Source organism: Streptomyces sp. CWNU-52B (assembly GCF_047444975.1).
In the GTDB taxonomy this organism is placed as follows: domain Bacteria; phylum Actinomycetota; class Actinomycetes; order Streptomycetales; family Streptomycetaceae; genus Streptomyces.
In genome coordinates this window covers 1-46,779 of sequence record NZ_JBLFJV010000055.1, presented here as the reverse complement: position 1 = coordinate 46,779, position 46,779 = coordinate 1, and the positions used below count along the sequence as shown (strand labels likewise).

Sequence of the window (46,779 nt, the reverse complement as noted above, 5' to 3'; positions counted from 1 at the left end):
ACCGGGCCCGCAGACGAACAACGCGGCCCAAGCCCCGCAGGGCCCCTCACTCGACGGCGGAGCCACCGAGCATCCGTAGCAGCAACCCCCGCAAAACCTCCCGCTCCCCCGACGACAACCCCGCCAACGGCTCCCGAGCGAACCGCAAGGATTCCCGCAGGCTCCGAGCCACCCGCCGCCCCTCCACCGTCGCCGCCGCCAGCTTCACCCGCCGGTCCGAGGGGTCGGGCCGGCGCTCCGCCAGCCCCCGCATCTCCAGCCGGTCCACGATCCCGGTGACGTTCGACGGCTCGCACTTGAGCTTCTGGGCCAGCCGCCGCATCGGCAGCGGCTCAAGCGAGAGCAGGCTCAGCAGCCGCGCCTGCGCCCCCGTCAACGCGTGCTCCGTCGCCGCGTCCTCGTACTCCTCGTGGTAGCGGGCCACAACCGTGCCGATGAGGTCGACGACCTCAAGGGTCAGTGGGTCGAACGGGGGAGTCTTCTGTGTGGCCATGCCCGACAGGCTACTCCGTTACTTGACATCATGAAATATTGATGAGCATGGTGTTTCACATACTGAAGCATTCACCCATGTGTAAACCGTTGCACCAGGAAAGGCACCCCCCATGAGCGACACGGCCGGCATCCCCACCACGAACCGCGAATGGCATCTCGTCAACCGCCCGGTCGGCTGGCCGAAGCCCGAGGACTTCGCGCTGGTCGAGGCCGAGCTGAAGCAGCCGGGCCCGGACCAGATCCTGGTACGGAACAAGCACCTCTCCGTGGACCCGTACATGCGTGGCCGGATGAGCGCCGCGAAGTCCTACACCGCCCCCTTCGAGCTGGGCAAGGTCATGCTGGGCGGCGCGGTCGGCGAGGTCCTCGCGTCGAACGCGGAGGGCGTCTCCGTCGGCGACCACGTCCTGCACTTCTTCGGCTGGCGCGAGTACGCCGTGCTCGACGCCAAGCACGCCGTCAAGGTGGACCCCGAGGCCGCACCCCTGACCGCGTACCTCGGCGTGCTCGGCATGACCGGCCTCACCGCGTACGCGGGCCTCCTGCGCACCGCCGCCTTCAAGGAGGGCGACTCGGTCTTCGTGTCGGGCGCCGCGGGCGCGGTCGGCAGCCAGGTCGGGCAGCTGGCCAAGCTCAAGGGGGCCTCGCGGGTCGTCGGCTCGGCCGGTTCCGACGAGAAGGTCGAGCTGCTGGTGGAGGAGTACGGCTTCGACGCCGCGTTCAACTACAAGACCGGCCGCGTGAGCGAACAGCTGAGGAAGGCCGCCCCGGACGGCGTCGACGTCTACTTCGACAACGTCGGCGGCGACCACCTGGAGGCGGCCATCGGCTCCCTCAACCTGCACGGCCGGATCGCGATCTGCGGAATGATCTCCGTCTACAACAACACGGAGCCGGCCCCCGGCCCGAAGAACCTCGCCCGCCTCATCGCGACCCGCGGCCGGATCGAGGGCTTCCTCGTCGGTGACCACTACGACCTGCAGCCGCAGTTCGTCCGGGACGTCGGCCCCTGGGTCGCCTCCGGCGAACTGAAGTACCGCGAGACGGTGGTGGAGGGCATCGAGAACAACCTGGAGGCGTTCCTCGGCGTCCTGCGAGGCGACAACACCGGCAAGATGATCGTCACCCTCTGACCACCCCGAAGCGCCATGCCAGGGACGCGGGGAACGGCGCGCTCAGCCACGTTGGACCTGCGGTCGGACGCCGGGCGGTGGGCCGGGTTTTGAGGGGCGCGGGGAACCGCGCACTCGGCCGCGAACGGGCCCGCACCCGGCAAGGGGCCGCGCCCGGCTCAGTCAGGCGCGCGGCCCCGGTATGGTGCGGGTATGCGTGATCTTGCGGTGGGATTCCGGTACTTGATGCGCGGCCAGCGCTGGGTGGCCCGGCACGGAAAGCAGTTCGGCTTCGGACTGATCCCCGGCCTCATCACCCTCGTGCTGTACGCCGCCGCCCTCACCGCCCTGGCCCTGTGGGGCAGCGACTTCGTCACCTGGGCCACCCCCTTCGCCGACGACTGGACGAGCCCCTGGCTCGGCCTCTTCCGCGGCTTCCTGACCGTCGTCCTCTTCGCCCTCGCCCTGCTCCTCTCCGTCGTCACCTTCACCGCGGTCACCCTCGTCCTCGGCCAGCCCTTCTACGAGAACCTCTCCGAGAAGGTGGACCGGGACGTGTCCCCGGACGGCACGGCCCCCGAGTCGGGCCTCCCGCTCTGGCGCGAACTGGTGATCTCGACCCGTGACAGCATCCGGATCGTGGTCAGGGCCCTGATCTGGGGCGTGCTGCTGTTCGCGCTCGGGTTCATCCCGTTCGTCGGGCAGACCGTCGTCCCGGTGATCGGCTTCTTCGTCACGGGTTTCTTCCTCACCGAGGAACTGACGGCGGTCGCCCTGCAACGCCGCGGCGTCGTACTCCGCGACCGCCTCACCATGCTCCGCTCCCGCAAGACCCTGGTCTGGGGCTTCGGCACCCCGCTGGGCCTCGCCTTCCTCGTCCCCTTCGTCGCGGTCTTCCTGATGCCCGGCGCGGTCGCGGGCGCCACCCTGATGGCCCGCGACCTGCTGGGCGAGGAGACCCGCGAGGAGAACTCGGACGACGAGGACCCCGCCGCCCCGGCAGGCCCCGCAGGCCCCGCAGGCCCCGCAGGTCCCGCGAACCCCGTCAGCCGGTGACGTCCACGTCCGCCGTGCTGTCCGCCGCCACCGTCAGGATCGACCGTATCTGCGCGATGATGTCCAGCCGGTTCTGGACGAACTGAGGATCGGTGACCGCCCCGCTCGCCGGGTCCGTGTTGCCCGCCCCGAACTCCAGCACCGGCGTGTGGACATGCCCGCCGGGCAGCGAGCCGGCCAGACCGAGCCGGTCGCGCAGCAGCGTCGCGCGGTACGCGATCTCGTTCGAGAGGTAGTTGCCGCCCCCGCCCGCCCGCGCCGTCGAGCCCGCGGTCGGTCCGTCGGGGCGTACGACGGACTCCGTCCCGCCCGCCGGGATCTCGGTCACCGACGTGTTGTCGTACACCGGGAAGCGCCCCGTGTCCGCGGCGACGATGTCCTCGTACGGGAGGGTCGTCGTGGTCCACTGCGGCTGCGAGGCCGGGTCCGTCACCGGCACGGTCTCGGTGCGCGAGAGGTTCTCGTTGTCCGGGAAGCCGCCCCGCCAGGCCCCGTTGGTGCGCTCGACGTCGATGCGGCCCACCCGGCCCTGGCTGATCGTCGTGAACAGGTCGACGTGCGGGAGGTGCGGGCGCAGCGTCCGTTCCACCGTCCCGTCCGCGAAGTCCTGCCAGCGGACGGGGAAGACGGCGGTCTCGACGCGCGCCGGGCCGTCCGCGGTCCGGATCACCGTGCCGTCCAGCGCGAGCGCGGTCGCCCCCGACGGGTTGGAGATCCGCACGTCCCGGTCGAGGGTGAACGGGTCGAAACCGGTCACCAGGATCCGCTTAACCCCCTTGACTCCCTTCGTGCCCTTGACTCCCTTGCCCCCGTCGGCGCCCGAGTGCGGGTACCGGATGCTGTCCTGGCCGCGCGAGGTCCGTTCCAGCGCGGCGAGCAGCTTGGCGCGGCGGGCCTCGGTCAGGCCGAACTCCGGCTGCCACTGGCGTACTTCACGTGTCATGCCGAGCCTGGCCCAGTACAGCGGCCGGTCGTCGTCCCTGCTGAGGTCACCGCCCGCGGGGCCGCGGCCCTGGGCCCGGTCCACCGCCCGCTGCCACAGCCGGGCACCCTGCCGTTCGACCACGCGCTCGGCCTGCGCGTACGAGCGCGCCTTGGCCAGGGCTCGGGCGAACTCCGGTGCCACCGTGTCGAATCCGGACCGGGTCAGGATCTCCTGGGGCGCCGCCTTGTCGAGGCGCTGTTCCTCCACGGTGGGCGTGGCCGCCGGGTCCTCCGCGGCGAGGGCGGGCGGCGCGGCGAGTCCCGCCAGCAGAGCTGCCAGGCCGAGGGCACCGATCCGAACACGTATGTGCGTCAAGGTGGTTCAGGTCCTTCCGTCGCGAGGGGGACGTCGTCGAATGGCGGCAGTATGCGTGACGCGCGGGGCGCGCGCCATGGCGCGAGGCCACCGCGCCCCGTGGGACCGTTCAGCCCCCGCCCTCGGTGCCGCCCCCGCCCTCGCCTCCGCCCTCGTCCTCGCTCTCGCCCAGCAGTGTGAGGAAGTCCCGGAACGCCGCCGGCATGTCCACCGACTCCGGCGCGAGCAGCCACTGGTACTGCAACCCGTCCATCACCGCGACGAGCAGCGGCGCGGCCCGCTCCGGTGTGAGCCCGCTCGGCAGCCGCTCCCCGTACTCGGTCCGCAGCACCTGGGCCATGTTCGCCCGCACGGTCTCGTACCGCTCGGTGAAGAACTCGCGCGCCGGATGCCCCTCGGTGACGCTCTCGCCGAGCAGCGCCGAGAAGGTCTGTACGATCCCGGGCCGCATGGCGTTGTACTCGACCAGCTGGCCCAGCAGGGCGAGCGGCCACCCGGTGCCGGGCACCGCGTCCCACTGGTCGCGCTCCGCCAGTACCGCGACGAGCAGTGCCTCCTTGGTCGGGAAGTGGTGCAGCAGGCCCTGTGGGGTGAGGGCGACCCGTTCGGCGACCGCCGCCAGGCTCGCGCCCCGGTACCCGCGCTCGGCGATCACCTCGAGGGCCGCCCGGAGGATCTCCGCGCGCCGCTCCGTGCGCCTGGCCGATCTGGGAACTCCGCTCGTCCCGCTCGTGCCGCTCGTCATGACGTCACCGTACGACGGGCACGGACCACTGCGCCGTATGTGTAACGCCCCGATAACAAAACCTACCGATCAACAGGTGACGCGGGCACGATGGGAAGAAGGAGAGACGACCACGGACTTCGACGAGGCGTACTCAACGAGGAGGCACCGCCATGGCAGGAACCCGGCCCACCCCGGCCGATCAGGCGCGCGAGGCGGTGGTCGAGGCGGCTCTCGGCCGTCTCGACCTGGACACGAAGGCGCGGCTGCTCGCCGGACAGGACATGTGGTCCCTGCCCGCACTGCCCGAGATCGGACTGAGGTCGCTGGTCATGTCCGACGGCCCGATCGGCGTCCGGGGCGTGCGCTGGACCGCCGACGACCCGTCCATCGCCCTGCCGTCGCCGACCGCCCTCGCCGCCACCTGGGACCCCGCCCTGGCCCGCCGCGCCGGCCGGCTCCTCGCCCAGGAGGCCCGCCGCAAGGGCGTCCACGTCCTGCTCGCCCCCACGGTCAACCTGCACCGCTCCCCGCTCGGCGGCCGGCACTTCGAGGCGTACAGCGAGGACCCGTACCTCACCGGACGGATCGGCTCCGAGTACGTCATCGGCGTACAGGAGGGCGGTGTCGGCACCACCGTCAAGCACTTCGTCGCCAACGACGCCGAGACCGACCGCTTCACCGTGAACAACGTCGTCTCCGCGCGTGCCCTGCGCGAGCTCTACCTGGCCCCCTTCGAGGCGATCGTCGAGAACGCCCACCCCTGGGGCATCATGACGGCCTACAACTCGGTCAACGGCACGACGATGACCGAGCACCGCTACCTGGTCGACGAGGTCCTGCGCGGCGAGTGGGGCTTCGACGGCTTCAACGTCTCCGACTGGTCGGCCGCCCGCTCGACCGTCGGCAGCATCGAGGGCGGCCTGGACGTCGCGATGCCGGGACCGACCACCGTGTACGGGCCCGCGCTCGCCGCCGCCGTGCGGGCCGGCGAGACCGACGAGGCGAGGGTCGACGACGCCGTGCGCAACGTCCTGCGCCTCGCCGCCCGCGTCGGCATCCTGGAGGGCGCCGAGCCCGTCGTCACCGAACCGCCCGCCACCGTGCACGGCGAGTCGCTGGCCCGCGAGATCGCCCGCCGCGCCTTCGTCCTCGTACGCAACGAAGGCGCTCTGCCGGTCCCGGGCGGGCACACGGTGGCGCTCATCGGCGCCGCCGCCCGTGACGCCCGGGTCCTCGGCGGCGGCTCCGCCACCGTCTTCCCCGCCCAGGTCGTCTCGCCGCTCGACGGCCTCACCGCCGCACTGCCCGAGGGCGCGCTGACGTACGCGGTCGGCGCCGACCCGAGCCAGGAACTGGCCCCTGCCGACAAGGGGTTCGCGCTGCGCGCGGTCTGCCGCGACGCCGAGGGCGCCGTCGTGGGCACCCGCTCCGCGCCGAGCGGCCACATCCAGTGGATGGGCACCGACCTGCCCGACGGCGTCACCCACGACCGCCTCCACAGCGTCGAACTGACCGGCACCTTCACCCCGCGCGTGAGCGGCCCGCACACGTTCGGGATCAAGGGGCTCGGCGCCTTCACGCTCACGGTCGACGGCGCGCAGCACTTCGACGGGGTCCAGAGCACGGACGTGGACGACCCGTTCGTGACGTTCTTCGGCGACCCCGTGGAGCACGCCACGGTGGACCTGACCGCCGGCCACAGCTACGAGGTCTCGCTGCGCCATCTCGTCGTCGTCCCCGCCGACGCGCCGATCAGGGTCATCAGCTTCACGCTCGCCCACCAGGAGCCCCGCCGCGACCCGGGCGAACTGATCGCCGAGGCCGTCGAGGCGGCCCGAGCCGCCGACACCGCCGTCGTCGTGGTCGCCACGACCGAGCGGGTCGAGTCCGAGGGCTTCGACCGGTCGGACCTCCGGCTCCCGGGCCACCAGGACGAGTTGGTCCACGCGGTCGCCGCCGCCAACCCGAACACCGTCGTGGTCGTCAACTCCGGTTCCCCGGTGGAACTGCCGTGGCGCGACGAGGTCGCCGCGGTGCTCCTGGGCTGGTTCCCGGGCCAGGAGGGCGGCGCGGCCCTGGCCGACGTCCTCACCGGCGCCCATGAGCCCGGCGGCCGCCTCCCCACCACCTGGGGTTCCCTGGCGGCGGCCCCGGTCACCGAGGTCAGCCCCACCGACGGCGAACTCCCGTACACCGAGGACGTGTTCATCGGCTACCGGGCCTGGGAGAAGGAGGGCCGCACCCCGGCGTACCCCTTCGGCCACGGGCTCGGCTACACCGACTGGACGTACGACGAGATCGACGTGACGGGCACGACGGTCACGGTCCGCGTCACCAACTCCGGCACACGCACCGGCCGCGAGACCATCCAGATCTACGTGTCCCCGTCGCCCCCGACCCCCGACCGCCCGACCCGCCGACTGGCGGGCTTCGCCACCGTGGAGGCCGCCCCGGGCGAATCGACGGAGACGACCATCGACCTCCCGCCCCGAACCTTCGAGACCTGGGACGAGCAGACCAGCACCTGGACGGTCCTGAAGGGCACCTACGAGGTAGCGGCCTCCCACTCCCTGACGGCCACAAGACTGACCTCAACCCTCACCGTCTAGGCGCAGCCAGAAGGACAACGGGGCTGCTTTCAGGAGGGGCTGGAGGGCAGCGAGGCCCTTGCTTCTAGGGGCGCGGGGAACTGCGCACCCAGCCCCCACCGGACCGGCACCGTACCCAGAACCGAAACCCACCCACCCCCTGTCCTCACGCCGGAGGCCTACGCGCGGTCACAGCGTCGTAAGCCATCTCAGCCAACCGCGCCTGCCCGTTCTTGCTCGGATGGAACCAGTCCCAGTGACTCAACTGCTCCGTCCCGAACCGGTACGCGAACACCGCCCCGCCGTCGAACCGGCACAGCCGGTCCTTCGCGCACACCTCTTCCAGGACCGTGTTGTACGACTCGACCCGGTCCTGGACGGTGTCCCGCCGCAACGTCGCCGCCGAGCTCAGCGAATCCGCGTCGCCGAGCATCGAAGGGCAGATCCCGAGCTTCCAGATCTGCTTGCCCAGCGGATTCACCCGCCCCTTCGACCACAGCCGCTTCAGATCGGGCACGCTCGACACGTACACCTGGGTCTTCGGCAGCGACTCCCGCAGGGTGCTCAGCGCGTCCTGGAACCCGGTGCGGAAGTCCGCGACCGAGGTCATCGCGGACACCGACGAGCGGCAGGCGTCGTTCGCGCCGGCCATCACCGTGACCAGCTCGGGTTTCTTCGCCGCGGCCTGGGCCATCTGGGCGGGCAGGTCGGCCATCCGGGAGCCGGTCGCCGCGTAGTTCCAGCTGTGCCGCGTGGCGCCGGTCGCCCCCAGGAGGCGTACCGCGAGGCTGTTCACCTTCGCGTCGGTGCCGGTCGCCCAGGAGACCTCGGGGCAGTCGGTGAGGACCGAGCAGGCGTCGAACCCGCGGGTGATCGAGTCGCCGACCGCGGCCAGTGAGCGCGGGCTGCGGTCCCAGGCCGGAGTGGGTTTCGGGGACGGCTTGCGGGTCTGTGCCGCGGTGCCCGTCGGCCCGGGGGAGTCACCGCCGACCGCGTCGCATCCGGTGAGTCCCGCGACGCCCACGAGAGCCGCCACCACGGCGGCGACGGCCGGGACGAGGCCCCGCGAGCCATGACCACGGTTTCGCATCCCCAGTTCCCCTCGTCACTTCGTTCGCCACGCAACGGCAGCCCGTCCCCCAGCGTCCTCCTGGGTGAAACCTCCGTGTTTGCGGCCGCTGGGACCGACGGTACGTCACACCCCTTGCGCCGCCGCACGGTAGCCTCGCCACGTGGCCGCCCTGCCACTGAACGATCCGCCAAGCCAAAAGATGCCCGCTCTGTCCGGAGGTCCCCAGTGACGACACGTGGAGTTCTCTACGTGCACTCCGCGCCGCGCGCGCTGTGCCCGCACGTCGAGTGGGCCGTCGCGGGTGTGCTCGGCACACGGGTCAGCCTCGACTGGATCCGGCAGCCCGCCTCGCCCGGCACGTGGAGATCCGAGTTCTCCTGGAAGGGCGAGGTCGGTACCGCCTCCAAGCTCGCCTCGGCGCTGCGCGGCTGGCAGATGCTGCGCTTCGAGGTGACCGCCGAGCCGTGCGCCACCGCCGAGGGCGAGCGCTACAGCTGCACCCCCGACCTGGGCATCTTCCACGCGGTGACGGGGATCCACGGTGACATCCTGATCCCCGAGGACCGCCTGCGCGCCGCCCTGGTCCGCTCCCAGCAGGGCGAGACTCAGCTGGAGTCGGAACTCACCAAGCTCCTCGGCAAGCCCTGGGACGACGAACTGGAACCCTTCCGCTACGCGGGCGAGGGCGCCCCGGTCCGCTGGCTCCACCAGGTCGTCTGACTGACGACAAGTGGCCCGGACTCCTCACAGAGGAGTCCGGGCCACTCACCGTCAGGACAAGAACGGCCGAATCCAGACCGTCCAGACCGTCCGGACCGTCTAGACGGTCCGGAACGCCAGAACCACGTTGTGCCCGCCGAACCCGAACGAATCGTTCAGCGCGGCGATCCGCCCGTCCACGGGCAGCTTCCGGGCCTCACCGCGCACGACGTCCGCGGCGGCCTCCGCCTCGGGGTCGAGGTTCTCGACGTTGATGGTCGGCGGCGCGATCCGGTTGTAGAGCGCCAGCACCGTCGCCACGGACTCCACCCCGCCGGCCCCGCCGAGCAGATGCCCGGTCATGGACTTCGTGGCGGACACGGCGAAGTGGTCGGTGTCGTCGCCGAAGACCTTCCGCAGCGCCTTCAGCTCGGCCACGTCACCGGCAGGCGTGGAGGTCGCGTGCGCGTTGACGTGCACGATCTCCGCCGGGTCCAGGTCCGTGTTGTCGAGCAGGTTCTGCAGGGCGTGCGCGATGCCCCGCCCCTCCGGCTCCGGCTGCACGATGTCGTGGCCGTCGGCGGAGATGCCCTGGCCGACCGCCTCCGCGTACACCCGGGCGCCCCGGGCGGCGGCGTGCTCGGCCGACTCCAGGACGATCACGCCGGCGCCCTCGCCCAGGACGAAGCCGTCACGGCCGGTGTCGTAGGGACGCGAGGCGCCCTGCGGGTCGTCGTTGTTCTTGGACATCGCCATCATGTTGCCGAAGGCGGCGATGGGCAGCGGGTGGATCGCCGCCTCCGTGCCGCCGGCGACGACGACGTCGGCGCGGCCGGTACGGATCATCTCGATGGCGTAGCCGATGGCCTCGGCGCCCGACGCGCAGGCGGAGACCGGGGTGTGCACCCCGGCGCGCGCGCCGACGAGCAGTCCCACGTTGGCCGAGGGGCCGTTCGGCATGAGCATGGGAACGGTGTGCGGGGAGACGCGGCGTACGCCCTTCTCCTTCAGCACGTCGTACTGGTCGAGCAGGGTCGTCACGCCACCGATGCCGGAGGCGATGACCGTGCCCAGCCGGTGGGGGTCGACCGCCGCGTCCTCGCCGGCCTTGTCGGTGAAACCGGCGTCCGCCCAGGCCTCCTTGGCCGCGATCAGCGCGAACTGCGCCGAGCGGTCCAGGCGGCGGGCCTGCGGTCGCGGAATGACCTCGCCCGGCTCCACGGCGATCTGCGCCGCGATACGGACCGCCTGGTCGGCGGCCCAGTCCTGCTCCAGAGGGCGGACACCGGAACGTCCGGCGATCAGGCCCTCCCAGGTAGAGGCTGCGTCGCCACCAAGCGGTGTGGTTGCGCCGATACCGGTGACGACCACGGTGCGATTGGTCGGGCTCACGGGAATTCTTTCTCCAACGGATACGAGGATTCAGCGGCGCCACCGCCGGGTGGCGGGGCCAGGGGGCTTCTGGCGGATCTCCGTGGAACGCCGCGGAGATCCATCAGAAGCCACCATGCAGCTTCCGGGCCTGGGGTGTTGCTCAGCCCTGGTGCTTGAGGATGTACTCGGTCGCGTCGCCGACCGTCTTGAGGTTCTTGACGTCGTCGTCCGGGATCTTGACGTCGAAGCGCTCTTCGGCGGCGACGACGACCTCGACCATGGACAGCGAGTCGACATCGAGGTCGTCGGTGAAGGACTTCTCCAGCTGGACGTCCTCGACCGGGATGCCGGCGATCTCGTTCACGATGTCGGCGAGACCGGCGACGATCTCTTCCTGAGTGGCGGCCATGTCAGGCGCTCCTTCTTGTGTATCCAGAGGGTGTGGCGGTACTCCCGCCCGGAAAGATCCGGACGGGGTGCCTAGGGGAGGGTAACGACCGTCGCGGCGTATACGAGACCCGCCCCGAAGCCGATGACGAGCGCGGTGTCGCCGCTCTTCGCTTCGCCGGTCGCCAGAAGCCGCTCCATCGCGAGCGGAATCGAGGCGGCCGAGGTGTTGCCGGTGGTGCGCACGTCACGCGCGACCGTGACGTGTTCCGGCAGCTTGAGCGTCTTCACCATCGAGTCGATGATCCGCTCGTTGGCCTGGTGGGGAATGAAGACGTCCAAGTCGTCCGCAGTGAGTCCGGCGGCTTCCAGCGCCTCCTTGGCGACCTTGGCCATCTCGAACACGGCCCAGCGGAACACCGCCTGGCCCTCCTGCGTGATCGCGGGGAACTTGACCTCGCCCTTGGAGTCCAGGGGCAGCTGTGAGACGTCGCCGATCCGGAACCGGTCCCACGGCACGGTCTGCTTGATCGTGTTGGACTTGTCGCCCTCGGAACCCCAGACCGTGGGGCCGATGTGCGGCTCCTCGGAGGGTCCCACGACGACCGCGCCCGCGCCGTCACCGAACAGGAAGGCCGTCGCGCGGTCCTCCAGGTCGGTCAGGTCGGACAGCCGCTCGACGCCGATGACCAGGACGTACTGCGCCGAACCCTCGACGATCATGCCCTTGGCGAGGGTCAGTCCGTAGCCGAAGCCGGCGCAGCCCGCCGAGATGTCGAAGGCCGCGGCCTTCGCCGTGCCGAGCTTGTCGGCGATCTCGGTGGCGATGGCCGGGGTCTGGCTGAAGTGGGAGACGGTGGAGACGACCACGGCGCCGATCTGCTCGGCGTTGATCCCGGCGTCGGCGATCGCCTTGCCGGACGCCTCGATCGACATGGCGGCGACGGTCTCCTCGTCGTTCGCCCAGTGCCGGCTCTCGATGCCCGAGCGCGAACGGATCCATTCGTCGGACGAGTCGATACGTTCGAGGATCACCTCGTTCGGCACGACACGAACCGGGCGGTAGCCGCCCACACCGAGGATCCGCGCGTACGGGGCGCCCTTGCGGGCCTTGATCTTCGACATGCTCTGTCGGCTCCTTACGCGCTCAGGCCGAGACGTGCTCGGCGATGAGCTCGCGAGCCGCGTCGAGGTCGTCGGGTGTCTTCAACGCCAGCGTCCGCACGCCGGGCAGCGCGCGCTTGGCGAGACCGGTCAGGGTGCCACCAGGGCACACCTCGACCAGCGCCGTGACGCCGAGTTCCTTGAAGGTCTCCATGCACAGGTCCCAGCGGACCGGGTTGGCGACCTGACCCACCAGACGGGAGACGACCTCGTCGCCCGAGGTGACGCTCCGGCCGTCCTTGTTCGACAGGTACGTGAGCGTGGGGTCGGCAGGCGAGAACTCCGCCGCCGCCTTCGCGAGCACGTCGACCGCCGGGGCCATGTGGCGGGTGTGGAACGCGCCGGCGACCTTCAGGGCCACCACACGGCGTACGCCCTCGGGCTTGTCCGCCTCCAGGGCGGCCAGCTCCTCCAGCGTGCCGGCGGCCACGACCTGGCCGGCGCCGTTCACGTTCGCCGGGGTCAGGCCCAGCTTCTCCAGGTGCGGGATCGTCACGTCGGGGTCGCCGCCGAGCAGCGCCGACATGCCGGTGCGGGTGACGGTGGCGGCGTCCGCCATCGCCAGGCCCCGCTTGCGCACGAGCGTCAGGGCGGCCGTGTCGTCCAGCACACCCGCGAGAACGGCGGCCGTGAACTCACCGACGCTGTGCCCCGCGACGGCGGCAGGAGTGACGGCACCCAGTGCCTCGGCGGACAGCAGGCCCGCGGCGACCAGCAGCGGCTGGGCGACGGCGGTGTCCCGGATCGCGTCCGCGTCGGCCAGCGTTCCGAAGTGGGCAAGGTCGAGCCCGATGGCGTCCGACCACGCGGCGACGCGGTCGGCGGCGCCGGGGAGGTCGAGCCAAGGAGTCAGGAAGCCGGGCGTCTGGGCGCCCTGGCCGGGAGCGACGAGTACGAGCACTCTCACACTCTCTCTTGTGGACGGGCTCGGCCGCCCGTGGGGACAGGGACGAAGAACAGGAGGGGGAATTGTAGGTCCCCGACAAAAGCCTAGAGCTGGGGATCTCCATCGGCCAGACGTCCCAGGATCAGAGCGATCCGCAGAGTGAACGCCGAACGTACGTCGGAGGGCGACCAGCCGGTGACGTCAGTCACACGTCGAAGCCGGTAGCGCACGGTGTTGGGGTGCACGAAGAGCATCCGGGCCGCCCCTTCGAGACTGCTCGCCTGTTCGAGATAGACACTCAGCGTCTCCAGGAGGGCCGACCCGGCCTCCTCCAAGGGTCTGTAGATCTCCTCCACCAACTGGCCGCGCGCCGCGGGGTCTCCGGCGATGGCGCGCTCCGGCAGGAGATCGTCGGCCAGCACCGGCCGGGGCGCGTCCTGCCAGGCGAAGCAGGCCTTGAGCCCGGCGGCGGCGGCCTGCGCGGAGCGGGTCGCGGCGAGCAGGTCGGCCACCACGGGACCGGCCACCACGGCTCCGGCGGCGTACGGGCCGATCAGGGACTTGGCGACGGCGAGCGGGTTGTCGCTGCCGCCCGCGATCACGACGAGACGGTCACCGAGGACCCCGGTGAGCACCTGGAGCTTGGCGTGCCGGGCGGCCCGCCTGATGGCCTCGACGGTCAGCTCGCTGTCGCCGTCGGGTGCCGTGCCCAGCACCACGCACACATGCTCGGGCGAGCTCCAGCCGAGCGCCGCGGCCCGGGACACCGCGCCTTCGTCCGCCTCGCCGGAGAGCACCGCGTTCACGACCAGCGACTCCAGGCGGGCGTCCCAGGCACCGCGTGCCTCGGCGGCCTGCGCGTACACCTGGGCGGTGGCGAAGGCGATCTCCCGGGCGTACACGAGCAGCGCCTCGCGGAGCACGTTCTCGTCGCCCGGGGCCGCGACCTCGTCGATCGCGGACTCCATCACCTCGATCGTCGTACGCACCATCTCCACGGTCTGGCGCAGGGTGATCGCCCTGGTCAGCTCGCGCGGGGCGGTGCCGAAGACGTCCGTGGAGATCGCCTGGGGAGCGTCCGGATGCCGGAACCACTCCGTGAACGCGGCGATACCGGCCTGCGCGACGAGACCGATCCACGACCGGTTCTCCGGCGGCATCGCCCGGTACCAGGGCAGCGTCTCGTCCATACGTGCGATGGCCTGGGCGGCGAGACTGCCGGACGACCTCTCCAGCCGTTTCAGGGTCGCGGTGTGCGCGTGGGCGGCGCGCGCCGCTCGTTCGATGTTGCTGGATTCGGGTTCGGGCACAGAACAAGACTGCCTTATCGGGACGGCGGGATGCGGCGGCGGGTCGCGGGTGGCACCGCCGACGGGGCTACCGTGGGGTGCGTGATGGACGTACGGCGCGGCGACGAGCGGTACCCCGGAGGCGATCCGGCGGCCGGGATCGAGTCCCTGCACGCCTTCTCCTTCGGCCCGCACTACGACCCGGACAACCTCCGCTTCGGCGCGGTCATCGCCTGCAACGAGGAGCGGCTGGCCCCCGGCGCCGGCTTCGACGAGCACCCGCACAGCCACACCGAGATCGTCACCTGGGTCGTCGAGGGCGAGCTGACCCACCGGGACACCACGGGCCACGAGTCGGTCGTACGCGCCGGGGACGTCCAGCGCCTGAGTGCGGCGGGCGGGGTCCGGCACGTCGAGCGCAACGACGCCGACCGGCCGCTGCGCTTCGTCCAGCTGTGGCTCGCCCCGCTGGAACCGGGCGGCGAGCCCGCGTACGAGGTCGTCCACGGCATCGCGGACTCCACGCCGTACGCGGTCCCCGAGGCGGCCGCGATGCTCCACGTCCGCCGGCTGACGGAGGGCCAGCGCACGGCCGTACCCGACGCGCCCTTCCTGTACGCGCATGTCGTGCGCGGTGAAGTCCTGCTGGACGGCTGGGTGCTGAGCCCCGGCGACGCGGCCCGCATCACGGACGCGAAGGATCTGGAGGCGGTGTCCCGCGGCGAGACGGAGCTGCTGCTCTGGGAGATGACGGCAGCCTCCTAGGTCCCCTGAAGGCTCACGTCCTGGCGCAGGGCGTCCAGGACGACGCGGACGGCCGCGCGGGTGGGGGAGTTGCCGCGGATCGCCGCCGTGATCGAGCGGGTCACAGGGGTGGCGAGTTCCCTGGTGGTGACGCGGTAGCGCCGGTGGTCCACGGCCAGGCCGGGCAGCAGGGCGATCGAGAGACCGGCCTCCACGTGCTGGAGCGCCATCATGTAGTTGCTGAAGCGGCACACCACCCGGGGCTCGAACCGGGCCTGCCGGCACAGCCGCAGGGCGAGGTTGGACATGTAGGAGTTCGGGATGTCGAAGGACCACGGCTCGTCCGCGAAGGCGGCCAGGTCCACCGGGCCGCGCCCGGCCGGATGTCCCGGCGGCAGGACGAGGAGGATCGGGTCCGAGGCCAGCGGCACCAGGTCGAGGTCCGGACCCAGGGGCAGCTCGTCGAAGTCCGTGGTGGTGACGATGATGTCGGCGTCCCCGACCCGCAGCGCGGGCATGCTCGCGTGCGGCTCCAGTTCGAGGATCTCGACGTCCAGATGCGGATACTCGCGCGCCAGCCGGGTCACCGCAGGTACGACCAGGGGGTGGACCGCGCTCTGGAAGGTCCCCAGCCGCACCAGCCCGGCCGGCAGCTCGCCGAAGCCGCGCAGCTCCGCCTCGACGCTCTCCATGTGATCGAGGATGGACCGCGCCCGCCGGGCCAGGATCAGCCCGGCGGAGGTGAGCCGCACCCGGCGGCCCGTGCGCTCCAGGAGCTGCGCCCCGGTCTCGGTCTCCAGCACGGCGAGCTGCTGGGACACGCTGGAGGGGCTCAGCCTGGCGGCCTGCGCCACGGCGCGCACGGTGCCCAGCGTGTCCAGTTGGGTCAGCAGCCGCAGCCTCCAGGGATTCATCACGGGCCCGATTGTCGTACGTCACGGGCCCGGCCGCTGTACGGCTCGGCCGAACAGGCAGGCCACATTTGTGAGATGGACGTGTCGCTCGGGCGTCCCTACGGTCGAAGGCATGCCTGACTCCTTCTGGACCGACGCCGAACGCCATCTGGTCCGCTACGGCCCCGCCTTCACCCCCGAGATCATCGAGCGCGCGGCCGGCAGCCATGTCTTCACCGCGGACGGCCGCGCGCTCCTCGACTTCACCTCAGGACAGATGAGCGCGATCCTCGGACACTCCCACCCGCGGATCGTGGCGACCGTCCGGCAGCAGATCGGCACCCTCGACCACCTCTACAGCGGCATGCTGAGCCGCCCCGTGGTGGACCTGGCCCGGCGCCTGGCCGAGAGCCTGCCCGCGCCGCTGGAGAAGGTGCTCCTGCTGACGACCGGAGCGGAGTCGAACGAGGCCGCCGTGCGGATGGCCAAGCTCGTCACCGGCAACCACGAGATCGTCTCCTTCGCGCGGTCCTGGCACGGCATGACACAGGCCGCCGCGTCGGCCACGTACAGCGCGGGACGCAAGGGCTACGGTCCGGGCGCGCCGGGCAACTTCGCGATACCGGTGCCCAACACCCACCGGCCCGACTTCACACACCCCGACGGCTCGCTGGACTGGCGGCGCCAGCTGGACTTCGCCTTCGACCTGATCGACGCGCAGTCCACCGGCAGCCTCGCCGCGTGCCTGGTCGAGCCGATCCTCAGCTCCGGCGGGGTCATCGAGCCGCCCCTGGGCTATTTCGCGGCCCTCCAGCAGAAGTGCCGCGAGCGCGGCATGCTGCTGATCCTCGACGAGGCGCAGACCGGTCTGTGCCGCACGGGGACCTGGTACGCGTTCGAGCGCGACGGCATCGTCCCCGACATCCTGACCCTGTCGAAGACCCTGGGCGCGGGGCTTCCGCTCGCCGCGGTGATCACGAGCGCCGAGATCGAGGAGCGGGCGCACGAGCGGGGGTTCCTCTTCTTCACCACCCACGCGGCCGACCCGCTGGTGGCCGCGGTCGGCAACACGGTCCTCGACGTGCTGACCGAGGACAAGCTCGACGAACAGGCCCGCTCGCACGGGGCGTTCCTCCGGCAGGGCCTGGCGGACATCGCCGCGCGGCACGAGGTGGTCGGGGACATCCGGGGCCGGGGCCTGCTGGCCGGCCTGGAGTTCACCTCCGCCGACGCCGAACCCCAGGGAGGACACGACGAGTTGGGCGCCAGGGTCACCGAACGCTGCCTCGAACTGGGCCTGCACATGAACATCGTGCAGCTCCCCGGCATGGGCGGCACCCTGCGCATCGCCCCGCCCCTGACGGCCACGGAGGCCGAACTGACGCTGGGCCTGGAGATGCTGGACCAGGCGATCGGCGATGTCAGCGGGGTCTGACGGTCCGGCCGGGCGGCGTACAGGCTGTCCAGGCGGAAGCCGACGAGGTGGTCGGCGGCGAGGCGGTCGACAGCGCCGTCGACCACGACGAGGTCGAGCTGCGGCGGATCCTCGGGGGATGCTGGATCCGCCGGCGTAGACGGCATGTCGAGTACGCTGAAACCTACCGCCGACGTCAGGGTCAAGAGAGTCAAGCCCTGACTCGGGGGAGGACGAGAGGCCCGAGGAAGCCCGAGGAAGAGAGGGACGCGTGCGTATCGGAGAGGTCGCCCGGCGTTCCGGAGTGAGCGTCCGCGCGCTGCGTTACTACGAGGAGCAGGGGCTCCTGGCGTCCGGCCGCAGCCCCGGCGGCCAGCGCGAGTACGCCGAGGGTGCCGTCGACCGGGTCCGCATCCTCCAGCAGCTCTACGCCGCGGGCCTGCCCAGCCGCCGCATCGCCGAACTGCTTCCCTGCATCGACAGCGACGCCACCAGCGACCACCAGCGGGCGATGCTCGAAGCCGAACACGCCCGCATCAGGCAGCAGATCGACCAGCTCACCCTCACGCTCGCCCGCCTCGGCGACCTCATCAAGGCCGCCGACGACCGCCGAGCCTGAGCCCGCGTCCGCCGTCCCGGCGAGCCCTACCGAAGCCCACCTGAACGGTAGTACCTGAACCCGCATCCATCGGTGGTGGGTGAACTCCGACAAGTGGGCCGGTACCGCCCGCGCGTACTTCGCCGTCTGCAGCAGCCCGTACACCAACTGCGCCTGGTACGCGGAGATGTACGCCGCCTTCGCCTCCGTCTCCGCGTACGGTCAGTGCCGCAGCTCCGCCAGTACCGCGTCCGTGAAGGCGGGCCACGCCTCGGCCGCCCACGGTCCGAACGTGCGGTCGGTCAGGGCCACGCAGGCCACCCCCGCGGCCGGGTCGATCCACAGGAACGTACCGGCCTGGCCGAAGTGCCCGAAGGTGCGCGGGGAGGACGAACCGCCGGTCCAGTGGGGCGACTTGGAGTCGCGGATCTCGAAGCCGAGGCCCCAGTCGTTGGGGCTCTGGTGTCCGTAGCCCGGCAGGACGCCCTTCGTGCCCGGGTACTGCACGGTCATCGCCTCGGCGACGGTGCGCGGGTCGAGCAGCCGGGGCGCCTGCACCTCGGCGGCGAACCGCACCAGGTCGTCGACGGTGGAGACGCCGTCCTTCGCGGGGGAGCCGTCGAGGGTCGTCGACGTCATCCCGAGCGGTTCGAGGACGGCCTGCTTCAGATACTCGCCGAACGGGATCTCCGTCGCCTTGGCGATGTGGTCGCCCAACTGCTCGAACCCGGCGTTGGAGTACAGCCGCCGCTGTCCGGGCGGAGCCGTCACCCGGTGCTCGTCGAAGGCCAGCCCGCTGGTGTGCGCGAGCAGATGCCGCACGGTGGACCCCTCGGGCCCGGCGAGCTCGTCCAGCTCGACGGCCCCTTCCTCGTACGCGACGAGAGCGGCGTACGCGGCGAGCGGCTTGGTGACGGAGGCGAGCGCGAACGGCCGGGTGGCGGGGCCGCGGGTCCCGAGCACGGTGCCGTCCGCCCGTACGACACCCGCGGCAGCGGTGGGAACGGGCCACTCTTCGATCAGCGCGAGACTCTCCAAAGACATGAGCCAGAGCCTACGGCCACCGCCGCACGGCACTGTGCCAAGCCGTCCGGGGCCGGTGTCGTCATCCGTCAGAACCGCAGCCGCATCAACGGATCCGGCGTACGGACGAACCCCATCGACGCGTAGAGCGGCGCTGCCTCCGCCGAGGCGGTCAGGTCGATCTGTCCGACCTCCTGCTCCCGGAACCACTCCACCAGCTCCTCCATGCAGGCGCGCGCGTACCCCCGCCGTCGTACCCCGGGATCCGTCGCGACGCTGAACACGTAGCCGATCCGCCCGTGCGGGTTCCCGGCCCGCCCTATCCGGTACTCCACCGTCCCCGCCACCAGGGCTCCCAGCGCCCCGGGCCGCTCGGGATGATCGACGACGAACGCCGCGAAACCCCCTTCGGGATCGGCCAGCCGGGCCCGTACGGTGTCCAGGGACCCGGTGTGCCAGCCGGTGGACGTGTCCGCCCCGGAGATCGAGTCGATCATCACCTGACGCAGTCGGAGCAGTTCCTCGGCGTCCTGGGGCACAGCGCGGCGTACAAGGCTCATGGCCGGCACGCTAGCCAGCACGGCGACCCGCTGTCGCCGGAATTTCTTCGGTCTCCGCTTGCTTGGAGTGCACTCGAAGGTTTTAGCGTGGGGCCCATGACGGTGATGGAGACCACGGAGTCCGGGACCGACATCTGTGCCGACCCGCCGCTGGAGCGAAGGCGCCCCGACGGCCACGACCAGTACACGATCAGCGAGGTCGTCGCCTTCACCGGCCTGACGGCGCACACCCTCCGCTGGTACGAGCGGATCGGGCTCATGCCGCACATCGACCGCTCCCACACGGGCCAGCGGCGGTACAGCAACCGCGACCTCGACTGGCTGGACCTCGTCGGCAAGCTGCGGCTGACCGGAATGCCGGTCGCCGACATGGTGCGGTACGCGGAGATGGTGCGCGCGGGCGACGAGACGTACGCCGCCCGTTTCGAGCTCCTGGAGGCGACGCGCCGGGATGTGCGGGCGCGGATCGCCGAGCTCCAGGACACCCTCGCCGTGCTCGACCGGAAGATCGATTTCTATGCGGACGCCGGGCGGGCCCTGGCGTCGGAGAGGTCCCGATGACGGACAGCAGGATCGCGAAGGCACAGCTCGGCACGGGTGGCCCGGAGGTCGGCGTGCAGGGCCTGGGCTGTATGGGGATGAGCTTCGCGTACGGCCCGACGGACGCCGACGAGGCGCGGGCCACGCTGGAGCGCGCGCTCGAACTGGGCGTGACGCTGTACGACACGGCCGACGCGTACGGCCGGGGGGAGAACGAGCGGTTCCTGGCGCCGTTCGTCGCGGCGCACCGCGACGAGGTCGTGATCGCCACGAAGTTCGCGATGACGATCCCGCCGGACGACCCGACCAAGCGGATCATCCGCAACGACGAGCCGTACATCCGGCAGGCCGTCGAGGCGAGCCTGAAGCGCCTGGACGTCGACGTGATCGACCTCTACTACATGCACCGCCGTGATGTGCGGGTCCCCATCGAGGAGACCGTCGGCGTCATGGCCGACCTGGTCCGCCAGGGCAAGGTCAAGCAGCTCGGCCTCAGCGAGGTGACGGGCGGCGAGCTGCGGGCCGCGCATGCCGTGCACCCGATCGCCGCCGTCCAGTCGGAGTGGTCGCTGTTCAGCCGGGACATCGAGGCGGGTGTCGTGCCGGCGGTCCGTGAACTGGGCGTGACCCTGGTCCCGTACTCCCCGCTCGGACGCGGCTTCCTCACCGGCTCCTTCACCAACGCCGACAACGAGCTGACCGCGGACGACGTCCGCCGTCAGCAGCCCCGCTTCACGGGCGACAACGCGGCGGCGAACGCGGCGCTGCTGGAGCCGATCCGGGCGGTGGCCAAGGCCCACGACGCCTCCCCGGGCCAGATCGCCCTGGCCTGGGTCCACCAGCAGGCGACGACCCACGCCCTCCCGGTGATCCCCATCCCGGGCACCCGCAGGCGCACCCGAGTGGAGGAGAACACAGCGGCGACCCACATCACCCTGACACCCACCGACCTGGCCACCCTGGCCCCCATCGCCGAGAGGGTCGCAGGAACCCGCTACGCGGACATGACCTTCGCCTCGGCAGGCAGAGAGTAAGAACAATCCTCTGTCTTTGTCTTTGGGGGCGCGGGGAACCGCGCGCTCAGCCACGACGGCCCGCAGCCGTCGAACCTCCCGCGCCTCCCGGCCCCTGACTCAGCCACGGCCCCTGACTCAGCGCCGGCCCAGACCTCACAGCTCGGCCAACAACTCCGCCTTCTTCACGGAGAACTCCTCGTCCGTGACAAGCCCCGCCTCATGCAGATCCCCAAGATGCCGGATCCGGTCGGCGATGTCGGCCGGATCCCGCCGAACCCCCGGCACCACACCCGCCGTCACTCCTGCCGTCACACCCGCCACGACCCTCGCCCCGACCCCCGCCCCCTCGGAGAGCCCCGCGGGCCCTCCCGACCGCACCGCACCCAGAACAGCCGCCGCGAACGGCAACGACTCGTGCACCGGCCCGTACCCGAGCCCGAAGACGACAGCGGCCGGATCCTGATCCGGCTGCCCCGGCTGGGAAGCACCCGGCTGGGAAGCACCCGGCTGGGAAGCACCCGCTCCGGCCCCCATCTCCCGCCGCAGCAACCGCAGATGCCCCTCGAACACCTCCGGCGACCGCCACTCCACACCGCACAGGTCGGACACGGCGAACGTCTGGTCGCCGGCCTTCCACTTCGCGGACGAGGCCCCCGTCCAGAACCACCGGAACGCCACGGACTTCCCGTCGAAGGACGCCTTCCCGTCGTACGCCTTGAACTGGAGCGGCGCCTCGGGCGGCCGCACCAGATACCGCTCGGCGGGCCCCGCGTTCTCGGGCGCGAGCACCGCCCGCAGCTCGTCCGCGTAGTACTCGGCGAGCGTCTCGCGCTCGGCGGGCAACACGAGCCGGTAGGGGTCGCACACGTCCTTCAATTGTCCCGAGGCCGCCTCCATCAGCGGATCCGCCCCCGCTCTCGGCTCGGCGCGCAGGACCACCGTCCCGCGCTTGCCGGGTGTCAGAGTCACCGCCGCGATCGCCTCGAACGGGATGCGGCGCTCGCCGAGCGCCTGGAACAGCTTCGGCGTGCGAATCCCCCGTTCGAAGCGGATGAGCACGGAGTCGGACTCGAACTCCCAGGCGGCATGAAATCCGGCCAGTACGTCACCCATGCGGGCCATCGTATGCGGCATGCGCTTCGTAGTCCCCTCCCTGAGCAGACCGCACTTCTGTCGTTCTCTACGCGCGTCCTGCTTCGGCCGTGTCGGACAAACCCTTCCGGCACCCGTCGTCCTGGTGGGCGCAGCTGACCGCGCGGTACGCGCCAATCCCGATCTCGGCGAAGTTCCGCAGGCTGTCGGTGCCCGGTTCGAAATACCCGGTGTGTCCCTTCGCCCCGCGCGCGGACAGCACCCGCGCGCCGAACTCCGAGGACATCGGATCCGCGCCGTGCCCCAGCCCGCCGAACTCCAGATGCGGTACGTCCTCGATCCAGTCGTCGGAGTCCCGTACGGCCCACACCCGGGCCGAGGTGCGCAACTGCGCCGCCCGCTCGACCCGCATGCCGGGACTGCCCGCCACCGCTATGTCGGAGACCCGGGCCGGCAGCGAACGCGCGGCCACCCCGCACACCACGGATCCATAGCTGTGGCAGTACAGCGCGACGCGCGAGTCACCGGGCAGCGCCCGTACGAGGGCGCCGAGCCGGACCGCGCCCTCCTCGGCGCGGACCCCGGTGGCGGCGTCCATGCCGAGCCCGCTGGGCGTCGTGTAGTCGGCCCACGCTATGACGGCCGTACGCGTCAGGGGGCTCGCGTCGCGCTCGGCGCGGTACAGCGCCTTGGCCATGCCGACGGGCGCCGTGTATCTGCGCTCGGTGCGCTGGAAGGTCAGCAGGTCCGTGTCGACGCCGGGCACCACGACCGAGACCCGGTCGGCCCCGGCGAGGTTCCCGAAGACCTCCGCGACGCGCCCCGAACCCGTCGGGTCGAAGGCGAGGATGCGGCGGTCGCCGGACATCAGGTCCTCGTACCGGTGCATCCGGCGGCTCGCGTCGCGCTTGCCGACGGGCGAGAGCCGGTTGTCGTGCAGGCGTTCGCGTTCGACCTCGCGGGCCTGGCCGAGTGCGATGCGGTTGGCGCGGTAACGGAGATTCACCGGCGCCCCGTTCATGTTGCCGACCGCGAGCGGATAGCGGGCGGCGAGCCGGGCGCGCTGGTAGGCGTCGAGCGAGGCGAAGAACTGGCCGAGGCGGGTGGGCGTCGTCTCGTCCGGGTCCGGCAGCCGGTGCCCGCCCATGTGACCGTGTTCCCAGGCGGAGAGGGAGGCCGCGAGCGGTGTGGCCGCCCCTCTGTGGCTGCGTACCGCGGTCCAGCCGGTGGTCCCGAGCATCACGAACACCACGGCCAGCGCGAGCAGCATGCGCCAGACATTGAGTTGGGGTGTGGAGTCGAAGGAAGTCACTGAAAGGACACACTAGGAGAACGAGCGGGTCTCGCGTTAACCGAGTGAGGCGGATCACGTTTCCTGTGGGGTAATTGGGGCAAAGTCACACCGAATCCCGCCCGGCGATCACCCTGTGTACGCAGATGGGGTACTCCGTGCGCATTTGAGCGTGACGTTGTGTGGTAAGGGAGTTACTCCGTGCCTCCGGAGGTACGTTCGGAGACGTGTCCGGAGACGCGTTCGGGGCGCGCGTGCCAGTTCTCGGCCAACGCGGGCCCCATCTGGTCGAGATACGACGCGGTCAGTTCGCGCATGGCGGCCACGCTGAAGTCCTCGCCCGCGCCCCATCGGCGGGCCGTCAGCCGCATCACGCCGCCGAACAGGGCCACCGTCACGCGCGGTCGCGGATCGGTGTCCACGTCGACACCCTCGCGCTCCGCGACGGTCCGGGCGAGCTCCTCCTCCAGTCGCTCGTGGTGGCACAGGTGGGCGGCGAGCAGTGCGGGTGTCGACTCGATCAACTGGTAGGTGCGCATGTGCAGTTCGATCGGGACGACGGCCTCGATGGCCTCCTCGATGGTGTCCCAGCTCGTCATGACGGCCCGGCGCAGGGCGTCCAAGGGGGGCTCGTGGGGCGGGCGTCGGCGCACCGCGTCGAGGAAGTGCGCCTCCGTCATCTCCTGTACGGCGAAGGCGACCTCCTCCTTGCTCGCGAAGTACCGGAAGAAGGTGCGCTGGGAGACGTCGACGGCCTCCGCGATCTCGTCGACGGTCGTCTGTTCGTAGCCGTGGGCGGTGAACAGCTCCAGGGCGGCCCGCACCAGCGCGTCCCGGGTGCGCTGCTTCTTGCGCTCGCGCAGCCCCGGCCGTGGCGCCGTGTCCATGAGTCTTCTGTCCCCTTGCGTCTCGGGTTGTCGATTGACATCTCGGTTACCGAATTGTGAACTGGTTTGTCAATTGTCAGCGGCTGTCATTAATCTTTGAACATGACTAGTCAGACCACCGTCGACAAGACGGGCCCGGCCGACGAGGCCCCGGCAGCCGCCTCCGGTCCGACCCCGGCCAGGGGCCTGCGCGGCCACCCGTGGTTCACCCTGATCACCGTGGCCGTGGGCGTCATGATGGTGGCCCTCGACGGCACCATCGTCGCCATCGCCAACCCAGCGATCCAGAAGGACCTGGGCGCCACGTTCGCCGACGTCCAGTGGATCACGAACGGCTACTTCCTCGCACTCGCCGTCACCCTGATCACGGCGGGCAAGCTCGGTGACCGGTTCGGCCACCGCCAGACCTTCCTGATAGGCGTGGTCGGCTTCGCGGCGGCCTCGGGGGCCATCGGGCTCTCCGACGGCATCGCCTACGTCGTCGCCTTCCGGGTGCTCCAGGGCCTGTTCGGCGCGCTGCTGATGCCGGCCGCGCTCGGTCTGCTGCGGGCCACCTTCCCGGCCGAGAAGCTGAACATGGCGATCGGCATCTGGGGCATGGTCATCGGTGCCTCCACCGCGGGCGGCCCGATCCTCGGCGGGGTGCTCGTCGAGCACGTCAGCTGGCAGTCCGTCTTCTTCATCAACGTGCCGGTCGGCATCCTCGCGGTCGTCCTCGGCGTGGTGATCCTCACCGACCACCGGGCCAAGAACGCGCCGCGCTCCTTCGACCTGCTCGGCATCGGCCTGCTGTCCGGTGCCATGTTCTGTCTGGTCTGGGCGCTCATCAAGGCCCCCGAGTGGGGCTGGGGCGCCGCGCTGACCTGGTCGTTCCTCGGTATCGCGGTACTGGGCTTCGCGCTGTTCGCGTACTGGGAGAACCGGGTGAGCGAGCCGCTCATCCCGCTCGCCCTGTTCCGTTCCGTGCCGCTGTCGGCCGGTGTGGTCCTCATGGCGCTCATGGCGATCGCGTTCCTGGGTGGTCTGTTCTTCGTCACCTTCTACCTGCAGAACGTGCACGGGATGAGCCCGATCGACGCGGGTCTGCATCTGCTGCCGCTCACCGGCATGATGATCATCGGCTCTCCGCTGGCCGGCGCGATGATCGGCAAGACGGGGCCGCGGGTGCCGCTCGCGGGCGGTATGGCGTTCACGGCCGTCGCCATGTTCGGCATCTCGACGCTGGAGACGGACACGAGCAGTGGGCTCATGTCGATCTGGTTCGCGCTGCTTGGCCTCGGCCTCGCGCCGGTCATGGTCGGCGCCACGGAGGTCATCGTGGGCAACGCGCCGATGGAGCTGTCCGGTGTCGCGGGTGGCCTTCAGCAGGCGGCCATGCAGATCGGCGGCAGCCTCGGTACGGCGGTGCTGGGCGCGGTGATGGCCTCCAAGGTCGACAACGACCTCGCGGGCAACTGGGCCGACGCGGGGCTCCCGAAGCTTCCGCCGGACCAGCTCGACCAGGCGGCGGAGGCGGTGCAGGTGGGTGCGGCGCCGGTGGCTCCGGGCACGCCGCCCGAGCTCGCCGCGAAGATCACTGACGTCGCGCACGACACGTTCATCTCCGGCATGAGCCTGGCGAGTCTCGTCGCGGCCGGGGTCGCGGTCGTGGCCGTCTTCGTCGCGTTCCTCACGAAGAGGGGCGCCAACGCGGAGGCGGGCGCGGGAGTGGGCCACATCTGAGCCGCTCGCCTTATACAGCCCCGCCGGGTCATCCGGCGGGGCTTTCGCCTATCAGGGTGATGTCGGTCGGTGTGACTGTCATATCGCCCGCGACACAGGCCAGAGTGTCCCCAACTGACCCGCACAACCCGGTCGGTTGACCAGAACCGCGGCGTGCCGCCGGAGGGGGACGGCACGCCGCACATCCCCCACGCACCCGCACAACCCAACGAAACGTCAGAACGGCGGCAACGCAGGCGAGGGCGCGAGGGAGGCATGGTCACCCCCAACCCCCTCAGGGGCGCGGGGAACTGCGCGCTCAACCCCCACCCACCCGCACAACCCGACGAGCCGTGAGTCCGGCGGTGTGGCGGAGGCCGCGAGGGCAGCCAGGCCACCCCCGCCCGGCCCCTCAGGGGCGCGGGGAACTGCGCGCCCAGCCCCCACACACCCGCACAACCCGACGAGACACCAGCCCGGCGGCACGGCGGAGGCCGCGAGGGCAGCCAGGCCACCCCCGCCCGGCCCCTCAGGGGCGCGGGGAACGGCGCGCCCAGCCCCCACGCACCCGCACTGAACGAACGAGGGCCGCAGGCAAGGGGCGCCGGGGCAACCCCGCCCCCCCCACCCCCTCAGGGGCGCGGGGAACTGCGCGCCCAGCCCCCACCCACCCGCACCCGATCCCACCCGCACCCGATCCCACCCCCGCCCAACCCGCGGAGCGCTACGCGTCGCCGCCAGCCGCCCCCGGATCCGCCGCCGCGACATCAAGCAGCTGATACCGATCGATCGCCTGCTTCAGCACGGACCGGTCGACCTTCCCCTCGCGCGCCAGCTCCGTCAGCACCCCCACCACGATCGACTGCGCGTCGATGTGGAAGAACCGCCGAGCGGCACCGCGCGTATCGGCGAAGCCGAACCCGTCCGCGCCCAGCGACTGGTAAGTCCCCGGCACCCACCGCGAGATCTGGTCGGGAACCGACCGCATCCAGTCGGACACCGCCACGAACGGCCCCTGCGCACCCGACAACTTCCGGGTGACATAAGGAACCCGCTGCTCCTCCTCCGGGTGCAGCAGATTGTGCCGCTCCACCTCCACCGCCTCACGCCGCAACTCGTTCCACGACGTCGCCGACCACACGTCGGCCCGTACGTTCCACTCCTCCGCGAGGATCCGCTGCGCCTCGACCGCCCACGGCACCGCGACCCCGGACGCCATGATCTGCGCCGGGATGGTGCCCGAAGTGCCCGCCGCGAAGCGGTGGATGCCCGCGAGGATGCCCTCGACGTCCACGTTCTCCGGCTCGGCCGGGTGCCGGATCGGCTCGTTGTAGACCGTGAGGTAGTAGAAGACGTCCTCGCCGTGCGGATACTCGTCGGACGAGCCGTACATCCGCCGCAGCCCGTCCTTCACGATGTGCGCGATCTCGAACCCGTACGCCGGGTCGTACGCGACACAGGCCGGGTTCGTCGAGGCCAGCAACTGCGAGTGCCCGTCCGCGTGCTGCAGACCCTCACCCGTCAGCGTCGTACGCCCCGCGGTCGCACCCAGCACAAAACCGCGCGCCATCTGGTCGGCCATCTGCCAGAACTGGTCACCGGTGCGCTGGAAACCGAACATCGAGTAGAAGACGTACACCGGGATGAGCGGCTCACCATGCGTGGCGTACGCCGAGCCGGCCGCGATCAGGGAGGCCGTACAGCCCGCCTCGGAGATGCCGTCGTGCAGCATCTGCCCCGTCGGCGACTCCTTGTACGCGAGCAGCAGGTCCCGGTCCACGGCCTCGTACTGCTGCCCGAGCGGGTTGTAGATCTTCGCACTCGGGAAGAACGAGTCCATACCGAACGTGCGGTACTCGTCGGGCGCGATCAGCACGAACCGCTTGCCGATCTCCTTGTCCCGCATGAGGTCCTTGAGGAGCCGTACAAACGCCATGGTCGTGGCGATCGACTGCTGCCCGGACCCTTTCTTCACACTCGCGTACGTCTTGTCCTCGGGCAGCGCGAGCGGCTTCGCCCGCAGCACCCGCGTGGGGACGTACCCGCCGCAGTCCTTGCGGCGGTCGTGCATGTACTGGATCTCCTCCGAGTCCCGGCCCGGGTGGTAGTACGGCGGCGCGCCGGACTCCAGCTCCTTGTCGGAGATCGGCAGGTGCAGCCGGTCGCGGAAGCCCTTGAGGTCGGCGACCGTCAGCTTCTTCATCTGGTGCGTGGCGTTGCGGCCCTCGAAGTTCGGGCCGAGCGTCCAGCCCTTGACCGTCTGCGCCAGGATCACCGTCGGCTGGCCCTTGTGCTCCTTGGCCGCCGAGAACGCCGCGTAGACCTTCCGGTGGTCGTGACCGCCGCGGCCCAGGTGCAGGATCTGGTCGTCCGTCATGTTCTCGACCATGCCGCGCAGCCGGTGGTCCCCGCCGAAGAAGTGCTCCCGGATGTACGCGCCGGTCTCGGTGGCGTACGTCTGGAACTGGCCGTCGGGCGTGGTGTTCAGCTTGTTGACGAGCACGCCGTCGCGGTCCTGCGCGAGCAGCGGGTCCCAGCTGCGGTCCCAGACGAGCTTGATGACGTTCCAGCCGGCGCCGCGGAACTGCGACTCCAGCTCCTGGATGATCTTTCCGTTGCCGCGCACCGGTCCGTCGAGGCGCTGGAGGTTGCAGTTGACGACGAACGTCAGGTTGTCCAGGCCCTCGCGCGCGGCGATGGACAGCTGGCCGAGCGACTCCGGCTCGTCCATCTCGCCGTCGCCGAGGAACGCCCAGACGTGGGACTTGGAGGTGTCCGTGATGTCGCGCGCCTGCATGTAGCGGTTCATCCGCGCCTGGAAGATCGCGCCGAGCGGACCGAGCCCCATGGAGACGGTCGGGAACTCCCAGAAGTCCGGCATCGACCGCGGGTGCGGGTACGACGACAGCGCGTGCGGGGCCTTCGACTTCTCCTGCCGGAAGGCGTCCAGCTGCCGCTCGTCGAGGCGGTCCAGGAGGAACGCGCGGGCGTAGATACCGGGGGAGGCGTGCCCCTGGAAGAAGATCTGGTCGCCGCCGTCACCCCCGTCCTTGCCGCGGAAGAAGTGGTTGAAGCCCACGTCGTAGAGCGAGGCCGAGGACGCGAAGGTGGCGATGTGGCCGCCGACGCCGATCCCGGGACGCTGGGCCCTGGACACCATCACGGCCGCGTTCCAGCGGGTCGCGTTGAGGATCTTGCGTTCGATCTCCTCGTTGCCGGGGAAGAACGGCTCGTCCTTGGTGGCGATGGTGTTGACGTAGTCGGTGCTGCGCATCTCGGGCACGGCCACGCGCTTCTCGCGGGCGCGTTCGATCAGTCGCAGCATCAGATAGCGGGCCCGTTCCCGGCCGCGCTCGTCGACGGCGGCGTCGAGGGAGTCGAGCCACTCCTGGGTCTCTTCGGGATCGAAGTCGGGGACCTGACTCGGAAGGCCGCCAATGATGATCGGGTTGCGATCGGTTCCGGAAGCCACGCTGTTCCTTCGCTCTCGGGGGGCCGCTTCTTCTCAGTTTTTTCTTTGGTTTTTCTCTGGTTTCCTGGGCGTCTGCACCGTTCCCCATCGTGTACCTCGGGAGCGGAAACGTCATCTCTACCGAGAGGTAACCGAAGAGGTATCCGAAGAGAGAACCGAGAGGTTCGTCCCGTTCTCCCCAGGGCGGGTCCGGCAAATCGCAACGATACGCCCGACCGGTCACGCGTACCGCAAAGCCGTTCGAGTCTCGTACCCTCGTAGGGTTCCGAAATTCACAAACCGGGGCAGATCTCTGTGGTGTGCGTCACTCGCGACTGTGATTCCCTGAACGGAGTTGCGGCGACACCGCCTGGATCGTCACCGTTTCGGCGGTCTCGACGGCCGGGTACTTGCGCGATCCGCCCCGTCCGTGTGGACTACGGCCAATGCTTCGCGCACGCGCGTGGCTTGAACTTCCCCGAGGGCCCGGCTTCGACCGGGCAGGGGAGGACCCCATTACCGAACATGATCAGGAGGCAACCCGTGAGCGCGACCGCGGACCACGCGGAGGAGCGGACGAGCCTGGCCGCCAGGCTGGGATTCCAGCCCGAGCAGGTGGTCCAGGAGATCGGCTTCGACGACGACGTCGACCAGGAGCTCCGCTCGGCCATTGAAGAAGCAATCGGCAGTGAGCTCATGGACGAGGAGTACGACGACGTCGCCGACGCCGTGGTGCTCTGGTTCCGAGACGACGACGGCGACCTGACGGATGCGCTGGTGGACGCCACCACGTACGTCGAAGAGGGCGGCGCCGTCCTGCTGCTGACGCCCAAGACCGGCCGAGACGGTTATGTGGAGCCCAGCGACATCGCCGAAGCTGTGACGACCGCGGGTCTGTCCCAGACCAAGGGCATCAGCGTGGGGAAGGACTGGAGCGGCACGAAGCTGGCGACGCCGAAGACGGCAGCCAAGAAGCGCTGAGGCGCAGCCGAGGCCAGGAGGCCCCCGCCGACATCGGTCGGCGGGGGCCTTGTCCTTTGCGCCCCCGGCCCTGTGCGCCCCGGCCCCGTGCGGCCTCGGCCCTTTGAGGGGGGCCGGAGGGGGTGCCGGGGGGCGCTGCGTAGGGTGGATGTCACCCGAACAGCCCGAAACACCCCGAACGGACCCGACGGAAGGGATGCGGAACCATGGCGATCGAGGTCGGCGACAAGGCCCCGGACTTCGAGCTCAAGGACAACCACGGAGCCACCGTGAAGCTCTCCGACTTCCATGGCGACAAGAACGTGGTGCTGCTCTTCTATCCCTTCGCCTTCACCGGCGTGTGCACCGGCGAACTGTGCGAGCTGCGTGACAACCTGCCGCGGTTCGCCGACCGCGACACCCAGCTCCTCGCCGTCTCGAACGACTCCGTCCCCACCCTGCGCGTCTTCGGCGAGCAGGAGGGCCTCGAGTACCCGCTGCTGTCGGACTTCTGGCCGCACGGCGAGGTCTCGCGCGCGTACGGCGTCTTCGCCGAGGACAAGGGCTGCGCGGTGCGCGGCACCTTCGTCATCGACAAGGAGGGCGTCGTCCGCTGGACCGTCGTCAACGGCCTGCCGGACGCGCGGGACCTGGACGACTACGTACGGGCGCTCGACGCCCTCTGACCACGGCGCCGCAGCGGCCCCGAAGGTGCGGGGATGCCGACACTTCGGGATTCTTCGTGCTCAGGGCCTGCGGTGGTGGGGAACCCCTCACTAGGATCGAAACGTTGATCCGATACCAACGCACTGCGGGGCTTCCCGCCCCCGGACACCAATGGGAGGACTCGTGGGAGTCAGCCTCAGCAAGGGCGGCAACGTATCGCTGTCGAAGGAGGCCCCGGGCCTGACCGCGGTCATCATCGGTCTGGGGTGGGACATCCGCACCACCACCGGTACCGACTTCGACCTCGACGCCAGCGCCATCCTCACGAACGCGGACGGCAAGGTCAGCAGCGACGCCAACTTCGTGTTCTTCAACAACCTGAAGAGCCCGGACGGCTCGGTCGAGCACACCGGCGACAACACCACCGGTGAGGGCGAGGGCGACGACGAGCAGATCAAGGTCAACCTCGCCGGGGTCCCGGCCGAGATCGAGAAGATCGTCTTCCCGGTCTCGATCTACGACGCCGAGAACCGCCAGCAGTCGTTCGGCCAGGTGCGCAACGCGTTCATCCGCGTGGTGAACCAGGCCGGCGAGGCGGAGATCGCCCGGTACGACCTCTCCGAGGACGCCTCGACGGAGACCGCCATGGTCTTCGGCGAGCTGTACCGGCACGGCGCGGAGTGGAAGTTCCGCGCCATCGGCCAGGGGTACGCGTCGGGTCTGCGCGGCATCGCGCAGGACTTCGGCGTCAACGTCTGAGCCGTTCCACCGCTTCACAGCTCCATCGTTCCCGTCCGGCGTCGCACACTCCTGGTGCGGCGCCGGACGTGCAAGACATCCCAATGGCTTCATGGCTCGACCGGAGAGGACCAGAACATGGGCGTCACGCTCGCCAAGGGGGGCAATGTCTCCCTCTCCAAGGCCGCACCGAACCTCACCCAGGTGTTGATCGGGCTCGGCTGGGACGCACGCTCCACCACCGGAGCCGACTTCGACCTCGACGCCAGTGCCCTGCTGTGCAACGCGGGCCGGGTGCTCGGCGACGAGTGGTTCATCTTCTACAACCAGCTCAAGAGCCCCGACGGCTCCGTCGAGCACACCGGCGACAACCTCACGGGTGAGGGCGAGGGCGACGACGAGTCCATCCTCATCGACCTCTCCAAGGTGCCGGCCAACGTCGACAAGATCGTCTTCCCGGTCTCGATCCACGACGCCGACAATCGCGGCCAGACCTTCGGCCAGGTGAACAACGCCTTCATCCGGGTCGTCAACCAGGCCGACGGCCAGGAGCTCGCCCGCTACGACCTCTCCGAGGACGCCTCCACGGAGACCGCGATGATCTTCGGCGAGGTCTACCGCTACGGCGGCGAGTGGAAGTTCCGCGCGGTGGGCCAGGGGTACGCGTCCGGTCTGCGCGGCATCGCCCTGGACTTCGGGGTCAACGTTTCGTAAAGCGCGCGCACGCGGAAGGCGACCTTCGCGGGCGAAGACCGGCCACGGTGTCCCGAAAGAGAGGTTCCCCCGGTGGCCGAAGGGGCGTCTCCTGGGTTTGCACCCCCTGGACCTGCGACTCTCCGAGCGAACGGGCCCGGCCCTCTCCTCCGGGAAGTCGGACCTCTAGACTTCGAGGTCAATGTTTCGTAAAGCCGGGTACGGCGGGGGGAAACTCCCTCCGGACTTCGTCCGGGGGTAGCCCCCCAACTCACGATTGGGTAGCCAGTGGTTCTGAAAACCTTCGGCTGGTCGTTCGCGGTCACCGCGCTCGGCTTGGTCGCAGCGGTGTTGATCGACGGATGGACGGCGTTCGGGATCGTGCTGATCCTGTCCATCCTCGAGATCTCGCTGTCCTTCGACAACGCCGTGGTCAACGCCGGAATCCTGAAGAAGATGAGTGCCTTCTGGCAGAAGATCTTCCTCACCGTCGGCATCCTGATCGCCGTCTTCGGAATGCGGCTCGTCTTCCCTGTCGTCATCGTCGCGATCAGCGCCTCGCTCGGCCCCATCGAGGCCGTCGACCTGGCACTGAACGACGCCGACCGCTACCAGGAACTGGTCACCGACGCCCACCCGTCGATCGCCGCGTTCGGTGGCATGTTCCTGTTGATGATCTTCCTCGACTTCATCTTCGAGGACCGGGACATCAAGTGGCTCGGCTGGCTGGAGCGCCCGCTCGCCAAGCTCGGCAAGGTCGACATGCTGTCGGCCTGCATCGCGCTCATCATCCTGCTGGTCACCGCGCTGTTCCTGGCCCCGCAGGCCCACCTGCACGCGGGCTCCGCGGACAAGGCGGAGACCGTCCTGCTCGCCGGCGTCGCCGGCCTCATCACGTACCTGGTCGTCGGCGGGCTCTCGGGCTTCTTCGAGAACCGTCTCGAGGAAGCCGAGGAGCGCGAGCACGAGGCCGAGGAGGAGGCCAAGCGCGAGGGCAAGCAGGTCTCCGCGAAGGTGCTCATCGGCAAGGCCGCGTTCTTCATGTTCCTCTACCTGGAGGTCCTGGACGCGTCCTTCTCCTTCGACGGTGTCATCGGCGCCTTCGCCATCACCAACGACATCGTCCTGATGGCGCTGGGCCTGGGCATCGGCGCGATGTACGTCAGGTCGCTGACCGTGTACCTGGTCCGCCAGGGCACCCTCGACGACTACGTCTACCTGGAGCACGGCGCCCACTACGCCATCGGCGCCCTCGCCATGATCCTCCTCGTGACCATCCGCTTCGAGGTCAACGAGATCATCACCGGCCTGGTCGGCGTCGTCCTGATCGCCTGGTCCTTCTGGTCCTCCGTGCGCCGCAACAAGGCGCTGGAGGCCGCGGAAGGGAAAGCCGACTCCTCGGACGACAAGGGCGACAAGACAGAGGTCTCGTCCGGGGTGTGACACCGGTCCCGTTGAGGAACGCTCTGTGAGGGGCGGTCGCCGAGGAGTCCTCGGCGACCGCCCTTGCCGCGTGACGGTCCCCGGCGCTTCGTCGGGGTGAGCAGGAGAAGGTGGGGGCGGGAATGCAATTCTGGGAAAACCTGTGGCGCGGCCGGTCGACGGAGTTCGACTCGGGCAGCGCGGCGACCAACGCCATCGAACTGACCAAGCGGAACCACACGATCTCGCTCACCAAACAGGGCGCGGCCACCGGCAACCTCCGCGTCAACCTGTCCTGGCGGATGCGGACCTCCGACATCGGCGGGGCCCGGCGGGAGAGCCTGCTGCGCCACCCCTTCAAGGCGCTCAAGCCCGAAGTGGTGCAGGCGCACACCCAGAGCATGGTCAACGTCGACCTCGACCTGGGCTGCATGTACGAGCTCGCCGACGGCACCAAGGGCGTCGTCCAGCCGCTCGGCGGCTTCCTGGGCGAGCTCAACGGCGCGCCGTACGTGAAGCTCAGCGGTGACGACCGCTTCGGTTCGGGCTCCGGCGAGACGATCTTCGTGAACCTCGATCACCGCGCGGAGATAAAGCGGCTCCTGATCTTCGTCTACATCTACGACCAGACCCCCGCCTTCGACCGTACGCACGCCATCGTGACGATGTACCCGAGCAACGGTCCCCGGATCGAGATAGGCCTCGACGAGCGCCACTCCCAGGCCAGGTCCTGCGCGGTGGTCATGATCGAGAACGTCAAGAACGAACTCGTGGTGCGCCGCGAGGTGAAGTTCGTGTACGGATTCCAGGCGGAGCTCGACCGGCTCTACGGGTGGGGCCTGCAGTGGGGCCGCGGCTACAAGGCGAAGGCCGACCGTTGACGTGCCCCGTCAGGCGCGCGGGGCCGTGGACATGAGCGGCTCCGCCGAGGCGCCGGTGGGCTCGGGAGCGTGCGCTCGGTGGCGGCTGCGGGTTCGCTGTGGCTGAACGCGCGGTTCCCCGCGCCCCCGAACGCGGCGGCCTCCCGGGCCCCGGGAAGAGCGCGGAGCGCTCAGCGGCCGATGAACTGAGGGCCCTGGGGCGGCAGGCGGAAGTCCGGGTCCAGGGGGGCGCCCACCGGCTGGGGGTAGCCGTAGCCGGACTGGGCGGTCGCCGGGGCGGGCTGGGCCGGCGCCGGCTGCGGATACCCGTAGGCGGGCTGGCTGGTGGGCTGCGGATAGCCGTACGCGGGCTGGGTGGCGGGCGGCTGCTGCCGCGTGGGGTCAGGGCCTGGCGCGGCCGGGGGATAGCCGTACGCCGGCTGGACCGGCTGCTGAGGGACCTGCCGGGGCACCTGCTGCGTGGGCTGCTCGGGCGGCAGCGGCTGCGATCCGGCCTGCCCGGCGGACGCCGGCCCCTCCTCGGGGTCCGACTCGTTCACCAGGATGCCGAAGTCGGACGCCAGACCCTGCAGGCCGTTCGAGTAGCCCTCGCCGAGCGCCCGGAACTTCCAGCCGTCGCCGCGGCGGTACAGTTCACCGCAGATCAGCGCGGTTTCCTCGCCGGTCTCCGGCTTCACGTCGAAGTACGCCAGCGGCTCGGCGTCCCCGATCGTGGCGTCGAACACCAGAATCCGCAGCGCCGGCACCAGGTCGAAGGTGACGTCCTCGGCGGACGCGACAAGGAGAATCCGCCCCACACCGCTGTCGACGCCCGCCAGGTCCGCCTGGATCGAGTCGGTGAGTCCCTCGGCGAGACCGTCGTTCACACGCTTCTTGCCGAGCCGCCAGACCTTGCCCGAAGGGTGCCGGGGCTGGTTGTAGAAGACGAAGTCCTCGTCGGACCGCACACGGTCGGTGCTCAGGAGCAGCGCCGAGACATCCACGTCAGGGACGCCCCGCCCCGGCGTCCAGCGCAGCACGGCGCGCACCGCCGTGGCGTCCAGCGGGACGTTCGACCCCTTCAGCATGGCGTGCGTCATGCGGTCATCCTGCCTTCCCGGGCCTGCTCACGACAACGCGGGGTGCCCTCCCGTCCGCCCCGGCGCACGGTCCGTCCGCCCCGGCTCACGGTCGGGCGGCACAATGGTGTTTGTCCGCGTTACCTGAATTTCATGCCGGATGGGAACCCCGGACACGGAAATCTACGTACTATTACCGGCCACATATCAACAGGCCACTCAGCCGTCTCGGGGGAGTCTCATGCGTCATTTCGGCCAACTGGCCCCTGAGGTGCGCGAGCGCCTCTTCTTCCAGGAGCCCTGCCACTTCTCGGCGGACTCCTCGCCCAAAGTGCTCGCCGCCGCGCTCGGAGCCACCCTCTACTCGCCCGCGACCAGGCAGAAGCTCGCCGACGACATCGTGAAGCAGACCGGTCAGGGTGTCGTCTCGATGGTCGTCTGCCTGGAGGACTCGATCGGCGACGCGGACGTCACCGTGGCCGAGGAGAACCTCGTCAGGCAGTTCAAGGACCTGGCCGAACGCTGCCCCGAGACCGAGCTGCCCCTGCTCTTCATCCGGGTCAGAGCGCCGGAGCAGATACCCGACCTGGTCCGCCGGCTCGGGGCGTCCGTGCGGCTCCTGTCGGGGTTCGTGCTGCCGAAGTTCACCGAGGAGCGGGGCATCCCGTTCCTGGAGGCGCTCACCGAGGCCGAGGGCGTCAGCGGGCGGCGGCTGTTCGCCATGCCCGTACTGGAGTCGCCCGACCTGCTGTACCGCGAGTCGCGGGTGGAGACCCTCGCGGGCATCTTCCGGGCCGTCGACAAGTACCGCGACCGCGTACTCGCCCTGCGGCTCGGCGTCACCGACTTCTGCTCGGTGTACGGGCTGCGCAGGGCGCCCGACATGACCGCGTACGACGTGCAGATAGTGGCCTCCGTGATCGCGGACGTGGTGAATGTGCTCGGCCGCGCCGACGGCACCGGATTCACCGTGACCGGGCCCGTGTGGGAGTACTTCCGCGTCCAGGAGCGCATGTTCAAGCCACAGCTGCGCAGCAGCCCCTTCAGCCCGAAGGCCCAGGGCCTGCGTGCCGCGCTGATCGAGCACGACATGGACGGCCTGCTGCGGGAGATCTCCCTGGACCGGGCCAACGGTCTCCAGGGCAAGACCTGCATACACCCCTCGCACGTACTTCCCGTGCACGCCCTGTCCGTGGTCAGCCACGAGGAGTTCAGCGACGCGCAGGACATCCTGCGGCCCGAGCGGGGCGGCGGGGGCGTGCTGCGGTCCGCGTACACGAACAAGATGAACGAGGTGAAGCCGCACCGCGCCTGGGCGGAGCGCACCCTCCAGCGCGCCGAGGTCTTCGGCGTCACCAACGAGGACATCGGCTTCGTGGAGCTGCTGGCGGCCGGAATTCCCGGCTGACCCCGCCCCGGCTGATAGACAGGCTCGCGGCCGTTCCACGGGCCCCCGGCCGGTCCACCGGCCCCGGTCCACCGGCCCCGGTCCGGTACACATGCCCGGCTGCCCCCACCTTCCCGGCTGACACACAAGGAATCCATGAACAAGGTTGTGCACGACGGGTCCGGGGTCTGGTCCGCGACGGGCTTCTGCCCCGGAACCAAGGCCGGAACCAAGGCCGGAGCCAGGGCCGGGACCAGGTCCGAGACCAGGTCCGAGACCAGGTCCGGGTCCGGCGAACGGGGCGCCGAGGGAGCCGGTGAGGGAGCCGGTGTCGAGGTCTGGTCCGGGAGCTGGGTCGCCGGGCGCCTCGGTGTCGAGCTCGTCGGGGACGAGGGGCTCGGAGAGCTGCTCGGGCTCGCGCTCCGGCGCAACCCCAAGCGGGCGCACCTGCTCGTGTCCAACGTGCTGGGCAAGCACGTACCGCAGTCACCCGCCGTCGTGTACGGGTACGGGTTCGCGCTCGGGCTGCGCGTGCGCGACCTGCTCGGCGAGGAGCAGGCCGGCCGAGCCGTCGTCCTCGGGTACGCCGAGACGGCCACCGGGCTCGGCCACTCCGTCGCGGACGGCGTGGGCCTCGCGCCCTGCCTCCACTCGACCCGGCGCCCGGTCGAGGGCGTCGCGACGGCGGGCGGCTTCGAGGAGTCCCACTCGCACGCCACCTCGCACCTGCTGCTCCCGGAGAACCCCGCCCTGCTGGCCACCGACGGCCCGCTCGTCCTCGTGGACGACGAGTTCTCCACCGGCAACACGGTCCTCAACACCATCCGTGACCTGCACGCACGCCATCCGCGCGGCCGGTACGTGATAGTCGCCCTGGTCGACATGCGCTCCGCGGCCGACCTCGGCCGCCTGGCGGACTTCGCCCGGGAGATCGACGCGACCGTGGACCTGGTGACAGCCGCCTCCGGCACCGTACGGCTGCCCGACGGCGTACTGGAGAAGGGGCAGGCGCTGGTCGCCGAGCACGAGCCGCGTACACCGGGCGCGGCCGTGGCGACCGCGGCCCGCCCCGAGCACCCGGCGCCCGGCACCGTCGCGCGCGTGGACCTCGGCTGGCCGCGGGGCCTCGCCGACGGCGGACGGCACGGCTTCACGCCCGAGCACCGCGTCCGCCTGGAGGGCGCGCTGCCCGCGATGGCGGCCCGAATAGCCGAGGCACTGCCGCCCGACGCCGCCCGTGGCCGCGTCCTCGTCCTCGGCTTCGAGGAGCTGATGTACGCGCCGCTGCGGCTCGCGGTCGCGCTGGAGAAGCTCACCGACGCCGAGGTGCGCTACTCCACGACCACCCGCTCGCCCGTGCTGGCCGTCGACGACCCGGGCTACGCGATCCGCACCCGGCTCGTCTTCCCCGCCCACGACGACCCGGCCGACGGTCCCGGCGACCGGTACGCCTACAACGTCGCGGGCGCCGGCTTCGACGCGGTCGTCGCCGTGCTCGACTCCACCGCGGACACCCCCGAACTGCACGCCCCGGACGGCCTGTTGGCGCAACTGTCGGCCCACGCGGGGAGCGTACTGCTGGCGGTGGTCCCGTCGTACGTCCCGCCGTACGCCCAGCCCGCCGAGCAGCCCGCCGAGCGGCCCGCCGTCCAGTCCATCGAACGGTTCGACGAAAGTGACAGGCCCTCCATGCTGCCCGAGCCCCTCCGCGGCCCCGCCTTCTCCTCGTACGCGTCGGACGAGGTCGGCTGGCTGCTGCAGGACCTCTCGGACACCCGTCTGGAGGCGCCGACCGAGGAGCGCGAGGAGGCCATCCAGAGCGGCGGCGCCCACTACGCGGAGTCGCTCCCGGTGGAGTACCAGCCCAGCCCCCAGTACCAGGAGCTGTTCCGCGACGCGCTCGCCGGTTCGGCCGCCCGCATCGCCACGGCCGTCGGCGCGGTCACCGAGACGGTCCTCGCGGAACGCTCACCGCGCCCCGTGCTCGTCTCGCTGGCCCGCGCCGGCACCCCCGTCGGCGTCCTGATGCGCCGCTGGGCCCAGCACCGCCACGGCGTCGACCTGCCCCACTACGCCGTCTCCATCGTGCGCGGCCGCGGCATCGACGCCAACGCGCTGCGCTATCTGGCCGCCCACCACACCCCGGCCGACGTCGTGTTCGTGGACGGCTGGACCGGCAAGGGCGCCATCACCCGCGAACTCGCCCAGGCCATCGAGGAGTTCGAGGCGTCCGACGGGATCAGCGGCTTCGACCCGGAGATCGCGGTGCTCGCCGACCCGGGCTCCTGCGTGCGCACGTACGGCACCCGCGAGGACTTCCTCATCCCGTCCGCCTGCCTCAACTCCACTGTCTCCGGGCTCATCTCGCGTACGGTGCTCCGCGCAGACCTGGTCGGCGAGCACGACTACCACGGGGCGAAGTTCTACCGCGAACTCGCCGACGTGGACGTCTCCGTGGAGTTCCTCGACGGGATCTCCGCACGCTTCGACGAGGTCGGCGACGCGGTGGACGACCGGGTCAAGGAACTGCTCTCCGCGGACCGCGCCCCGACCTGGGAGGGCTGGGCGGCCGTCGAGCGGATCAGCGAGGAGTACGGCATCCACGACGTGAACCTCGTCAAGCCGGGCGTCGGCGAGGCGACCCGGGTGCTGCTGCGCCGCGTCCCCTGGAAGATCCTCGCGCGCGCCGGAGCGGGCGCCGACCTCGACCACGTACGCCTGCTCGCCGAACAGCGGGGCGTACCGGTCGAGGAGGTGGACGGACTTCCGTACACCTGCGTGGGGTTGATCCACCCGAAGTACACGCGCGGTGCGACCGGTGCCGACGGCAAGGCGGTGACGGTCTGATGCCCGGCACCGCGCCGCGCGTGCTGGTCGCCAGCGACCTGGACCGCACGCTCATCTACTCCGCCAACGCGCTCGCGCTGACCGGCCCCGACGCACAGGCGCCCCGGCTGCTCTGCGTCGAGGTGTACGAGGGCAAGCCGCTGTCGTACGTGACCGAGACCGCGGCCGGGCTGCTCAGCGAACTGGGCGAGGCGGCGGACTTCGTCCCCACCACGACCCGTACCCGCGAGCAGTACCGGCGCATCCAGCTCCCGGGCCCGGCCTCGAAGTACGCGATCTGCGCGAACGGCGGCCACCTCCTGGTCGACGGCGTCTCCGACCCGCGGTGGCAGGCCCTGGTGACGGAGCGCCTGGCAAGCGAGTGCGCCCCGCTGGACGAGGTGCGCGCGCACATGGGGGCCACCGCCGACCCGGCCTGGGTGCTCAAGCAGCGGGTCGCCGAGGACCTGTTCGTGTACTTCGTCGTCGACCGCGAACTGCTGCCCGAGGAGTGGGTGAAGGAGCTGGCCGACTGGGCGGAGAACCGCGGCTGGACCGTCTCGGTCCAGGGCCGCAAGATCTACGCCGTCCCGAAGCCGCTCACCAAGAGCGCCGCGATGCGCGAGGTGGCCCGCCGCACGGGAACGCCCCGCACCCTCGCGGCCGGCGACTCCCTCCTGGACGCCGACCTCCTGCTGGCCGCGGACCGGGCCTGGCGCCCTGGCCACGGCGAACTGGCCGAGGCGGGCTGGACGGCACCGGGGGTCACGGCGCTCCCGGAGCGGGGAGTGGCGGCGGGCGAACGCATCCTCGGGGAGTTCCTCGGGGAGATCAGGCAGGCGTCATGACCGCCGTGACCTGGACGATGCGCCATGGCTGATGCCGGCGGGACTGGTGCCGGCGGGACTGGTGCCGGCGGGACTGGTGCCGGCAGGACTGATGTCGGTGGTACGGAGATCCGGCTCGCCGGTGCGGCGGACGCGGCGGTGATCGCACGTATCCACCTGGCCTCCCGGGTGACGACGATGCCCTACCTGCCCCCGCAGCGGCGCAGTCACGACGAGGTCACCGAGTGGGTCGGGGCCGTCCTGCTCAAGAGGTGCCGCGTGTGGGTGGCGGTGCGCGACACGGAGGTCCTCGGCTATGCCGCGCTCGAGGGCGACATGCTCGACCACCTCTATCTGCGGCCGGACGTCCGCCGCCAGGGCATCGGCACGCTGCTGCTCGACGAGGTCAGACGGCACAGCCCCGACGGGGTGTCCCTGCACGTCTTCGAGCAGAACACCGACGCTCGCGCGTTCTACGAACGGCATGGCTTCATCGTGCTCGACACCAGCGACGGCAGCCGGAACATGGAGAACCTGCCCGACATGACCCTCCGCTGGACGCCCCAGGGGGACCAGTCCCGGTCATCCGGGTCATCCGGGGCGCACCGCTAGCCGCAGCAGCCTCCGCCGCAGCAGCCACCGCCGCCACCGGCCTGGGGCGCGGGGGCGGGTGCCGAGGCGGAGCCGCCCACCGCGACCGCCACCGTCGACAGCAGCTTCACCGTGTCGTCGTGACCGGACGGGCAGGCCGCGGGGACGGAGGACTCGGCCATCGGGCGGCTCTTCTCGAAGGTGTCGCCACAGGTCCGGCACCGGTATTCATAGCGAGGCATGGGCACAGGTTAGCGGGCGGGGCGCCCCTGCCCCATGTGTGAGCCGGTCCGCCTGCCCTGACCCCTGCCCTGCCCCCTGCCCAGGGCCTGCGCCCGCAGCTCGGCGCCCGCCCTGACGCGCTGCTCGCGGGCGGCCTGTTCGGGGTTGCGGGAGCGCCAGTACGGGTTGTCGTGGGGCAGGGCCGAGCCGACGCGCCCGTACATCCCGAAGAACATCAGCATCACGCCGACCACAAAGCTGAACAGCACGTTCTGGATGCGGAAGGCGAGGAAGTTGAGGCCCGTGTCGAGCAGGGCGAGGTTCACGAAGCCGCTCAGGATGAAGAGGACCCCGAGAACCATGTTGACCGTCGAGGCGACGTTGCCGCCGATCACCATGCCGACGAGGAGCAGCAGCCCGGCGCAGATCGAGAGCACGCTGAGCGCGCCGTTGGTGTTCAGCCCGGTGACCGTGTCGCCGCGGGTGTCGAAGAACCCGACCTTGTCGATCAGCCCCAGGATGCCGAAGGCGAGCAGCACGAGGCCCATCAGCCCCGCGCCGATCCGGTAGAACATGCTGAGCCGGTGGTCGACGGGCAGATGCTCGTCGAGCCTGATCCGCCGGGTGGGCGCCGTACGCAGCGTGTGAGTGACATGCGTGGCCATGTGTCCGCCTCCTCGGGTGCGAGCGGAGGCCGTCCGTACCTCCCCAGCATCCACCGGGGACGGAGGTCCCGCCAACCGGCCGACCGCGCCGGTCGACGCCGCGGCGCCCCGGGTGAGAGCGGATGCCGTGCCGCGGCTCGTCAGAAGGCGTCGACGCCGGTCAGCTGTGCCGACAGGTCCCACAGGCGTGCGGCGTCGTTCTTGTCGGTGGCGTGCCGGGCGACGCCTCCGGTCGCCATGTCGAACGGGTCGGTGGCGATTTCGGCCACCTCGCAGTCTTCGAGGTAGACGCCGCCGAGACCGGCGAGCCGGGGTGAGGTGGCCGCCCATACGGAGGTGGCGGCACCCTGTTCCGGCGACTTGAAGGCGGCCGGGTCCTTGGGGGTGCCGTCCTCGTTCGTCCAGCCCATGGCGACCTGTTCCGCCAGGGGAAGGTGGCGTTGCAGGTTGGTGTCGATGACGCCAGGGTGCACCGAGAAGGCGCGGACGCCCGCGTCCTGGCCCAGAGCGTCGAGTCGCGATGCGAACAGGGCGTTCGCCGTCTTGGCCTGGCCGTAGGCGACCCACTTGTCGTACGGCTCGGACTCGAAGTGCGGGTCGTCCCAGCGGATCCCGGCGAAGCGGTGCCCGCGGGAGGAGACCGCCACCACGCGGGCCCCGCGGCCGTCGGCCAGCGCCGGCCACAGGCGGTTGACCAGGGCGAAGTGGCCCAGGTGGTTGGTGGCGAACTGCGACTCCCAGCCCCGGCCCACCCGCCGCAGCGGCGGCGCCATGATGCCGGCGGAGCCGATCAGCAGGTCGAGGCCGCGTCCCGTGGCCAGGTGGCGGTCCGCGAAGGCCGCCACGCTGTCCAGGTCCGCGAGGTCGAGTTCGTCGACCTCGACCTGGACCTCGACCTCGTGCAGCTCGGCGAGGGCCTCGTGCGCGACGTCGGGGCGTCGCGCGGGCACGATCACGTGGGCGCCCGCACCGACCAGTGCCCGCGTGGTGGCCAGACCGACACCGGAATAACCTCCGGTGACCAGGGCGGTGCGGCCGCTCAGATCGACGCCGGCGAGGACCTCCGCGGTGGTCGACGTCGCTCCGAAACCGGAGCCGATGGGCTTCTGCGGTGTAGTCAAGGTTCGCGAGGTAGGCAAGGTTCTCTCCAGAAAACGTGCAGGTGAGGATGGCGAGATGGCGAGAAGCGAGATGGTGAGGACGCGGCCTCGGAGGGCGGCGCGCTATCCAGAGAAACAGCCCTGGGGCGGTTGAGGCAGAGTCTGCGAAGGGGGTACTGAGCGTGACTCCCACACGTACGCCCGTTCGCATAAAATCAGACAAATGGGAGCCAGCGCGCAGGCCAGGACACAGATACGCCGACAGGTCAGGGACTTTCTGACCAGCCGGCGGTCCCGCCTCACACCCGGCCAGGTCGGCCTGCCCGCCGTGAACGCGAACCGGCGGGTCGAGGGCCTACGCCGTGAAGAGGTCGCCGCTCTCGCGGGGATCAGCGTCGAGTACTACATCCGCCTCGAACGCGGCGACGCCCGCGGGGTGTCCGAGAGCGTCCTGCAGAGCGTCAGCCGTGCCCTGCGCCTCGACGGAACCGAACACGCCCACCTGCTGGACCTGATCCGTTCCGGTGGCGGCATACGGCCGTGCCGCCCGGTCACCGGAGCGGTCGAGCTGCGCCCCTCCGTACAACGCATCCTCGACTCCATGACGACCACACCCGCACTGGTCCTCGACGGACGCCTGGACGTCGTCGGCGCGAATGCTCTGGGGCGGGCCCTCTACCAGCCGATGTACGGCGCCTGCGGGAACGCCGACACGGCCCGCTTCGTCTTCACCGACCCCGCCGCACGAACGTTCTGGCGCGACTGGGCCGTGATTGCGGACGACACCGCGAACGCCCTGCGGGCGGAGTCCGGCAGCAACCCGTGCGACCGGGCCGTCACCGAGCTGGTCGACGAACTCGCCGCTCGCAGCCCGGAGTTCGCCTCGCGCTGGGCCCGTCACGATGTCCACGTCAGCCGCACCGGAACACGCCGGATCGAGCACCCCCTGGTCGGCGCCCTCACCCTGCCCTTTGAGTCCACGCCGCTCGTCGCCGACCCCGGCCAGACCTTGCTCATGTACAGCGCGGCCCCCGATTCGCCCACGCAGGACGCGCTCCACCTGATGGCGAGCTGGACGACGTCCCGCCCGTCGGGCTCGTAACGCGATCATGCTGAGCGGTCACTCGGGTTCGGGTTCGGGTTCGGGTCCACGATCTCGCGTCATACGCCGACTCAACGGTGAGCCGTACTCCTAGGGGCGCACCATCTGGAGGTCTGGAGGTCTGGAGGTCTGGAGGTCTGGAGGTCTGGAGGTCTGGAGGTCTGGGGGGCTGGCGATCTTGGGATCTTGGGATCTGGGGTCATCGAATGTCGAAGGTGCGAGGGGACGCGATGCCGAGCGAGCGCTCGGAAGCTCCGACGGCTTTCCCGTTGACGCGGGCCGTGACGGTGAGTCGGTCGAGGTCACGGCCGAGCTCCTCGCTCCCGCTGAACCTGAATCTGAACTTGCGCGCGGAGTCCGCGGGCAGCGCGCCGAACGGCATGGTCAGCGTCTCGGCGAGCGGCGAGCCGTCGTCCGGGGCGGTGACGTCCCGCCAGCCGGTGCCGTCGTGCCACTGGGTGCGCAGGACGGTTCCCCCGGCCTTGGACGCCGTGCCGGAGCAGCCGTCCAGGGCGCCCGGCTCGGTCGAGTCCGAGTCCGAGTTCGAGTCCGTGGCGCAGGCGAGGTACTCCGCCTGGACCTGGGCCTTCGGGTACGCGCTGTGGGAGTGATTGGTGATCGTGTACGTCACCTCGGTCCAGCGCCCTTCGCGCAGGACCGCGGGTTGCTCAGGGGAACGGCTGTCGAGCGAGAGAGTGGCCAGCCGCGCGGTCTCCCGCTCGCGCGCGAGTGTGCGGGAGCCGTCCGTCATCGTGACGTCCACCGGAAGGCCCTCGCCCTCGGTCTCGGGGCTGACGTGCGGAGTGATACGCAGGAACGCGAGGGAGCTGCCCCGGGGCAGGTCCATGCGGAAGGTGCCGGTCGAGCCCTGCTTGTCCGGGGCGAGTTCGACCTTCTTCCAGCCGCCGTCGAACTTGCGCTCCAGCCCCGGCAGGGGATCGCCGGCATGGCGCAGCCCGATACGGACCCGCACGGCGACGTCGTCCCGGGGCTGCCCCGTGTTGGAGAGGTCGAGGGACATCCCGAGCCGGGTGTCCCCACGGATCCCGGTGGTACCGAAGGAGAGCCACACCGGCGACGAGGCCGACGCACTCGGTTTCGCATCGGACGCGGCCCCGCCGCCGCACCCCGCCGTGACGGCGAGTGCGGCAAGGACGCCCGCGAGACGTAGGTACCTCAACTGTCCCCCCAGAACCATAGGTCGCAGGAATCCTAGGGGACGGCGCGCTGCCGGGCGGTGACACGGGCACGGGCACGGGCATGGTGGGCACAACGACGGTGGGTGCGATGCCGCTGGACGCGTCCGTCATTCCTTGAGGCTTCTTTACGCTCTTTCTTTGTCTGACTTCACAGAGGCCACTGACATTTCCGACCGTACGCGCGGGACTACAAAATGCGCAGGCTCGCATTCGTCTCTTGCCAGGCAGAGACGCCGGATGTATCACTGAAACGCGCCTCACTCACTACGGGCGGTGAGGTGCGCGCCCGGCCTCTGCGGACCGACAGACCGGAGGGCGAAGCCCGAAAACCGGAATGCCACGTCGGGCTACACCTCTGTCGAAATGACGGAGCGCATATGGGGCGGCGCTTCAGCCCAGGGGGAGGCATTACATGGCGAATGACGTGAAGCTTGTGCGGCTGTACGTTTCCAGCGTCGCCAACGGCACGCAGGACGACACTCCGAACGAGGTGGGCGGCAACCCGAGGTCGCCGTTCTACCTGATGATCGAGGCCGACGCGAGCGACCCGGCCGGCGACAACAAGTACAACTACACCCTCACCATCAGCGCCCGCTCCACGTCGGGCAACAACACCACCTTCGCCCCGCTGATCCGCAACGAGCAGGCAGGCGACTCGAACAACGGGTGGAGGCAGGTGACACCGGGCGCGAACGACGGCTACGTCAAGACAACCACGGAGCCGGTCAACGCGGCGGACTTCGAGTCCAACGGATCGTATGAATTCGTCGGAGTGCTACGCCTCGGCGACAACACGATTTCAAGGATCCGCAGCAACGAGTTCTTCATCATCTGACCACGGAAGCAGGCGGCGGCCACACGGCCCGCCGCCTGCACAGCGATGGTCAGATACTCCGGCAATGAGGATCCCTGCTTTTATGCTTCATACTGAAGGGCCGTGAAATCCAATAGAGGCAGGCTCCGTAGCTCGACCGAGCCGCATGCCCTATCCCATGGAACGCGTGAAGATGGCCTTCTCGTCCCTGAGCTTGTTCTTTATCTACCAGGACCTGCCAGGCTTGCCGATGGCTTTGAGGGTCTCGG

43 protein-coding genes and 1 pseudogene are annotated in these 46,779 nt (G+C 70.4%); 22 read left to right on the top strand and 22 right to left on the bottom strand.

The window, feature by feature from the left end; genetic code table 11:
* Positions 1 to 46: 46 nt before the first annotated feature.
* Positions 47 to 493 (bottom strand): MarR family winged helix-turn-helix transcriptional regulator, encoded by a 447-nt coding sequence (locus tag ACLVWQ_RS35825; protein WP_414113441.1) that lies wholly within the window; start codon positions 491 to 493, stop codon positions 47 to 49.
* Between the two features lie 112 nt (positions 494 to 605).
* On the opposite strand from ACLVWQ_RS35825, the gene ACLVWQ_RS35820 reads away from it, so the two are divergent.
* Together ACLVWQ_RS35820 and ACLVWQ_RS35815 are read left to right on the top strand one after the other, a co-directional pair.
* The gene (locus ACLVWQ_RS35820; RefSeq protein WP_414113440.1) at positions 606 to 1,628 is read left to right on the top strand and encodes an NADP-dependent oxidoreductase; all 1,023 of its coding nucleotides are present in this window, start codon (positions 606 to 608) and stop codon (positions 1,626 to 1,628) included.
* 192 nt (positions 1,629 to 1,820) lie between these two features.
* On the top strand, positions 1,821 to 2,663 hold the full coding sequence (locus ACLVWQ_RS35815; protein ID WP_414113439.1) for an EI24 domain-containing protein: 843 nt from the start codon (positions 1,821 to 1,823) through the stop codon (positions 2,661 to 2,663).
* Here the strand turns inward: ACLVWQ_RS35815 and ACLVWQ_RS35810 are convergent.
* Both ACLVWQ_RS35810 and ACLVWQ_RS35805 read right to left on the bottom strand, forming a co-directional pair.
* On the bottom strand, positions 2,653 to 3,963 hold the full coding sequence (locus ACLVWQ_RS35810; RefSeq protein WP_414113438.1) for a pyroglutamyl peptidase: 1,311 nt from the start codon (positions 3,961 to 3,963) through the stop codon (positions 2,653 to 2,655). The genes ACLVWQ_RS35815 and ACLVWQ_RS35810 overlap by 11 nt on opposite strands.
* Before the next feature lie 109 nt (positions 3,964 to 4,072).
* Entirely contained in the window at positions 4,073 to 4,708 is a 636-nt protein-coding gene (locus ACLVWQ_RS35805; RefSeq protein WP_414113437.1) for a TetR/AcrR family transcriptional regulator, read from the bottom strand.
* Between the two features lie 152 nt (positions 4,709 to 4,860).
* Here ACLVWQ_RS35805 and ACLVWQ_RS35800 point away from each other — a divergent pair, with 152 nt between their 5' ends.
* Positions 4,861 to 7,299, top strand: coding sequence for a glycoside hydrolase family 3 protein (locus tag ACLVWQ_RS35800; protein ID WP_414113436.1), 2,439 nt, complete (start codon positions 4,861 to 4,863; stop codon positions 7,297 to 7,299).
* Between the two features lie 145 nt (positions 7,300 to 7,444).
* On the opposite strand, the gene ACLVWQ_RS35795 is transcribed toward ACLVWQ_RS35800, so the two are convergent.
* On the bottom strand, positions 7,445 to 8,368 hold the full coding sequence (locus ACLVWQ_RS35795) for an SGNH/GDSL hydrolase family protein (protein WP_414113435.1): 924 nt from the start codon (positions 8,366 to 8,368) through the stop codon (positions 7,445 to 7,447).
* Between the two features lie 207 nt (positions 8,369 to 8,575).
* On the opposite strand from ACLVWQ_RS35795, the gene ACLVWQ_RS35790 reads away from it, so the two are divergent.
* The gene (locus ACLVWQ_RS35790) at positions 8,576 to 9,070 is read left to right on the top strand and encodes a DUF3145 domain-containing protein (RefSeq protein ID WP_414113434.1); all 495 of its coding nucleotides are present in this window, start codon (positions 8,576 to 8,578) and stop codon (positions 9,068 to 9,070) included.
* 99 nt (positions 9,071 to 9,169) lie between these two features.
* On the opposite strand, the gene ACLVWQ_RS35785 is transcribed toward ACLVWQ_RS35790, so the two are convergent.
* From ACLVWQ_RS35785 to ACLVWQ_RS35765, 5 genes are all read right to left on the bottom strand, one after another.
* Positions 9,170 to 10,441 (bottom strand): beta-ketoacyl-[acyl-carrier-protein] synthase family protein, encoded by a 1,272-nt coding sequence (locus ACLVWQ_RS35785; RefSeq protein WP_414113433.1) that lies wholly within the window; start codon positions 10,439 to 10,441, stop codon positions 9,170 to 9,172.
* Positions 10,442 to 10,583: 142 nt separating this feature from the next.
* Positions 10,584 to 10,832, bottom strand: a complete 249-nt coding sequence (locus ACLVWQ_RS35780) for an acyl carrier protein (RefSeq protein ID WP_055611752.1) — start codon at positions 10,830 to 10,832, stop codon at positions 10,584 to 10,586.
* A gap of 71 nt (positions 10,833 to 10,903) precedes the next feature.
* Positions 10,904 to 11,935, bottom strand: coding sequence for a ketoacyl-ACP synthase III (locus tag ACLVWQ_RS35775; RefSeq protein ID WP_414113432.1), 1,032 nt, complete (start codon positions 11,933 to 11,935; stop codon positions 10,904 to 10,906).
* Positions 11,936 to 11,957: 22 nt separating this feature from the next.
* Positions 11,958 to 12,875: an ACP S-malonyltransferase gene (locus tag ACLVWQ_RS35770; protein WP_414113431.1), complete on the bottom strand. Its 918-nt coding sequence runs from the start codon at positions 12,873 to 12,875 to the stop codon at positions 11,958 to 11,960.
* An 89-nt stretch (positions 12,876 to 12,964) separates the two neighbouring features.
* A complete protein-coding gene (locus tag ACLVWQ_RS35765; protein ID WP_414113430.1) occupies positions 12,965 to 14,170 on the bottom strand; it encodes a PucR family transcriptional regulator in 1,206 nt (401 codons plus the stop codon).
* A gap of 84 nt (positions 14,171 to 14,254) precedes the next feature.
* Here ACLVWQ_RS35765 and ACLVWQ_RS35760 point away from each other — a divergent pair, with 84 nt between their 5' ends.
* A complete protein-coding gene (locus ACLVWQ_RS35760; protein ID WP_414113444.1) occupies positions 14,255 to 14,914 on the top strand; it encodes a pirin family protein in 660 nt (219 codons plus the stop codon).
* On the opposite strand, the gene ACLVWQ_RS35755 is transcribed toward ACLVWQ_RS35760, so the two are convergent.
* Complete coding sequence (locus tag ACLVWQ_RS35755; RefSeq protein ID WP_414113443.1) at positions 14,911 to 15,807, bottom strand: LysR substrate-binding domain-containing protein; 897 nt, start codon at positions 15,805 to 15,807, stop codon at positions 14,911 to 14,913. The two genes, ACLVWQ_RS35760 and ACLVWQ_RS35755, sit on opposite strands and share 4 nt — an antisense overlap.
* Before the next feature lie 112 nt (positions 15,808 to 15,919).
* Between ACLVWQ_RS35755 and ACLVWQ_RS35750 the strand changes: the two genes are divergently transcribed.
* The gene (locus tag ACLVWQ_RS35750; protein WP_414113429.1) at positions 15,920 to 17,221 is read left to right on the top strand and encodes an aspartate aminotransferase family protein; all 1,302 of its coding nucleotides are present in this window, start codon (positions 15,920 to 15,922) and stop codon (positions 17,219 to 17,221) included.
* 250 nt (positions 17,222 to 17,471) lie between these two features.
* Complete coding sequence (locus ACLVWQ_RS35745; protein WP_414113428.1) at positions 17,472 to 17,819, top strand: MerR family transcriptional regulator; 348 nt, start codon at positions 17,472 to 17,474, stop codon at positions 17,817 to 17,819.
* A 15-nt stretch (positions 17,820 to 17,834) separates the two neighbouring features.
* Here the strand turns inward: ACLVWQ_RS35745 and ACLVWQ_RS35740 are convergent.
* From ACLVWQ_RS35740 to ACLVWQ_RS35730, 3 genes and pseudogenes are all read right to left on the bottom strand, one after another.
* Positions 17,835 to 18,020 (bottom strand): annotated as a pseudogene (locus tag ACLVWQ_RS35740) (Scr1 family TA system antitoxin-like transcriptional regulator); the annotation flags it as partial.
* Positions 18,021 to 18,842, bottom strand: coding sequence for a serine hydrolase domain-containing protein (locus ACLVWQ_RS35735; RefSeq protein ID WP_414113427.1), 822 nt, complete (start codon positions 18,840 to 18,842; stop codon positions 18,021 to 18,023).
* Positions 18,843 to 18,910: 68 nt separating this feature from the next.
* Entirely contained in the window at positions 18,911 to 19,381 is a 471-nt protein-coding gene (locus ACLVWQ_RS35730; protein WP_414113426.1) for a GNAT family N-acetyltransferase, read from the bottom strand.
* A 96-nt stretch (positions 19,382 to 19,477) separates the two neighbouring features.
* Here ACLVWQ_RS35730 and ACLVWQ_RS35725 point away from each other — a divergent pair, with 96 nt between their 5' ends.
* Both ACLVWQ_RS35725 and ACLVWQ_RS35720 read left to right on the top strand, forming a co-directional pair.
* Positions 19,478 to 19,942 carry a MerR family transcriptional regulator gene (locus tag ACLVWQ_RS35725; protein WP_414113425.1) on the top strand — a complete coding sequence of 155 codons (465 nt, stop codon included), beginning with the start codon at positions 19,478 to 19,480 and terminating at the stop codon, positions 19,940 to 19,942.
* Positions 19,939 to 20,955 carry an aldo/keto reductase gene (locus tag ACLVWQ_RS35720; RefSeq protein ID WP_414113424.1) on the top strand — a complete coding sequence of 339 codons (1,017 nt, stop codon included), beginning with the start codon at positions 19,939 to 19,941 and terminating at the stop codon, positions 20,953 to 20,955. Before ACLVWQ_RS35725 ends, ACLVWQ_RS35720 begins: the two co-directional genes overlap by 4 nt.
* Positions 20,956 to 21,090: 135 nt before the next feature.
* Here ACLVWQ_RS35720 and ACLVWQ_RS35715 read toward each other — a convergent pair whose 3' ends face one another.
* The 3 genes from ACLVWQ_RS35715 to ACLVWQ_RS35705 all read right to left on the bottom strand — a co-directional run bounded on the left by ACLVWQ_RS35715 (position 21,091) and on the right by ACLVWQ_RS35705 (position 24,207).
* Entirely contained in the window at positions 21,091 to 22,059 is a 969-nt protein-coding gene (locus ACLVWQ_RS35715) for a DUF4429 domain-containing protein (RefSeq protein ID WP_414113442.1), read from the bottom strand.
* 58 nt (positions 22,060 to 22,117) lie between these two features.
* Positions 22,118 to 23,341, bottom strand: coding sequence for an alpha/beta hydrolase (locus ACLVWQ_RS35710; protein ID WP_414113423.1), 1,224 nt, complete (start codon positions 23,339 to 23,341; stop codon positions 22,118 to 22,120).
* A 173-nt stretch (positions 23,342 to 23,514) separates the two neighbouring features.
* Positions 23,515 to 24,207, bottom strand: coding sequence for a TetR family transcriptional regulator (locus tag ACLVWQ_RS35705; protein WP_414113422.1), 693 nt, complete (start codon positions 24,205 to 24,207; stop codon positions 23,515 to 23,517).
* 102 nt (positions 24,208 to 24,309) lie between these two features.
* Between ACLVWQ_RS35705 and ACLVWQ_RS35700 the strand changes: the two genes are divergently transcribed.
* Positions 24,310 to 25,929 carry an MFS transporter gene (locus ACLVWQ_RS35700; protein ID WP_414113421.1) on the top strand — a complete coding sequence of 540 codons (1,620 nt, stop codon included), beginning with the start codon at positions 24,310 to 24,312 and terminating at the stop codon, positions 25,927 to 25,929.
* A gap of 703 nt (positions 25,930 to 26,632) precedes the next feature.
* On the opposite strand, the gene aceE is transcribed toward ACLVWQ_RS35700, so the two are convergent.
* Complete coding sequence (aceE, locus tag ACLVWQ_RS35695) at positions 26,633 to 29,380, bottom strand: pyruvate dehydrogenase (acetyl-transferring), homodimeric type (protein ID WP_414113420.1); 2,748 nt, start codon at positions 29,378 to 29,380, stop codon at positions 26,633 to 26,635.
* A gap of 522 nt (positions 29,381 to 29,902) precedes the next feature.
* On the opposite strand from aceE, the gene ACLVWQ_RS35690 reads away from it, so the two are divergent.
* The 6 genes from ACLVWQ_RS35690 to ACLVWQ_RS35665 all read left to right on the top strand — a co-directional run bounded on the left by ACLVWQ_RS35690 (position 29,903) and on the right by ACLVWQ_RS35665 (position 34,719).
* Positions 29,903 to 30,340 (top strand): DUF3052 domain-containing protein, encoded by a 438-nt coding sequence (locus tag ACLVWQ_RS35690; protein WP_188114209.1) that lies wholly within the window; start codon positions 29,903 to 29,905, stop codon positions 30,338 to 30,340.
* Between the two features lie 206 nt (positions 30,341 to 30,546).
* On the top strand, positions 30,547 to 31,005 hold the full coding sequence (locus tag ACLVWQ_RS35685) for a peroxiredoxin (protein WP_414113419.1): 459 nt from the start codon (positions 30,547 to 30,549) through the stop codon (positions 31,003 to 31,005).
* A gap of 163 nt (positions 31,006 to 31,168) precedes the next feature.
* On the top strand, positions 31,169 to 31,744 hold the full coding sequence (locus tag ACLVWQ_RS35680) for a TerD family protein (RefSeq protein WP_414113418.1): 576 nt from the start codon (positions 31,169 to 31,171) through the stop codon (positions 31,742 to 31,744).
* A gap of 117 nt (positions 31,745 to 31,861) precedes the next feature.
* Positions 31,862 to 32,437 carry a TerD family protein gene (locus ACLVWQ_RS35675; protein ID WP_414113417.1) on the top strand — a complete coding sequence of 192 codons (576 nt, stop codon included), beginning with the start codon at positions 31,862 to 31,864 and terminating at the stop codon, positions 32,435 to 32,437.
* Between the two features lie 267 nt (positions 32,438 to 32,704).
* Complete coding sequence (locus tag ACLVWQ_RS35670) at positions 32,705 to 33,859, top strand: DUF475 domain-containing protein (RefSeq protein ID WP_414113416.1); 1,155 nt, start codon at positions 32,705 to 32,707, stop codon at positions 33,857 to 33,859.
* A 122-nt stretch (positions 33,860 to 33,981) separates the two neighbouring features.
* Positions 33,982 to 34,719, top strand: a complete 738-nt coding sequence (locus tag ACLVWQ_RS35665) for a TerD family protein (RefSeq protein ID WP_414113415.1) — start codon at positions 33,982 to 33,984, stop codon at positions 34,717 to 34,719.
* A gap of 170 nt (positions 34,720 to 34,889) precedes the next feature.
* Here the strand turns inward: ACLVWQ_RS35665 and ACLVWQ_RS35660 are convergent, their stop codons facing one another.
* On the bottom strand, positions 34,890 to 35,798 hold the full coding sequence (locus ACLVWQ_RS35660; RefSeq protein ID WP_414113414.1) for a TerD family protein: 909 nt from the start codon (positions 35,796 to 35,798) through the stop codon (positions 34,890 to 34,892).
* A gap of 220 nt (positions 35,799 to 36,018) precedes the next feature.
* On the opposite strand from ACLVWQ_RS35660, the gene ACLVWQ_RS35655 reads away from it, so the two are divergent.
* The 4 genes from ACLVWQ_RS35655 (at position 36,019) to ACLVWQ_RS35640 (ending at position 41,429) form a co-directional block, all read left to right on the top strand.
* The gene (locus tag ACLVWQ_RS35655) at positions 36,019 to 37,185 is read left to right on the top strand and encodes an HpcH/HpaI aldolase/citrate lyase family protein (protein WP_414113413.1); all 1,167 of its coding nucleotides are present in this window, start codon (positions 36,019 to 36,021) and stop codon (positions 37,183 to 37,185) included.
* Between the two features lie 135 nt (positions 37,186 to 37,320).
* Positions 37,321 to 40,011 carry a phosphoribosyltransferase gene (locus ACLVWQ_RS35650; protein WP_414113412.1) on the top strand — a complete coding sequence of 897 codons (2,691 nt, stop codon included), beginning with the start codon at positions 37,321 to 37,323 and terminating at the stop codon, positions 40,009 to 40,011.
* Positions 40,011 to 40,838, top strand: coding sequence for an HAD family hydrolase (locus ACLVWQ_RS35645; RefSeq protein WP_414113411.1), 828 nt, complete (start codon positions 40,011 to 40,013; stop codon positions 40,836 to 40,838). The genes ACLVWQ_RS35650 and ACLVWQ_RS35645 overlap by 1 nt, the downstream gene beginning before the upstream one ends.
* Positions 40,839 to 40,976: 138 nt before the next feature.
* Entirely contained in the window at positions 40,977 to 41,429 is a 453-nt protein-coding gene (locus ACLVWQ_RS35640) for an N-acetyltransferase family protein (protein WP_414113410.1), read from the top strand.
* Here the strand turns inward: ACLVWQ_RS35640 and ACLVWQ_RS35635 are convergent.
* The 3 genes from ACLVWQ_RS35635 to ACLVWQ_RS35625 form a co-directional block, all read right to left on the bottom strand.
* Positions 41,426 to 41,650, bottom strand: coding sequence for an FmdB family zinc ribbon protein (locus ACLVWQ_RS35635; RefSeq protein ID WP_414113409.1), 225 nt, complete (start codon positions 41,648 to 41,650; stop codon positions 41,426 to 41,428). The two genes, ACLVWQ_RS35640 and ACLVWQ_RS35635, sit on opposite strands and share 4 nt — an antisense overlap.
* A gap of 9 nt (positions 41,651 to 41,659) precedes the next feature.
* Positions 41,660 to 42,295, bottom strand: coding sequence for a DUF4383 domain-containing protein (locus ACLVWQ_RS35630; RefSeq protein ID WP_414113408.1), 636 nt, complete (start codon positions 42,293 to 42,295; stop codon positions 41,660 to 41,662).
* A 140-nt stretch (positions 42,296 to 42,435) separates the two neighbouring features.
* A complete protein-coding gene (locus ACLVWQ_RS35625; protein WP_414113407.1) occupies positions 42,436 to 43,416 on the bottom strand; it encodes an SDR family NAD(P)-dependent oxidoreductase in 981 nt (326 codons plus the stop codon).
* 202 nt (positions 43,417 to 43,618) lie between these two features.
* Between ACLVWQ_RS35625 and ACLVWQ_RS35620 the strand changes: the two genes are divergently transcribed.
* Positions 43,619 to 44,497 carry a helix-turn-helix domain-containing protein gene (locus ACLVWQ_RS35620; RefSeq protein ID WP_414113406.1) on the top strand — a complete coding sequence of 293 codons (879 nt, stop codon included), beginning with the start codon at positions 43,619 to 43,621 and terminating at the stop codon, positions 44,495 to 44,497.
* A gap of 199 nt (positions 44,498 to 44,696) precedes the next feature.
* Here the strand turns inward: ACLVWQ_RS35620 and ACLVWQ_RS35615 are convergent, their stop codons facing one another.
* Positions 44,697 to 45,677, bottom strand: coding sequence for a hypothetical protein (locus ACLVWQ_RS35615; protein ID WP_414113405.1), 981 nt, complete (start codon positions 45,675 to 45,677; stop codon positions 44,697 to 44,699).
* Between the two features lie 431 nt (positions 45,678 to 46,108).
* Here ACLVWQ_RS35615 and ACLVWQ_RS35610 point away from each other — a divergent pair, with 431 nt between their 5' ends.
* A complete protein-coding gene (locus ACLVWQ_RS35610) occupies positions 46,109 to 46,531 on the top strand; it encodes a hypothetical protein (RefSeq protein WP_414113404.1) in 423 nt (140 codons plus the stop codon).
* The last annotated feature ends 248 nt before the right edge of the window (positions 46,532 to 46,779 follow it).

Bases quoted from the DNA above. Each gene is read 5' to 3' on its own strand.
- ACLVWQ_RS35825 (WP_414113441.1), bottom strand. From the start codon at position 493: ATGGCCACACAGAAGACTCCCCCGTTCGACCCACTGACCCTTGAGGTC.
- ACLVWQ_RS35820 (WP_414113440.1), top strand. From the start codon at position 606: ATGAGCGACACGGCCGGCATCCCCACCACGAACCGCGAATGGCATCTC.
- ACLVWQ_RS35815 (WP_414113439.1), top strand. From the start codon at position 1,821: ATGCGTGATCTTGCGGTGGGATTCCGGTACTTGATGCGCGGCCAGCGC.
- ACLVWQ_RS35805 (WP_414113437.1), bottom strand. From the start codon at position 4,708: ATGACGAGCGGCACGAGCGGGACGAGCGGAGTTCCCAGATCGGCCAGG.
- ACLVWQ_RS35800 (WP_414113436.1), top strand. From the start codon at position 4,861: ATGGCAGGAACCCGGCCCACCCCGGCCGATCAGGCGCGCGAGGCGGTG.
- ACLVWQ_RS35795 (WP_414113435.1), bottom strand. From the start codon at position 8,368: ATGCGAAACCGTGGTCATGGCTCGCGGGGCCTCGTCCCGGCCGTCGCC.
- ACLVWQ_RS35780 (WP_055611752.1), bottom strand. From the start codon at position 10,832: ATGGCCGCCACTCAGGAAGAGATCGTCGCCGGTCTCGCCGACATCGTG.
- ACLVWQ_RS35775 (WP_414113432.1), bottom strand. From the start codon at position 11,935: ATGTCGAAGATCAAGGCCCGCAAGGGCGCCCCGTACGCGCGGATCCTC.
- ACLVWQ_RS35760 (WP_414113444.1), top strand. From the start codon at position 14,255: ATGGACGTACGGCGCGGCGACGAGCGGTACCCCGGAGGCGATCCGGCG.
- ACLVWQ_RS35755 (WP_414113443.1), bottom strand. From the start codon at position 15,807: ATGAATCCCTGGAGGCTGCGGCTGCTGACCCAACTGGACACGCTGGGC.
- ACLVWQ_RS35750 (WP_414113429.1), top strand. From the start codon at position 15,920: ATGCCTGACTCCTTCTGGACCGACGCCGAACGCCATCTGGTCCGCTAC.
- ACLVWQ_RS35735 (WP_414113427.1), bottom strand. From the start codon at position 18,842: ATGTCTTTGGAGAGTCTCGCGCTGATCGAAGAGTGGCCCGTTCCCACC.
- ACLVWQ_RS35730 (WP_414113426.1), bottom strand. From the start codon at position 19,381: ATGAGCCTTGTACGCCGCGCTGTGCCCCAGGACGCCGAGGAACTGCTC.
- ACLVWQ_RS35725 (WP_414113425.1), top strand. From the start codon at position 19,478: ATGACGGTGATGGAGACCACGGAGTCCGGGACCGACATCTGTGCCGAC.
- ACLVWQ_RS35720 (WP_414113424.1), top strand. From the start codon at position 19,939: ATGACGGACAGCAGGATCGCGAAGGCACAGCTCGGCACGGGTGGCCCG.
- ACLVWQ_RS35715 (WP_414113442.1), bottom strand. From the start codon at position 22,059: ATGGCCCGCATGGGTGACGTACTGGCCGGATTTCATGCCGCCTGGGAG.
- ACLVWQ_RS35705 (WP_414113422.1), bottom strand. From the start codon at position 24,207: ATGGACACGGCGCCACGGCCGGGGCTGCGCGAGCGCAAGAAGCAGCGC.
- ACLVWQ_RS35700 (WP_414113421.1), top strand. From the start codon at position 24,310: ATGACTAGTCAGACCACCGTCGACAAGACGGGCCCGGCCGACGAGGCC.
- ACLVWQ_RS35685 (WP_414113419.1), top strand. From the start codon at position 30,547: ATGGCGATCGAGGTCGGCGACAAGGCCCCGGACTTCGAGCTCAAGGAC.
- ACLVWQ_RS35675 (WP_414113417.1), top strand. From the start codon at position 31,862: ATGGGCGTCACGCTCGCCAAGGGGGGCAATGTCTCCCTCTCCAAGGCC.
- ACLVWQ_RS35665 (WP_414113415.1), top strand. From the start codon at position 33,982: ATGCAATTCTGGGAAAACCTGTGGCGCGGCCGGTCGACGGAGTTCGAC.
- ACLVWQ_RS35660 (WP_414113414.1), bottom strand. From the start codon at position 35,798: ATGACGCACGCCATGCTGAAGGGGTCGAACGTCCCGCTGGACGCCACG.
- ACLVWQ_RS35655 (WP_414113413.1), top strand. From the start codon at position 36,019: ATGCGTCATTTCGGCCAACTGGCCCCTGAGGTGCGCGAGCGCCTCTTC.
- ACLVWQ_RS35650 (WP_414113412.1), top strand. From the start codon at position 37,321: ATGAACAAGGTTGTGCACGACGGGTCCGGGGTCTGGTCCGCGACGGGC.
- ACLVWQ_RS35645 (WP_414113411.1), top strand. From the start codon at position 40,011: ATGCCCGGCACCGCGCCGCGCGTGCTGGTCGCCAGCGACCTGGACCGC.
- ACLVWQ_RS35635 (WP_414113409.1), bottom strand. From the start codon at position 41,650: ATGCCTCGCTATGAATACCGGTGCCGGACCTGTGGCGACACCTTCGAG.
- ACLVWQ_RS35630 (WP_414113408.1), bottom strand. From the start codon at position 42,295: ATGGCCACGCATGTCACTCACACGCTGCGTACGGCGCCCACCCGGCGG.
- ACLVWQ_RS35620 (WP_414113406.1), top strand. From the start codon at position 43,619: ATGGGAGCCAGCGCGCAGGCCAGGACACAGATACGCCGACAGGTCAGG.
- ACLVWQ_RS35610 (WP_414113404.1), top strand. From the start codon at position 46,109: ATGGCGAATGACGTGAAGCTTGTGCGGCTGTACGTTTCCAGCGTCGCC.